The organism is Arthrobacter sedimenti, from assembly GCF_042652025.1.
GTDB lineage: Bacteria > Actinomycetota > Actinomycetes > Actinomycetales > Micrococcaceae > Arthrobacter > Arthrobacter sedimenti.
The window spans coordinates 1-55,697 of record NZ_JBHSDQ010000008.1 but is presented as its reverse complement, the minus strand read 5'-3'; the positions used below and the strand labels follow the sequence as shown (position 1 = coordinate 55,697).

Sequence of the window (55,697 nt, the reverse complement as noted above, 5' to 3'; positions counted from 1 at the left end):
CATGGTCCGCGGGCGCACCACCGCCCCGCCAGACCTGGTGCTGGGCCACGAAATCACCGGCGAAGTGGTGGAGGTGGGCCGGGACGTCGAGTTCATCAAGGTCGGCGATCTCTGTTCGGTGCCATTCAACATCGCCTGCGGCCGCTGCCGGAACTGCAAGGAACGCAAGACCGGCATCTGCCTGAACGTGAACCCGGACCGCCCCGGCAGCGCCTACGGCTACGTGGACATGGGCGGATGGGTGGGCGGCCAGGCCAACTATGTCCTGGTGCCGTACGCGGACTGGAACCTGCTGAAGTTCCCGGACAAGGACAGGGCCATGGAGAAGATCATGGACCTGGCCATGCTCTCGGACATCTTCCCCACGGGATTCCACGGCGCCACCACGGCGGGCGTGGGCGTTGGTTCCACCGTGTACATCGCCGGGGCTGGTCCTGTGGGCCTAGCAGCGGCCACCAGCGCACACCTGTTGGGTGCCGCCGTCGTGATTGTGGGCGACATGAACGAGGGCCGGCTGGCGCAGGCGCGCAGCTTCGGCTGCGAGACCGTGGACCTCACCCAGGGCGAGCCGAAGGACCAGATCGAGCAGATCCTGGGCGTGCCTGAAGTCGACTGCGCCGTTGACGCAGTGGGCTTCGAAGCCCGTGGGCACGGCAAGGGCGCGCAGGAGGCGCCCGCAACCGTGCTTAACACCCTGATGGACATCACTGCGGCGGGCGGGGCGCTGGGCATCCCCGGCCTGTACGTCACCGGCGATCCGGGCGGCATCGACGAGGCAGCCAAGAAGGGTTCCCTCAGCCTGAGCCTTGGCACCGGCTGGGCGAAGTCGCTGAGCTTCACCACCGGCCAGTGCCCGGTGATGAAGTACAACCGGCAGCTGATGATGGCCATCCTCAACGACAAGGTCAACATCGCCAAGAACGTCAACGCCAAGGCGATCCCGCTGGAGGATGCACCGAAGGGCTACGCGGAGTTCGACGCCGGCGCAGCCACCAAGTACGTCCTCAATCCGAACGGCTACTTGAGCTGACGCGGCGGTAATGCCTTCAGGGAACCGCCGCTTGCGGAAATAGGTGCTGCCCGTGCCGGGTTAGGCTTTGCACGGGCAGCACCACCCGCAAGCAAAGGAGTTCCCCTTGAGCGACATCACGGTCCGACACAACCCCGAGCGCGAACGCTTCGAGCTCCTCGACGCCGGCAACGTCATTGGAAAGGCAGCGTACAAGGAGTACGACGGCGGGGAGTCGCCGCAGCGGATTTTCTACCACACGGTGGTCAACGAGGAATACGGCGGGCAGGGCCTGGCCGGCCGGCTCGCCACAGCTGCCCTGGACAGCACCGTGGAAGCGGGCAGCGGCATCGTTCCCGTGTGCCCGTTCATCAAGAAGTTCCTGGCCAAGCACCCGGATTACCTGGGCAGCGTGGTGGCAGTTACCCCGGCGCACCTGGAGTTCCTGGAGACGGCACTGGCTGCCCGGACCCGGGGCTAGGCGCTTTTTCGACGCACAAAGTGGTTTTCGACGCGCTCATTCCCTGGCGCACCCACAATTTGGTGCGCGCAGAGTAATTCGCGCGTCGATATCTATTCCACGCCGAGAATGACTCCTTGCGCCCCGCCTCAGCAGGGTGGCGCGGAACACCTCGCGACCTTCAGGAAGCTCCCAACCTCCGGTGATTTAATCGGCAACGTCAGCGCGGCTCATGGCCGCGCTGACGTTGTTTGTGTTTGCCGAGGCGGGACAGGAGCCCTTGTATGTCCGAGCACCACGTGGTGCCCACACCAGGCCGCGACGCTCCGCCGCCTACGCCGCGCAAGCCCAGCTCCGGTAAGCCCAGTTCCAGTAAAGCCCGGGGCAACCGACGGCTGCTGATCCTGGCGCTCATCGTGGTCGTGGTGATCGTCGGCACCATCACCCTGGCGGTGGTCCGGTCGGAACCGCGGTCGGGAGCAGTGGTCCCCACCCCGCCCGCCGTGCCCGCGGCGCCGGTGGCGGCAGCCCCGCCGTCGTTGCAGGACAACGTGGACAACATCCTGAGCGAAGCGGACGAATACCGGATCGGGCTGGCGCTCGCCGACGTCTCCGGGGGTGCAGAGCGGACGTTCGGGGACCAAGACACGTTTACGGCAGCCAGCACGGCGAAAATCCTGACGGCCGCCGCCTACTACCACCTGGTGGAGGAAGGGCAGGCCAGCCTGGACGCACCCATGGGCGACTACGACGCCGCCTTCCAGCTCAAGGCCATGGTCAATGACAGCAACAACGATTCCTGGCTGCTGCTGATGGACGCTGTGGGCTACCCACAGCTGATCGCCTACGCGGGCTCCATCGGTGTCACTTACGACCCCGAGCAAAACCTCCTGACCGCCGCGGACATGGCGCTGATCCTGAAGAAGCTGTACGCGGGGGAGCTCCTAAACAAGGAGAACACGGACCAGCTGCTCAGCTACATGCAGGACACCAACGACGAAAACCTCATTCCCGCTGGCTCCCGGCCGGGAGTGAACGTGCACCACAAGTATGGGGAGGTGTCCGGCGAACTGCATGACGCCGCCCTGCTCACCTACGGCGGGTCCACGTTCGCACTGGTGATCTACACGGAGAACCCGGACGGCGTGGCCGACGACGGCCAGGCGGAGGTGATCCGCGACCTGACCCGGGCCGTGGAGGACGCGTTGTTCCCGGTGGGATTGGCCGGCAAGTAGCGAACGCCACACCGCGCCGGGAGGCCGCCGAATCGTCCCGGGCGGCCGCCGTGGGCCAGACTGTTACCGTGAGCAACAAATCCCGGACTGCCCTGGCCGTCGCCGGCCTCAGCCTGGGTACGGCACTCAACCCGCTTAATTCGTCCATGATCGCTGTCGCCCTGGTGGTGCTTCGCGCGGACTTCGGGCTCGACGTTGCTGCCGTTACCTGGGTTGTTACCTCCTTCTACCTGGCCTCCGCCGCCGGCCAGCCGGTCATGGGCAGGCTGGCCGACAGGTTCGGGCCGCGGCGGATGTTCATGCTTGGCATGGCGCTGGTGGCCATCACGTGTGCCCTGGCTCCGCTGGCCCCGAACTTCGCGCTGCTCTGCGTGGCGCGGGCCGTCATGGCACTGGGCACCGCCACGGCCTATCCCAGCGCCGTGGTGATGGTGGGGGAGTTGGCCCACCAGGCGAAGGTTGATACGGCCCGTCCGCTTGGCCGGCTGCAGATGGCCAACACGTCTGCAGCCGCGGTGGGTCCCGTCGTCGGCGGCCTGCTGGTGGGCTTCGCGGGCTGGCAGTGGCTCTTCCTCATCAACGTTCCGCTGGCACTGGCCGCGCTGCTGATCGTCCGGAAGGCCGCACCACCGGATAAGGTCCGGGAGCACGGCAGTGTGGCAGAGTTGGTGCGGGACTCCGACGTCCCCGGCATCGCCGGGTTCATCGGTGCCCTGCTGCTGGTCATGATGGCCGCACTGAACGTGGCGCCGGACTACCGCTGGTTGATGCTGGCCGCCGGAACCGTCCTCGCGGCATTGTTTGCCTGGCGGGAGCTGCGCTTCGCCAAGCCGTTCCTGGACCTGCGGCTGCTGGGCCGGAACCGGCCGCTGATGCTGGTGTACCTGGCCTTCGCCGTGTTCAGCAGCGTCTACTACTTCGTCTTCTTCGGCCTGCCGCAGCTGCTGCAGGAAGCCGGCGGCTACGATCCCGGCGTCGTGGGCCTGCTGATGCTGCCCCTGGCCGGTATGTCCGTAATCGCAACCCCTTGGGCTGTCTCCGCGATGGGAAGGTTCGGCGTCCGGCGGGTGCTGCTGGCCGGCGTCGTCCTTTTGACAGTGGTGGCGGCACTCATGTGGCTGCTGACCGGGACGCTGGCCATCCCGTTAGTGGTGGTCCTGACCGCGCTGATGGGCGTGCCGTACGGCACCGTGAGTATCGCCTCGAATCAGGGCATGTTCGTGTCCACCCGGCCGCAGGACCGCGGTGTGGCGGCCGGCATCTACCAGACCTGCCGCTACGTGGGCGCGATTACCGCCACGGTGATGATCGGGGTGTTCGCGGCCGGCGGGGTGCACCAGGAGAGCTGGATGCGGATGGTGCTGGCCATGGTGGTGCTCTGCGCAGTGACGTTCGGGATTTCCGTGTTCTGGCGGCAACAGAAGGCGTAGCCCCATCCATGGGAAGGGCCCCTCGGGCACTGGAAGCGCCCGGGGGAGCGTGCCATGCTGGCCCCATGGGAAACATGATGACGCTGGGCAACGCCGAAACCGCAGTCCAGGCATACGTCAGTGAACCGACCGGGACCCCCAAGGGCGGACTGGTGGTGGTCCACGAAGTGTGGGGGCTGGTGCGCCACACCAGGGATGTGGCGGACCGTTTTGCCGCGGAAGGCTACCTGGCGGTCGCCCCGGACCTGTTGTCCGGAGCCGGCGGTGTGGCGGACCTCAGCGGGGAACTGCAGGAGGCAGCGTTCGATCCCCAACAGCGCAGCAACGCCCAGCCGCGCCTGCGCAAGCACATGGCACCCATCCGTTCCCCGGAGTACGCCAAGCACGCTGTGGCTGCGCTGCACGTGTGTTTCGACCACCTGGAGGGCGTGGCTGGACTGACCGGCCGGGTGGCCGCCACGGGCTTCTGCCTGGGCGGGACCTACACATTCTCGCTGGCCGTTTCCGAACCCCGGCTGCGCGCCGCCGTCCCCTTCTACGGGCACGCCGAGTTTAAGGACGCAGAGCTGCGTGGCATCAACTGCCCGGTCCTGGCCTTTTATGGGGACCAGGACGCAGCCCTCATGGACGAGTTGCCTGGGCTGAAGTCACGCATGCGCGCAGCGGGGGTGGAGTTCGAGGCGGTGGTGTACCCGGGCGCCGGCCACGCCTTCTTCAACGACACCAACAAGTACACCTACAACGCCGAAGCTGCCGCCGACTCCTGGGCCCGCACACTCGCTTTCCTGGAGCGGAGCCTGGAGGCCTAGGAGCGGCGGCACCCATTCACGGGCAGTAGTGCGCCTCACGGTCGTACTGGACCTTGTTGCCCGTCTGGTGGGAATCTTCCCGTTCCCAGCACTGGCGGGTGGCGTCCGTGGTTTGCTGCCGGTAATGCTGGCCGATCTCGATGAGCTGCCCGTTCCGAGTCAGTGTGTGCGTGTGCGTCTGGGTCTGGATGGTGTTTAAAACAGTTCCGTCATTCGTGGCGGTCAGGGTGTCCGTGTAGTTGCCGGAGGACGAGGTGGACTGGATGCCGCTGGGGGTTGAAACCTGGTGGCTGACCGCCGTGCCCGTGCGGCAGGTCTGGTAACTGCCATAAACCGTGCACTCGTTGAACTTGGTGACGTCTGCGCCGTTGCTGCCTGCTGCCTGTGCGGGGGCTGCGAGGGCCGCAGCGCCAAGGGCCAGGGCGGCCCCGATGAGGGTGGTGCGTTTCGTGAACATAGCAATGTGTCCTGCCGGGGTAAGGGAGCACGTGCCCTGTGCCCCGAGGTGCAGCGGAAACAGCCCCCAGCCGCTCCTGGCCCCAACGGCCAGCCGCCCCTTAACTGTGGCTGCCGCCCGCCCCTGACCGTAGGGCCATTGGTCCCATGGCGGGACCGGCGGCTGCTTCGCGACCCTTTGGCGTGGGTGCGCCGTCGCCGTCGTAATTCTTCAGCCAGTGGAGCCGGGATGGTTGGTGACCGGGGTGACCCGGATCCGGGCTATCCGCAGCCGTTCCATGCTGAGGACCGTCAGGACGTATCCCGGAATCTGGACCCTGTCGCCTGCAGTGGGCAGGCGGCCCAGACGGTCCATCATGAAACCGGCCACTGTTTCGTAGTGGCCCTCCGGCAGGGCGATCCCGGACGCTGCCGTGAACTCCTGGAGGATCAGGCCCCCGTCCACGTCGATGGTGCCGTTGGCCATGGTGACGCGGTCCTCGTGCTCGGCGCCGGTGTCGTACTCGTCGTAGATCTCGCCCACCAGTTCCTCCACCAGGTCTTCGAGCGTGACCACGCCGTCGGTGCCACCGTATTCGTCCACCACCAGCACGATGTGCTGGTTGGTCCTGCGCATCCGGGACAGCGACGGCAGCACCCGGTTGGTCCCCGGCATGGCAAGGATCTTTCGGGTGATGTCGCGCACCGGCGCCTGGTCCTGCACCTCGCCGCCTGGCATCAGGTCGCGGATGTGCACGAAGCCCAGGACGTCGTCGGGACTCCTGCCGATGACCGGAAACCGGGAATAGGGGCCGTCGCGGACCATGGTGCGGGCGTCCGCGATGGTCATGGCGCCGTCGATGAAGACGACCTCGGTGCGGGGGCGCATCACCTCCTGAAGGGTCCGGTCTCCGGCGCCGAACACGTCGGCAAGAATGTGCCGGCTGCTCTCTTCGAGCATCTCGTTCTCGGCCACCATGTCCCACAGTTCCTCCGAGGTGATGCCGGGCCGCTTGGCACGCGGGTCACCGCCGAAGAGCCGGACCGCGGCGTCAGTGGAGACGGACAGGAACCAGATGGCTGGCCGCATGAGCCTCGAAAAACTGATGAGCGGCGGGGCCAGGACGCGGGTGAAGGCGACGGGGCTTTGCAGCGCCAGCCTCTTGGGCGCCAGTTCGCCCAGCACCAGGGACAGGTAGGCCACCAGCAGGGTCATGCCGATAAAGGACACGGGCCCGGCCGCCGCACCCAGCCCCACGGCTTCCAGGAGAGGCACGACGTCGGGCGCGATCGCCGAGGCGCCGTAGGCCGCCGAGAAGAACCCGGCCAGCGTCACCCCGATCTGGACCGTGGAGAGGAACCGGTTCGGGTTGCGCGCCAGCGCTGCCGTCCGCGCCCCGGTGTCCCCGGACTTCTCGATCCGGCGGACCTGGCTTTCGCGCAGGGACACCAGGGCCATCTCCGCCGCTGCGAAGACACCCCCGAGCAGCACGAAACCGAGTACCAACCCAATATTGACCAGGGCGCCGCTGTCCATGACACGACCTTACCGAGCTACGGGCCCGGTGGCGCGTGCCTGTTGCTCTGCTCGGGAGGCGGCTGCGCTAGGAGGCGGCGGAACGGGGCCGGAGCCGAAGTGCCTGCATACCGCCGTCCACTGCCAGGTCCACTCCGGTGGTGGACCCGGAGAGTGGGCTGGCAAGGTAAACCACCGCTCCCGCAACTTCCTCCGGGGAGACAAGCCGGCCGTGCGGCTGGCGTGCCTCCAGCGCCGCCCGTTCCGCAGCAGGATCAGGTGCGCTGGCGAGGAGACGGCCAATCCAGGGAGTGTCGGCGGTCCCCGGGTTCACGCAGTTGACCCTGATGCCTTCCTGCAGGTGGTCGGCTGCCATGGCCAGGGTGAGCGAGAGCACCGCACCCTTGGTAGCGCTGTACAGGGCGCGCTGGGGGAGCCCGGCGGTGGCTGCCACGGAGCACGTATTGACGATCGCCGCGTGGCTGGACCGGCGCAGGTGCGGCAGGGCCGCCCTTGAGACACGGACCATGCCCAGCACGTTGACGTCGAACACCCGGTGCCACTCGTCGTCGTCATTGGCCTCAATGGTGCCTTGCGCACCCACCCCGGCGTTGTTGACCACCACGTCGATCCCGCCCAATTGCTCCGCAGCCTCTTCTACGGCACGGCGGACGGAGGCGTCGCTGGAGACGTCACAGTGGAAGGCCTTCACTCCCGCCGGTGCCTGGTCGGGGTTGAGGTCCAGCACGGCGACGTCCGCCCCGCGCTCCTGGAGCAGCTTCACTGTGGCGGCCCCGATTCCCGAGGCTCCGCCGGTGACGATTGCCTTGATTCCCGCAAACTCCATTGTTCGGTCCTTTCGTAATTAGCCCTGGAAGAATTCCTGGCGCTGGCGGCCCAGTCCCGCCACTTCAAGTTCGACGACGTCCCCGGCCTTCAGGTATGGGAAACGCCCGGACAGGGCCACCCCCTCAGGGGTGCCGGTGCAGACCAGGTCTCCCGGCTCAAGGACCAGGAACTGGCTGAGGTCATAGATCACCTGCTCCACGCCGAAGATCAGGTCGCGGGTGGAGGAGTCCTGGCGGATGTCGCCGTTCACCCAGCTGCGCAGCCGCAGGCCGCGGGCATCCACCTCGTCCGGCGTCACCAGGTACGGGCCCGTGGGGCAAAAACCTGCGCAGCTCTTTCCCTTGGACCACTGGCCGCCGGATACCTCCAGCTGGAACGTTCGCTCCGACAGGTCGTTGACGGTGACGAAGCCTGCGATGTAGTCGTGGGCCTGGGAGGGGGAATCCAGGTAGGAGGCGCGCCGGCCGATGACCACGCCGAGTTCCACCTCCCAGTCCGTCTTGGTGGAACCGCGCGGAATGGCCACCGGATCGAAGGGCCCGGCCACGGTGTTGGGGGCCTTGTGGAAGATGATGGGGACCGAAGGGGGTGCGGAGCCGGATTCCGCTGCGTGGGCTGCGTAGTTCATGCCCACGCAGATCACCGAGGACGGCCTGGCGATCGGAGCCCCGATCCGGACCCCGTCAACGGTGAGTTCAGCCAGTTCGCCGGCGGCCAGTGCCGCTGCAGCGCGCGCCGGCCCATTCGTTTCCCAGAAGTCGGCATCGATGTCCCGCGTCACCTGCTCCAGGGAGTAGTACTTCTTGTCGTGGAGCAGGGCGGGGATTTCCTTGCCTGTGGCACCTATGCGCGCAAATTGCATTCGTTTCTTCTTTTCTCGGTAGTACGTCGTTGTGCTTTCAGGCGATGAGTCCGCGGTCGCGCAGGTCAGTCCACAACTCGGCCGGGACGCTTTGGGCGGCCAGGTCCAGGTTTTCCTTCACCTGGGCAGGCGTCCGCATGCCCAAGACAACGCTTGTCACGGCGGGGTGCTGGTAGGGGTAGTGGAGGGCGGCCGCCGGCAGGGTGGTCCCGTGCGATTCGCAGATGTCCGCCAGCAGGTTCGCCCTGTCCAGCACTTCCTGCGGGGCAGGGGCGTAGTTGTACGTGGCATTGGCGGCTGGGCGTTCCTTGGACAGCAGCCCGGAATTGAAGACGCCGACATTCACCACGCCGACGCCGCGTTCCACGCACGCCGGGAGCAGGTCCCGGGCCGCGCCTTGCTCCAGCAGCGTGTACCTTCCGGCAAGCATGATCACGTCGATGCCAGTCTCGGTGACGAACCGGTGGAGCATTTCGGACTGGTTCATCCCGGCACCCCAGGCGCCGATCACCCCTTCGTCGCGGAGCGCGGACAGGGCCGGGGCCGCGCCTTCGACGGCCTCGGTCCAGTAGTCGTCCGGGTCATGGATGTAGACGATGTCGATCCGGTCGGTGCCCAGCCGTTGCAGGCTTTCCTCTATAGAGCGCAGCACTCCGTCCCGTGAGTAATCGCGGACCCGGTGGACATTGTCAGGCACGTCGAAGCCCTCCGTGTCCTTGCCTCGGGGCGATGGGTTGGGCCGCAGCAGCCGCCCAATCTTCGTGCTGAGCACATAGCTGTCGCGGTCCTTCCCTGCCAGCGCGGCACCCAAGCGCCGTTCGGAAAGTCCCAGCCCGTAGTGCGGGGCGGTGTCAAAATACCGCACGCCGCCCTCCCAAGCCGCGGTGACGGCGTCGACCGCTTCCTGCTCGGGCACCTCCCGGTAGAGATTGCCGATGGGTGCCCCGCCGAAGCCGAGCACTGGCAGTTGGACGTCAGTACCAGGAATGGTGCGGGTTTCTGCTTGCATGTCAGTCCTTCTCCTCATGTGGGCTTACCTGTTCTGCTGCCGCTTCCAGCCGGTAGACGCGGACTGCGGTTTCCTGCGCCACGCTGCGGCGTTCGCCCTCCGATGCGCCTGCGACCGCCTGTTCCACTGTGGTGATCCAGTCAAGGTAAGCATCGGGGCGTGTCAGGGAGACGGGGAAGTCGCTGCCCACCATGCAGCGGTCCGCCCCGAAGAGATCCAGCGTCTCCTGGATGAACGGCAGTGCCTGGGGCGACAGGGCGCGGTCCGGGTCAGCTTCCGCGCCGGCGCCGGAAATCTTGACGGCAACGTTGCCGCACCGGGCCAGTTCCTGCATCCCGTTGCGCCACGCGGTGAGCTCCCCACTGGCGATGGGCGGCTTGCCCATGTGGTCCAGCACGATCACCAGCCCAGGCACACGCCGGGCAAACTCCGCGAGGGGTGCCATCTGGCCGCTGCGGATACACGCGTCGAAAACCAGCCCGGATGCTGCCACCCGCCGTGCTCCCGCCAGGGTGTCCTGGTGCAGCATGAAGGATTCATCCCGGTCCTGGAACAGCTGCCGGACCCCACGGACCAGGGGCCGTTCCAGCAGCTGGTCCAGGTCCTGCTCGACGGCGTCGCCCTTGCTGATAGGCGCAAACGCCACGATCCCGGCGAGCTGGGGCCAGACCGTCCGGAGGCCTGACACCCAGTCCACTTCTTTGAGTGCCTGGTCATCACGGCAGTTGGCCTGCACGAAAACGGCGGCACGCGTGTTTTCCGGGGTGTGGGGGAGGTCCCTTGGCAGGAACGGACGGTTCAAGCCGGAAGTGTCGGCCAGCCATGCGTAGTCCAGCAGGTCCGGATCCCAGACGTGGACATGGGAGTCAACCACCTGCAGTGAAGGCGCCTCCATCAGGCCGTTACGTCGGGCCGCACACCGATGGTGAGCAGCAAGTTGGCGTAGTGCCTTGTATCGCCGCTGGCAATGACGACGGCGACATTGGGCGAGCGGGCGGCGTCATAGAACTCGAAGCGCTGATGGGACGTGATTGGAACCTCCGTGCCCAATGTCCGTTCGTAGCCTTTGACGGCTTCCGTCCAGTTTCCGTCCGGCGGGGTCATCACCGCTGCCGCCTCCAAAGGGACTGCCTCGACCAGGACTTCGAGGATCTGGTCAATTGTCAGCAGGCCGGGCCGGAGGTTCAGGGCAATGCGACGGGCGGATGCGGGTGCACCGGTGTTGTGCGGATAGTTGGCGTCAGCAACCAGGATCTGTGTGCCGTGACCGGACTCGGCGAGCGCCGCCAGCAGCCCCGGGTGGGTCAGGGTGTAGTTGATCATGCCTGTGTCTCGATCCGTGCGCTCGCGAAGGCAACCCGGCCGGCTTGGTTGCCCGCCCGCCAAGCCTGTTCCGCCTGGCCGGTGTCAGTTCCTGCCCAGTAGGTGCCATAGGGAAAGGCGTATTCCTGCAGCGTTTGTTCCTTGAGTTCCGCGGAATATCCAGGAGTCGCGGGCATGACGTAGGCACCGTCCTTGACGATGCAGGGATCTACGAAATGCTCGTGCAGGTGGTCGACGAACTCGGTCACCCGCCCCGTTAGGTCACCTGACACGGCGATGAAGTCGAAGATCGAAAGGTGCTGGACCAGTTCGCATAGACCCACACCTCCGGCGTGCGGGCACACCGGAATGCCGAACTTGGCGGCCATCAGCTGGACGGCGAGTACTTCATTTACGCTGGCGAGCCGGCACGCATCCAGTTGGCAGTAGTCGATTGCCGCGGCTTGGAAGAGCTGCTTGAAGAGCACCCGGTTCATGCCGTGTTCGCCGGTGGCCACTCCGATGGGCTGCACTGCCCTGCGGATCTCGGCATGGCCCAGGACATCGTCGGGGCTGGTTGGCTCCTCAATCCACATGGGGTTGAATTCGGACAGTTGCTTGACCCAGTCGATGGCCTGCGGAACATCCCACACCTGGTTCGCGTCGATCATCAGGTTGCCGTCAGGACCGATGACCTCGCGTGCAATCGCGAGGCGGCGGATGTCCTCCTCCAGGGATGCGCCTACTTTGAGCTTGATGTGACGGTAGCCCTGGTCCACAGCCTCCTGGCACAGCCGCCGGAGCTTCTCGTCGGAGTAGCCCAGCCAGCCGGCCGACGTGGTGTAGCAGGGGTACCCGTTTTCAGTCAGTTGCCGGATGCGCTGGTCCCTGGTGGGCGCAAGGCGGGTCAACAGGCCCAGCGCTTCTTCACGGGTGAGGGCGTCCGATAGGTAGCTCAGGTCCGTCGCGTCAACAATCTGTTCGGGGGTCATATCGGACAGCAACTGCCACAGGGGTTTCCCCGCCTGCCGTGCCGCGAGGTCCCAGACCGCGTTCATCACCGCCCCGAGGGCCAGGTGCTCCACGCCCTTGTCCGGTCCCAGCCAGCGCAGCTGGGAGTCCCGCTTCAAGTTACGGTAAATTCCCCCGAGGTCGCCGCAGATCTCCTCGGCGTCCTGCCCTATGAGGGGCCGGGCGCGCAGTTCGATGGCGGCCGCGCAGATGTCGTTGCCGCGGCCGATGGTGAACGTGAACCCGCAGCCGTACAGTGCGGGGTCGTCTGTCCTCAGCACGATGTAGGCGGCGGAATAGTCGGCATCATGGTTCATGGCATCCGAGCCGTCCGCCGACAGCGACGTGGGAAACCGTACGTCAAACACATCGAATCCGGTGATCTTTGGCAAGCGATTCCCTCCGGTCCAGAAAGTCCAGGTGACTTCCCCGCGGTCACCTTTACATCTGATGAATTTTGGTCTTTTCCGTGACACTATAGGACGTAGCCCGGTTTTCCAACCAATAGATCGGATGAAAGTGTATGAATGATAGATCCGCAGGAGGCGTCGGGGCAGTGGACCTCGTGTCCGGCGGCCCTATGTCGCAAACCGACGTCGTGATCACCGGTGTAAAGCACATGCTCTCTTCCGGTCGGCTGCGGCCGGGGGACCGGCTGCCCGTTGAAAAAGACCTTGCTGCGGAGTTGCAGGTGTCTCGTGGGTCCCTGCGTGAAGGGGTCCGTGCCCTGTCCACCATGGGGATCTTGGAAACCAGACAGGGTGCCGGTACTTTCGTCACCACCCTGGAGCCCTCTGCCCTACTGTCCGCCCTGGAATTCTGGGTGGGCCTACAGGATGGAGAACGGGCCAACCAGGTGCATACAGTGCGACGCGCGCTTGAGACCGAGGCCGCTGCTGCAGCCGCCGTTTCCATTACCGAGCAGCAACTGGAGCAGGCTGGGCACATCCTGGATCGGGCACACGCCGCCATTCATGCCAAACCCGTCGATCATGACGTAGCCATGCAATGCGATCTTGAGTTTCATCGGCTGATCGCGGAGTCATCCAGGAACCATGTGCTGTCCGCCCTAATTGAAACGGTCTCCACCACGACAGTCCGCGGACGGATGTGGCGGTCAATCCATGATGCTGCCGGACTGCGGACTACCCATGGCGAGCATCTGGGCATTTTGGAAGCACTGAGGCGGCACGATGCTGACCGTGCCCGGACCAGAATGGCTAACCATCTGTATGCCGTGGAGGACTACGTCACGGCCATCCCGGACCGCCAACTCCAGAATCCTGCCGTCACGACGAATGTCCACAGCACACCAAGAGTTGGAGCGCATCATGACTGAAATCGCCACGCCTGAAGAGTGGGACAACCTATCCCGGCCAGTCCCGGAGTGGTTCCAGAATTCCCCCTTCGGCATCTTCATTCACTGGGGCGCCTACTCCGTCCCCGCCTGGGCGGAGCCGATCGGCGCCCTTGGCACCATAGATGATCACGAGTGGTTCAAGCACAACCCTTACGCCGAGTGGTACTACAACACCATCCGCATTGACGGCAGCCCTGCCCAGCAGCACCACAAGGAGGAGTTCGGCGGCGAGGACTACGACGCCTTCCTGGACCAATGGAAAGCCGAGCAGTTCGATCCGGCGGATTGGGTGGACCTGTTCAAGTTCGCCGGTGCCGATTACGTGGTTCCCACCACCAAGCACCATGATGGAATCGCTCTCTGGGATGCCCCGGGCACAGGGGAGCGGAACACGGTCCGCCGTGGTCCGGGCAAGGACCTGATCGGGGAAATTGCCCGCGCCGTGGAGGACAAGGGGCTGAAGCTGGGCCTGTACTACTCCGGCGGCCTGGACTGGCACGTGCGTCCCTTCCCGCCGCACACCACCAGCGAAAGCGTCCACGATACGTCCCGCCCCAAGGACGCAGGCTACGCGGAGTACGCCTACAACCATGTGGTGGACCTGGTCGACAAATACCGCCCCCACGTCCTGTGGAACGACATTGAATGGCCCGACGCCGGCAAGCACTTTGGCGCGCATGGGCTGGGAACGCTGTTTGAGCACTTCTACTCCGCCGTTCCCGATGGCGTGGTGAACGACCGGTGGGGCGCTACCCACCAGGATTACGGCACCAGCGAATATGAAGCGGCCAGGGAGAACGAGTCCGGATCCGAGTGGGAGAACTGCCGGGGCATCGGCTTCTCCTTTGGCTACAACCAGGTTGAAGGTCCGGAGCAGTCGTTGACTGGCCGGCAGTTGGCCCGCCACCTGACGGACGTGGTCTCTCGCGGCGGCCACTTCCTCCTGAATGTCGGGCCGCGGGCCGATGGCACCATCCCCGACATCCAGCGCCAGGCCCTGACCGGCCTCGGCCATTGGATGGCTGACGCCAAGCAGTACCTGGTGGGTGCCCGCCCGCTGGAGGGCGCTCCGGTTACGGACCAAGGAGATTCGTGGGTGCGGTGGGTGGATCGGGGGACCGAGGTAGTGGCCTTCGTTGACTCGCTTGGCGATGGAGCGGAGGCAGCCTTGACGCTGGACACGGGCACGTTTGACGTGGCGCAAGCGTCGGTGGAGGGACCCGGCGGAACTGTCGAGGCCGCCGCGGATGGACTCAAAGTCACGCTCTCACCTGACCGGCCGGGACCTGCCATCGTCCGCATCCCCCGGGCGTAGTCCCGGAAGTACCCCGACGGCGGCGGCTGCCCCACCAAGGGCGGCCGCCGCCGTCGTAAGTTACGTGTACATCAGCGAACCCGGTGTGGTGAGCTTCTCACCGGTTTCCAGCCACGTCTTCAGGCCGGAGAGGATCATCGGCCAGCCGCCGTAGAGCTGTTCGTTGGCGCCTTCGCGCAGGTCGCTGTGGGTGACCGTGAGGTGGCAGGAGTCCCCCACCGGCTCAATTTCCCAGGTGATTTTGGATGTGCCCTCGGCCTTTACGTCCTCGCCCCACAGTGCGCGCATGGTCTGCACCAGCCGGCGCGGCGGCTCCACCTCAAGGTTCTCGCCTTCGCCCAGCGCCGCACCCGCCGTCGGGTTGCCCATGACAAACCGGCCGCCGGGGGACCAGTCGGACTCGAGGGTATTGCCGAACTGGTACTTGCTGCGGATGTCGCTGTCCGTGATGGCTTCCCAGAGCCGTTCGGGCGTGGTCTTGATGTAAATCTCGAAGATCTTTTCCATGGGACTTTCCAATCTGGATTTGAGGTCGCTGAGGGCAGCGGCCCATGGTTCTGCGAATTTGCTGACCCAGCGGTCGTGGACCAGCCGGATGGGAACGGGGTTCAGGAAGTGCAGCTTTTCCCGTCCGCGACGACGGGTGACCACCAGGCCGGCGTCCTCCAGGATGCGGAGGTGCTTGGCGATCCCGAACCGGGTCATGTCGAACCGTGCCTCAAGTGCGCTCAGGGTCTGGCCGTCCTCGCGGAACAGCTCGTCGAGCAGGTCCCGGCGGGTGGGGTCGGAGAGTGCCTTGAACACGTCGTCCATGGCATTAATGATAGGTGACTAAATGGTCACCTATCAAGGGTTCTTCGCAGCAGGATTTAGTTCCGGGAGGCCAGGTTCCGGTCGCGTTCCTCGAACACCTCGTCACCCGGTCCGGAGAAGGCGCGGGACCTCTCAACCGCCTCGATGGAGCCGGTGAAGAGCTGCGACTCATGGGGATCTGCGGCGTGCGTGCCGGCAGCAGCGGGCGAACCCAGCCCGCGCAGCGGTGTCCGGGGGCGGGTGCCCGTGCCGCCATCGTGCGCCTGATTGCTGTCCGCTGCCTGCTCCCAGCGCTGGTGCGGCAGGGCCTCCGGGTGGCTCTGCTGGAGGAAGGTGACCATGGTTTCGCGCACCAGGCAGCGCAGGTCGAAGAGTGCCGCGCTGTCCGCGGCGCTCACCAGGATCCGGACGCGGACAAAGCCGCCGGTGGCATCCGTGATCTGCAGGACCCCCACGCGTTCGTCCCACAGCTCGGTACCGGCCAGGGCCCGGCGCAGTTCGGTGCGCATGTCCTCCACCGGCGCACGCCAGTCGAGGTCGAACTCCACGGTGCCCATCACCTCCGACTGGCGGCGGGTCCAATTCTCGAAGGGCGTGGTGGTGAAGTAGGTCGACGGCAGGATCAGCCGGCGGTCGTCCCAAAGGTGCACCACCACGTAGGTCAGCGTGATTTCCTCGATCCGGCCCCACTCCTTCTGCACCACCACCACGTCATCCACACGGATGGCATCGGTGAAGGCCAGCTGCATCCCGGCGAACACATTCACCAGGGACGTCTGCGCGGCCAAACCGGCGACGATGGAGATCACTCCGGCGGACGCCAGCAGGCCGGCACCGAGCGCCTGGATGGCGGGGAACGTCAGCATGGCGGTGCCGACGGCGAGCACCACCACCAGCGCCACGGCAATCCGCCGCGCCAGGATCATCTGCGTGCGCAGCCGCCGCGCCAGACGGTTGTCCGCCACGTCCACGCTGTGCCGGGTCAACACCACGGCCTCCACGATCAGCAGCACCGCAATGGCCAGCCAGGCCACCGCGCCGATGAGGGCAATGAGGAGGAAGTGGTCGACGCCGGCGTGCCAGCTTTCGTTCCCGGCCGTCAGCCCCAGCGCGGTACGGACGCCCACCAGGCACAGTGCCAGCCGCAGGGGCTGGCGGGCCACCCGGGAGGTGGCCTGCAGCTCGGGCCGTTTCCGGTTGAGCTTCAGGACGATCTTGCGGAGCAGCCAGGACAGTGTGAGTCCGGCCAGCACCGCCAGGGCCGTGGCGATAAAGGGCAGGGCGGGATTGAGGACGTCTAGCACCTTTTAACGTTTATCAAGCATGTGCCGGGCCTTCGAAATCGGGCCTGCCGGGGCGTGTCCGGAACGTGGCACCAGCCCGGCGCAGGAACCCGGCTTAGGGTCCCAGGGGCAGCAGGATCAGGGTAACCAGGGCCGGGAGCGTTGCCGCGAGGGTCCCCGGCAGGCTCTCCCACTTCCTGGGGTAGTGCCCTTGGAGGTCTGCCAGCAGCATGGTGGGGGCGGTGAGGACCATGTTGGCGCAGCAGTAGACCACCAGCGTGTAGCCGACCACGAGCTGTCCCGAGTTGGCGGCGACTACGCCGGCGAGCACGCCCAGCGCAATCACCAGGTTCTTGTATCCCGTGGGAATGGCCCACATCATCACCGCCGGCACGTTCTCGGGCGGCGTGCTCAGGAATTTCTGCGCCCACCGGCTGCGGCGAAGGAGGAAGCTCTCCACCGGAAACACGAAGATATAGATGACCGCGGCGAGTACGGCGAAGATCTGCGCTACAGCATTCATGCTCGAAGATTAGGACCGGCCCTGCGGTTGCTCCATCCCCACGAAAGGGGATTGTAGGGCGGTGCCGCACGCCCGGGGTCCCCTGCGGGAAGAACGCGGGTAGCCTTGGGCGCATGCAGAAGATATCTATCGACGCGCTGGCCCGGCAGCAGCTCGAGGCTGCTCTAACCTCCACCAATGGCCGTGCTGCCGACACGGTGTACGGCGGCCATGAGAAGATCCTCCGGCAGACGGTCATGGCCATGAAGGCCGGAACGCAGCTGAGTGAGCACCAGAACCCCGGCGACGCTACCGTCTTCGTGGTCCAGGGCTGCGTGAGCCTCAAGGCCGGCGGGGAGTCGTGGCAGGGCAAGACCGGCGACTTGCTGATCGTCCCGCCCGGCCTGCACAGCCTTCACGCCGAAGAGGACTCCACCTTCCTGTTCACGGTGGCGAAGTACCGCAACTGAGCCGTGCTTACTGCGGTCAGCACACTGTCAACGGGCAGGGACGCCAACAGAGCCCTCAGCCGCGGCGACGGCGCCGGGACGTCGACCGTCCTGAGCTCCCGGACCTGCAGCAACAGATCCCAAAGAACTGGATCGTCTGTGCGGCCGGCCCCTTCCAGCAGTTCCTGGACAGCGCGCTCGTCATCCAGAATGCGTTCCTGCAGGGCCTTGTCTTCCACGATCTCTCCCTTCAACTCCACCGAAAGGGTCCGAGAGTCTCCGGACGGGCGGCAGGTGAGCGCTGCGCCGGAACGTTGGCCATCCCGGCGCAGCCGCACATCGCTGGCAGGCTACCGCTGTCCGCCGTGCTTGGCGCCGTTGCCTGCGGCCTGGTGGCCCCCGGCGTTGGAGGCGGGTGCACCCTGGTGCTGCTCTTTTACCTGCTGCTGTAACTGGCCCTCCTCAGGCGTTGCAGCTGCCTCGCTGCCGTCCTCGCCGCCTCCGGGAGCGGCAACAGTGGCGCAGTAGGCGCCGACGCCGCCTTCCCCGCCGGCTGCGCGGACCAGGGCCGCGTAGGCCGTGGACGAAGTACCCAGGCCGCCGTTGCTGAACGCGTTGCACAGGCCAAAGGCGGCAGGGCCGAATGCGTCAGGTCCTGCTGGAGTGGACGTCTGCGACGGTTCAGGATCAGCCGTTTCCGTGGGGGCGGGCTCCGGTGACTCGGTTTCTGTCGCCGTTGGTGCCGGGTCCGGAGCTTCCGTCTCGGTTTCGGTGGGGGTGGGATCTGGGGATTCGGTTTCCGTCGCGGTGGGGCTCGGGGACGGTGATTCAGTTTCGGTTGCTGTGGGGCTCGGCGACGGCGATTCGGTCCCGGCAAGGACAGACGGCGCGTCCGGTGACGATTCTGCCATCGCGGCAACGCCTGTGCCGCCAACCGCCAGCGCGCCTGCTGCGAGCACAGTCATGGCGAGCTTGTTGCCTGAAAAGGTGAAGAAAGACATGAGACCCTCCGTTGACGAATTTCTGGATTGCGTTCAACTTCCGCGGAGTTGCCCCCGCACTTAATGAATCGAAATCCGCGTCACGGAGGTTACGGGTCTCCAAAAATCTTGTGACGGATTTGTCAAAATCTCTGCCGGGCAGCCCTGAAATGACCCCAGAACCATCGATTGCTCCGCACTTGTCGTTCTGGGCGTTCAAAACGACAGTTACGGAGCAATCGATGAAGGGGTGGTTTGGGGTTATGCCGGGTCCTGGACCTTGTCGGCCACGGGGCGGGGCTCCAGCCAGATCCGCTCCCGCGGGCCGGGCGGGTAGGCATACCTTTTTCCAGCCAGGGTGATGACGAACGCGGCCACCACAGGGATCGCCGCGGCGGCCGGAACCAGCAGCGGGCCGCCAACCACCAGGGCGGCCGAACCGTAAAGCGCTCCGATGGTGATGCCCAACTGGATGGTCAGGACGGTGAGTCCGTTGGCGGCCTCGCTGTATTCGCCGCCGGCACGAAGGATCGCGGACTGGTTGTAGATGCCAATGGCGCCCAGGCCGGCTCCCCAAACGGTCATCAGAACCAAGGCCAGGACGAGGTTCCCTACCGCAAGTGGAAGGAGGAACATCGAAGCGGCGATGGCCGCCGTCGTAATCAAAAGCGAACGGCGGGGACGGGAATCCACGGTGAGCCCGGCGATCCAGATGCCCAGCAGGCCGGAACCGCCCAGAACTGTGAGGGAGAGGCTGGTGGCATAGTCCGGCAGGCTCGCCTCACGGATGAACGGCGCGATGTACGTGAACAGGGCAAAGTGTGCCAGCACCAGCAGGGGCCAGGCAATCGCCACTGACTTCACGCCGGGCTGGCCGATCGCCTTGCGCAGGGACGGGCGGGCGGCGTCGCTGATGCGCTGGACCCGGGGGAGCAGCCAGAACGCGAGAACGGTCAGCACCACACCGAATCCGGCGAGCACCATGAATGCGGCACGCCAGCCCAGGAAGCCGCCCAGGGCCGTTCCCACCGGGGCCCCGATGGCCAGGCCCAGGCTGTTGCCGCTGAACACGATGGCCAGGGCCTTGCCTACCTTGTCCGCGGGCACCACCCGTGACACGAACGGCGCCATGGTGGTCCAAAGCAGTCCGTGCGCCAGGCCGCCCACCAGCCTGGCGATCATCGCGGAGGTGAAGTCCGGGGCCAGTCCCACCAGTGCATTGCTGAGGGCGAATGTCAGGACCAGGCCCACCAGCAGGGCGTGCCGCGGGATCTTCCCCAGCAGCCGGGCGGCCGGAACCACCGTTACCACAATGACGGCGGCGTAGGCGGCTGCCAGGTATCCGGCCACCGGCTCGGACACGCCCAGGCCGGTGCTGATCTGCGGCAGCAGCCCGGACGGGAGGAGCTCGGTGGTGATGGCAGTAAACGCGATGGTGGCCAGGACCACCATCGCGGCGTAGGGAAAACGGGTAGGGGACGGCGCGGAAATCGCGGAAGACATGGGGGTGCGGTCCATTCAAGGGGAGGGCTTGGAATGCGGCTCGGCTCGCCGGACAATTCCTCCATTAAATTTACCGGACCAGAGGGCCTGTCACAGACGTGACACGGTCACCCGCACTCCCGCCCGCAGTGCCCCAGCATGAGCTTCGCGACCGGCTGGAACAGGACTACCGGCCGCCGAAGTCCGTGTCCGTGTAGGACCCAGGCCGGCGGCCGGCGCTTTGGCAGGCACAGCTGCCCTGAACCTCGATGCGCACCGCTGCCGGCACACCCGGATCGACACGCAGGTTCAGGGTTTCAGCACCTACCGCGGTGACATGCAGGACAGCTTCTTGGGAGGAAATGGCAGACATTCGATGTCCTTTTCTTAGACGTGGGTTTGGTTGATTCGGGAATCGAGCAGGCCTGCTGCGAGTGCCGGCGCCAGTCCGGGGGCCAGCGGAAGGCGCGGAACCACCAAGCAGTGCCACAGGTGGTAGATGTCGGCCTTGCCGGACCAGACAGTCGAGCTGACATTGCCGTTCTCGTCGAGTTCCTGCTTCCAGGATCCGTGCTCGTAGTCGATGAACCAGTCGCGGGCATGGTCCCAGATCCGCTCATACCAGTCCGCGTACTTCGTCTCGCCGGTGGCAAGGTAAAGGGCTGCCGCGCCTCCAATGGCCTCCGCGGGAACCCAGCGGATGCGGGTGGTGACAACCGGCTTTCCCTCCCAGTCCACGGTGTACACAAATCCCCGGTGGCCGTCCGGTTCCCACGCGTCGCGGATGGCGGCGTCGAACAGGCCCCGGGCGTCTTCGAGGAGCCAGGCCGGGACGTCCAGGCCGCGGGCCTCTAATCCAGCGCGAAGGTGGAGGAGCAGCCGCGCCCACTCCACCCAGTGGCCCGGCGTTCCGCCGTAGGCACGGAACTGGCTGGCCCGGTCATCGGTGTTGTACTCCGGCATCGGGTTCCACTCCGGGTCGAAGTGCTCGAACACCCGGTAGTTGTTGTTGCGCGCGAAGTCGTGGATGAGCACCTCGGCGATGTGCAGCGCCCGTTCGATCCAGCGGTTCTCCCCGGTCACGTCGGCGACGATCAGGTAGGCCTCCACCGAGTGCATGCTCGCGTTCCCGCCGCGGTAGGCCTCGGTTTCGGTGAATTCCCGGTTCCACGAGTCGAAGCACATGTTGGCCTGGTGGTCCCAGAACTTGGTGTCGGCTATCCGGAGTGCTTCGTCGAGCAGTTCCCGGGCTCCCGGGCGCCCCGCGGCAACGGCACTGGCGGCAGCCAGTAGCACGAAGGAGTGCTGGTAGCCGGACTTGGTGTCGTTCACGGGCCCGTTCGCGTCCACCTCGGCGTACCAGCCACCGAACTCGTCATCGTGGAGGACGCCGTTGAGTGCGTTGATGCCGTGGTCCACGAGGGTCGCAGCGCCCGGCCGTCCCATCAGCGCGGCGACTGCGAAGCTGTGTGTCATTCGGGCGGTGATCCAAAGATGAGTTGGCTTGTCGGCGAATACCTTGCCGTAGTTGTCCAGCCAGCCGAAACCTGTGGATACTTTCGACGCCTCGGCGAAGCGGATCAGCCGGTCGGTTTCCGCCTCAAGCCATCGTGCGTGGGCGGCACTTTCGAGCCAGGTCATGTCATGTCCTCTTTCTGGTAGGAATGCGGGATGTCGGGTCAGGCGGCGGCGTCAAGCACGCCGCGGATGATGGTGGCCGCCGCTCCCAGGTAGGCCAGGATGATCAGCAGTATCTGTGCGGCGCGGGCGGGGACGAACTTTGACGCGAGGTCGCCCAGCACCAGCCCGGCCAGGCACGCCACGGCAACAGCCACCCACATGCCCAGCGGCATCGCGGGGAAGGTCGCCGGGGCGGTGATGGCCTTGGAGATGAGCGAGAACGTTCCGATGGTGAAAAAGTACGGCTGCATGGTGGCCGCGAAGGACTTGTGCTGCCACCTGGTGGCGATGGAGTACATGCTGACGGCCGGACCGCCCACCCCGGCCGCCGTGTTCATGAACCCGCTGAGGCCGCCGGCAGTGAAGAGGTAGCGGCGGCGCTCCGGCAGGGTGGCGGACTTCAGGACCAGCAGGACCGTCAGCCCGGCGGCCAGGAGAACCCCAATGGAGATTTCCAGGACCGGCGCCGGAATGAGGCGGATCAGGAACGCCGCCGGGATGATGCCCAGCAGCGCCGAGGCCGCGAGCAGCAGGTAGCGCTTCCAATCGATGTCCCTGACCACCCGGAAGATGATGGCCCCAGCCGTCACGGCGCCGCACACGTTCACCAGCACCACGCCTTCCACCGGCCCCAGGAGCAGGACCAGGAAGGGGGCGGCCACCAGGGCGAAGCCCATCCCGGTGATCCGCTGCATCCCCGCTCCCATGACGACGGCGCCCAGCACCAGCCCGGTGGTCAGCATTTACGGCCTCCAGGCCACGTACTGGACCTCCTCGAACTCCTCCAGGCCCAGGCTCGATCCTTCCCGGCCCAGACCGGACTGTTTGGCACCGCCCATGGGGGCGAAGGCTACGGAGGGCAGGGGGTCGTTGACGCCCACGATCCCGGCTTCGAGTTGCTCCGGGATGTCCCAGCCGCGCCTGGGGCTGCCGCTCCAGACGTAGGCGGCCAGGCCCATTTCGGTGGCGTTGGCCTTGCGGATGGCTTCTTCCTCCGAGGAGAAGGTGACGACGCCGGCTGCCGGGCCAAAGACTTCCTCGGTCACCAGCGGTGCGTCGTCGGGGACGTCGGCCAGCAGTGTGGGCGCCAGGAAGGACCCTTGTGCGGGGACGGACGTCCGTTGCGTCACCCGCCGCGCGCCGCGCTCTTCAGCGTCGTCCACCAGTGCCTGCACCGCGGACACCCGGTCGGCGTCGATGACCGGGCCGAGGTCCGGAACCGGTGCGCCGTCGTCGGGAACGCCGTGGCCGATGCTCATTGCATCAAAGCGTGCGCCCAGCTTCTGCGCGAACTCCTCTGCGATGCTGTCCTGCACCAGGAAGCGGTTGGCCGCCACGCAGGACTGGCCGGTGTTGCGGAGCCTGCCCAGGACGGCACCCTCGACGGCGGCGTCCAGGTCGGCGTCCTCGAAGACGATGAACGGCGCGTTGCCGCCCAACTCCAGCAGGGGCCGGACCACGCGCTCCGAGGCGGACGCCATGATCTGCCGGCCGACTCCCGTGGAGCCGGTGAAGCTGACGGCGCGGACGGCCGGGTGGGACATCAGGGCGGCGGTGATTTCGCGGGAGGGGCCGTGGACCAGGTTGACCACGCCGGCTGGGAAGCCGGCGTCGTGCAGGACCTCGAACAGCCCGGTGGCAGCCAGCGGGGCCTTCTCGGACACCCTGCCCACCACCGTGCAGCCGGCGGCGAGCATGGCCGCGAGCTTCCGGGCCTGGATGGAGACCGGGAAGTTCCAAGGTGTGAGGCTGAGGGCCACGCCGATCGGTTTCCGGGTGCTGAGGTGCCTCCGGCCCTGCAGTTCGGGCGGGCTGACGGTGCCGGTGGTGCGGCGCGCTTCCTCGGCGAACCAGCGGAAGTACTCCACCGAGAAGTCCACCTCGCCCTGCGCCTCCGGGAGCCGCTTGCCGGCTTCCAGTGCCAGGGTGTGCGCGAGTTCGTCCCGGCGATCCGCAAGGAGTTCGGCTGCGGTGCGCAGCAGGTCTGCCCGCTGCCGCACCGTGGTGCGGGACCAGGAACCGAATGCTTCGGCGGCAGCGTCGGCGGCTTTGGTGGCGTCTCCGGCGGTTCCCCAGGCCACCTCGCCCACGGTGCTGCCGTTGCCCGGGTCAGTCACGTCCTTGGCGCTTCCGGCGGTGTGCCAGCTGCCGTTCACAAGGTGCCTGGCTGATTTGAGGTTCATGAACAGTGCCTTTCGTTGGCGGGAAGGGTGCTGCCGGCCGCAAAGCCGGCCGCCGTCGTCGTACTCATCCCTTGCTGGCTCCCGCCGTGATGCCGGCAACGAAGTAGCGCTGCAGGAAGACGTAGGCCACCACAACGGGCAGCGATGCCAGGATCACGCCGGCGAACAGGAGCGGGTAGTTGGTCTGGAACTCGCCCTGGAAGCTCAGCAGTGCCAGCGGCAGGGTGCGGTTGCCGGGGGTCTGGATGAACAGCAGCGGGTACAGTAGTTCGTTCCAGTGGATGACAAACAGGAAGATCGCTGCGGCGGCGATGGAGGGTGCGGAGAGCGGCAGGGCGATGGAGGAGTAGGTCTTCCAGGGTCCGCTGCCGTCGATGGAGGATGCTTCGTAGAGCTCCTTTGGCAGGGTCCGCATGAACCCGCCCAGGATGAAGACGGCGATGGGCAGTGTGGACACTACGTTGGCCAGGATGAGGCCGGCCAGGTTGTCCAGCAGGCCCAGTCGGCCGAACAGCACGTAGAGCGGCACCATGTTGGCCTGCGCGGGGATGGCCATGCCCAGGACCAGGAACCCGAAGATGGCCCAGGACATGAACCCCTTCAACCGGGACACTGCGTAGCCTGCCAGGCTTGCCAGGAACAGGGTGAGCGGCACGGAGATGCCGGTGACGATCACGCTGTTCATGAAGGACGAGCCCAGGTTTTGGCCGCCCACCACCTCGGCGAAGTTGTCGGGGGCGAGGGAGTGCGGCAGGCTGAACGGCCCGGCGAACAGCTCCTGCGTGGATTTGAAACTGCCGAAGGCCACCACGGTAAGGGGAATGATAATGATGACCGCGTAGATGGCCAGGATGGCGCGGCGGCTGAGTGATGCGAGCATGCTGCTAGTCCCCCTTCGGGGTCAGCCGGAGCAGGCGGCGCTGGAGCCAGGTGACCAGGGCGATCATCGCCATGAAGATGATCGACTGGGCGGCGGCGTAGCCGAACTCCGAGTTGGCAAAGGTGCTGTAGATGCGGGTGGACAGGATGTCCAGGGAGCTCTTGGGCGGGTTGCCCGCGACGCCCAGGATCAGGTCGAACGCCTTGAATGACTGCACGGTGGTGTAGGCCACCACAATGGACGTTGCCGGGGCCACGAACGGCCAGGTGATGGACTTGAATTGCTGCCACTTGTTGGCGCCGTCCATTTCCGCCGCTTCGTAGAGTTCCTTGGGGATGGCCTGGAGCCCCGCGATGTAGACCACCATCATCTGGCCCGAGTGGAACCACACCTGGGTGACGGCCACCCAGTACAGGGCTTGGGCGTCGTTGCCGAGGTAGGCGCCCCCGTCCACCCCCACGGTTCGAAGGACCGAATTGGCCAGCCCGAAGTTGGGGTCGTAGATGAACTTCCAGATGAAGGCCACCGACACCGAGGACAGGATGGTGGGGAAGAAGAACAGGGCGCGAAGCAGGATGCTGCCGCGTGAATTCTTCGTCAGGAGCAGTGCCAGCACCAGAGAGAACAGGGTCTGGGCGATCACCACCAGCAGCACGAACTTCAGGTTGTTGGTCAGCGCGTTGGTGAACAGCGAATCCTTGGTGAACGCCCGGATGAAGTTGTCCAGGCCCACGTAGTTGAACGCCGCGGAGAAACCGTTCCAGTCCGTGATGGCGTACTGGAAGGCCTGCAGCGTGGGCATCACCAGGAAGAAGGCGACGACGGCGACGGCGGGCAGCGGGAAAAGGTACAGCGCCGGATTCACCCGTGTGGGGGAGCGGCGGCGGACCTTGGCAGGGTTTGCAGGCGCTGGGCTGTCCGTTGCTTTGCGTTTGGCAGCAGTTCCGGGATGGATACTCATAGCCGTTCGTCAACAATCTTCTGGGCGGCAGCGGCTGCCTGCTCCGGGCTGGTGCCGGAGATGACGGCTGTGGCGCTGGCCTCCACCGCGTTGCGGACATCCAGGTTGTTGAACTGGAACCTGGCGGCGAGCGCGGTCTTCTTCTGCAGCCAGGGGCTCAGCCGCTTCAGGTCCGGGTTGGTGTACTCCACCTTGTCCACGGACACGTGCTGGGCCGTTTGGTTGGCGTAGTAGCCGGCGTTCTCCGGCTCAGAGAGGAAATCGATCCAGGCTGCCGCGGCCGCCTGGTTCTTGCTGGCCGAATTGACGCCAAGGATGAACGTGGCGTTGTAGGCGCCCTCATACTTGCCCTTGCCGTCGGAGGTGGTATTGGGGAACACCAGGTCGATGGGGAACTTGGCGCCCAGTCCGCGGACGGCGGCGAGGTGGTACGAACCGGTGGCCAGCATGGCTGCCTTGCCCTGGGAGAACAGGTTCTGGGCGGGCTCCACCGCCGTGCCGGTGGCGTTGGGCTGCACGAACGGCTTCAGGTCCTTGTACTGGTTGAGCATCTTGATGAACCAGTCGTCGGTGCACTTGAGCTTGCCCTGCTCGATCTGGGCGCACATGTCGTCCACGGGGGCGTTGTTGGCGATCATGCAGTTGAACAGCTGGCCACCGTTTCCCACGTCGCCGCCGGGCCAGGAGATGGGGACGACACCGGCGGAGGCGAGCTTTTCGCACATGGCCAGGAACGCGTCCCAGTTCTTGGGGGCGATCTCCGCGCCGGCTTTGTCGAAGAGGTCCAGGTTGGCCATGGGCATGGGGAACACCACCTGGTACGGCAGGCCCAGTTGGCTGTCACCGTTCTGGCCCGCGGACAGCAGGCCCTTCTGGTAGTTCTTTACCGCCTGGCTGTCCTTGAGTTCGGTGTAGATCCCCGCCTCGGTGAAGTTCTTGAACTGCGCCCCGCGGAAGGTGGCAAACGCGTCACCGATGGAGCCGCCGCGCAGCTTCTGCAGCGCCTGGGCGTTGTAGTCGTTGGACGTGGAGATGTCCTGGGCAACCTCTACGCCGTCGTGCTTTGCGGCGAAGCGCTTGATGAGCTCGTCGAACACGGCCTTGTCCTCGCCGCGCCAGTGGGCGAACGACACCTTCCCGGTGACGGCGCCGGCGGAGGGGGCCGCCGGTCCGGAGGCGCCAGCCGGCTTGGTGGAGCCGCCGGGCCCGGCGCACGCTGCCGCAGCGGCGCCGAAGCCAAGGGCCCCGAGAAGGGCGACTGCCTGCCTGCGTGAAATCTGACTCACAATAATCTCCTCGTTGAGTGTTTGCTGTGCCTTGTTTGCTTACTGCGTTTGCTTTGCTTACTGCGGAAGGGTTTGCCCCGGGGCACGCTGCGGCGCGCCACCGGTGCCTAGGCGTGGGTCCTTTGGGCGGAGACGGCTTCGTCAACTACGGCGCAGAGGCGCTGCAGCCGGCGGACGGCGTCGGTGGACAGGGATTCGACGACGTCGGGGGCGCCGATGCACGACGCCCAGACGGCGCGTCCGGACAGGAAGCCACTGGCACCTTCCAGGCACGCCCACCGGACAGCATCGGGGAAGACGTCCTCGGGAACACCGGAGGAAAGGACCACCCAGGGGCCGTTGATGGCCTTGGTCAGTTCGGCGCAGGCGCCGCGGACTTCATCCTCGGAAGCCTGTCCCTTGAAGGGGACCTCGGCCTTGTAGAGGTCGGCGCCAAGGCTGCCGAGCTCCTTGGCTGCGGCCAGGATTCCGGCGTTCCAGTCGAAATCGCCGCCGGCGAGGGGCTTGCGCGAGACGGGTTCGATGATGCTGATCAACCCGGCAGCCCGGCAGCTTTCGACAAATTCCCGGACCATCGCCACTCGGCCCTCGGCGGGCTCGTCCGGGCGGTAGAGGACCAGGAGTTTCAGGGCCTTCGCACCCAGGGCCTTGTACTTGTGCGGGTCCACCAGCTTGTCGATGGTCACCTCGCCTACCAGCTCGCCGTGCGCGGACTCGAAGTGGTCGGCGGAGGCGATGAGTCCGCAGCCAGGGTCCACCACCTCGGCGTCGATGGCCTGGTCCAGGGCGAACTGCCGGTCGATCAGGATGCCTGACGCGTAGGGGCTGAGGATCCGGGCGGCTTCGAGCTTGAAGTCTCGGAGGTCCTCGTCGGTGACCGGCTGGTCGGTGTGTTCGGCAAACATGTTGCGCATGGCTTCGCGCTGGTCGACGGCGAGCATCGCGAAGGCGCCTGACGGGCGCTGGAGGGGGGAGAGGTCTGTGGGGCTCATGGGCTGCTTCTTTCAGCTTGTTCAGATGGAGGCTGGGACGGAATTGATGGTCTGGTGCGGGATGGCGGAGCGGCCGTCCAGCCCGGCGCAGGAGGCGGAGGCTGTGCGGCCGGCGAATGCCGCGGCTTCCACGAGTGGAAGCCCGGCGGCGACGGCGGCGAGCAGGGCGCCGTGGTACACGTCTCCGGCGCCGAGGGTGGAGACGATGGTTGCGGGGGTGGCCGGTACGTGGACGGGTTCGCCGCCGGGTTCCAAAACCCAGGCGCCGTGGGAGCCGGCGGTGGCGACGACGGCGGAGGCGCCGGCGTCGAGCGCTTTCTGCAGGAGCGTCGCAGGGGAGAGGTCCTCGCCGTACTCTGCTTGGAGCCTTTCAATGGTGGGGACATAGAGGGCGACGCCGCGGGGGCTGAAGCCCGGGATGGGATTGCCGGCGTCGACGCTGATGTTCAGGTTCGCGGGGTTGAAGCCGGGCGCCGAGGCGACTGCGTTCCAGCCCAGGTGGTCCGTGTGGACCCACGCCGCGGACTGCAGCAGTTCGGAGAAGCGGCTGCCTGTGGGGAAGCTGACCGGCGGGACCGGGCGGGTGACGATTGCCCGGCTCTCCGTGGCGCGGCTGACCACGATCACGCTGGCGCCGGTTTTGACACCGGCGTCCCGGACCACGGCGGACGTGTCCACGCCCTCGGCCTCCAGGCCGTGGATGATGCGGTCACCTTCCTCGTCGGTACCCAGGACTCCTGCGAAGGCTGTCCTTGCCCCTGCCCGGGCTGCTGCCACAGCTGCGGTGGCCGCCGGGCCGCCGCCCGCCGTCGCGAAGTCCGTGGCTACCGTGCGGCTGTCCGCTGCGGGGTAATCCTGCACCAGGGCAATGGAGTCAAGAGTGGCGCATCCTACGAAGAGCAGCGTTTCAGTTGACGTTTGGGGCACGTTCCACCTCGTTGTAGTTCCGGCTGGTACTGAAGAAATATACACACGCTATGTTGGAAAAACAACACTTTCTGTATAGTTGTGTTTGGGATGCAACGCCGCGGTCCCCCACTCAACGTAGAGAAACGGAGCAGCTCATGTCAGTGCCTACTGCGCAACCAGTACGGACGATCCGGTACGGCCTTATCGGCGCCGGCCATATGGCCCGCGAACATGTCAGGAACCTTGCCCTGATCCCTGGAAGCCGGATCACCGCAGTCTCGGATCCCACGCCGTCGTCCCTGGCGGAGACGGCCAGGGAGATTGGCCATGAGGTACGGACCTTCCCCACCCACAACGAACTGCTGGCCTCAGGGCTGGTGGATGCGCTGGTCATTGCCAGCCCCAACGACACGCACCTGGGGATCCTGAAGGACATCTTTGCCAGCGGAACCAACCTGCCCGTGCTCGTGGAAAAGCCGGTCTGTACCAGCGCGGAGCAGGCAGACGAACTGGAAGCGCTCGCCGCCAACTATCCCGCGCCGGTATGGGTGGCCATGGAATACCGCTACATGCCGCCGGTGCAGGAAGTCATCCAAGCGGCGCACGGCGGCAAGCTGGGCAACATCTACATGCTCTCCATCGTGGAGCACCGGTTCCCGTTCCTGCACAAAGTGGATGCATGGAACCGCTTCGCCGAACGCACGGGCGGCACCCTGGTGGAAAAGTGCTGCCACTTCTTCGACCTGATGCGGCTCATCCTGCAGGACGAGCCTGTCCGCGTTTACGCCAGCGGCGGCCACGACGTGAACCATATGGACGAGGTCTACGACGGCCGGGTCTCCGACATGTTGGACAACGCCTACGTGATCGTTGACTTCAAGGGCGGCCGCCGGGCCATGCTGGAACTGTCCATGTTCGCGGAAGGATCCAAGTTCCAGGAGCGGATCTCCATCGTGGGTGATGAGGCCAAGATCGAAACCCTTATCCCGGTGGCTGCCAACCACTGGATTCCCGGCGATGAGGCGGAAGCCACCGTGGAGTTCAGCCCGCGGTCCCCGCTGGGCCCGGAAAAGCACGAGGTTCCGGTGGACGAGGCTGTCCTGGCCGCCGGCGCGCACCACGGCTCCACCTACTACGAACACCTGGGCTACCGGAAGGCGATCCTGGGCGAAGGGCCGGTGGAGGTTACCGTGGCGGATGGCCTCCAGTCGGTGCGGATGGGCCTGGCCGCTGAACGGTCTATTACGGAAGGCCGCCCTGTTGAGCTTGGCAATGCCGCCATCGGGGTACGTTCATAAGAAGATATGTGTTGGAATTGCAACATCCCGCCAGGCTCCAGCCCGGCACATTGGGGAGGGAAGAAGGGGTTATGAGCACCGCACGGAAAGAGGGTGCGCTGACGCCTCGTCAGCGCACCATCCTGGACCAACTGGGCAGGCGCGGTTTCATTTCCACGACCGACCTGGCGGAGACGTTTGCAGTTTCGGACATGACGGTCCGGCGGGACACGCGCGTACTGTCCAAACTGGGCCTGGCCAGGGTGGTCCATGGCGGCGTCAGCGCCATTGACGGGCACGGCCAGAATGCGGACTTCGCCGCCCGGGTCCGGGAAGACGCGGCTGCCAAGCTGCGGGTGGCGCGTGCCTGCGTATCTTTGATCGGCGAGCGGGACGCCATCATCTTGGATGCCGGCACCACCACCTACCAGATCGCGCAGGAGCTGCCCACGGCCTTTACGGGCACCATCATCACGCACTCCGCGCCCGCCATCCAGCGCTGCCTGCAGCTGACCGAGGCGCGCACCATCTGCCTGGGCGGTGAGCTGCTGCTGGACAGCCAGGCCTTCAATGGCCCCATGACCGTCAGCGCGGCGGCCGGCCTGCGCGCCAAGACGGCCTTCATCGGTGTGTCCGGGATCCACGACGAGGCGTTTTACATTGAGCGGGATGTGGAGCGCGCCACTAAGATCGCCCTTATGAATTCGGCGGAACAGGTGGTGGTGGTGGCTACCCACCAAAAGATGCTGCGGTACGCGTTGGCGCGGCTGGCAGCTTTCGATGCGGTGGACGTCCTGGTGACCGATGCACCGCCGCCCCAGGAAATCGAAGACGCGCTGAATGCCGCGAACGTGAAGCTGATGGTCGCCGCATGACGGGCCGGCTGCGGGTGTGCCTGCCCGACCAAAGGCTCATCGACGCGCTCGAGCCGATGGACGGCGTCGAATTCGTCCGGTGGGACCTCACCGGACCGGCGCCGGAAGGCCGGCTGGACCTGCTGGTTCCGGGCTACATGGGCAAGCCGGCGGCGCTCGCCGCGCTGGAGGGCGTCGACGTCGGCCTGGTGCAGAGCCAGTCCATCGGGTACGACGGCGTCGCGGCGGTTTTGCCGGCGGGCGTCACCTTCGCCAACGCGGCCGGAGTGCATGAAACGTCGACGGCGGAACTCGCCGTGGGCATGATGGTGGCCTCCCAGCGCGGGATCCCGGACTTCGTCCGGAACCAGGAGACCGGGACCTGGGACAACAGCCAGCGTCCCAGCCTGGCCGACCGGCGCGTGCTGCTGGTGGGCTACGGGGGAGTGGGCAAGGCCATCGAGGCGCGGCTCCTGCCGTTCGAAACGGAAGTCACCCGCATGGCCAGCCGTGGGCGGGAAGACGAACGTGGGACCATCTACGGAATCGATTCGCTCTATGAGCAGCTGCCGCTGCACGAGATCGTGGTGGTCAGTGTCCCGTTGAGTGAGCAGACCCAGCAGTTGGTTGACGCCAAGTTCCTGGCGGCCATGCCGGATGGTGCCTTGCTGGTCAACGTGGCCCGCGGCCCGGTTGCGGATACCGACGCGCTGCTCTCCGAGGCCTCGACCGGCCGCCTCCGGGTTGCCCTGGACGTGACCGATCCGGAACCGCTGCCGGCCGACCACCCCCTGTGGACCAGCCCCGGCGTGCTCATCACCCCGCACGTGGGCGGCGCCAGCTCTGCCATGTTCCCCCGGATGGTCCGGCTGCTCAGGAAGCAGATCGGCCTCCTGCTCGAGGGCAGGGACCCCGTGAACGTCGTCCTCCCTTAACGCCGGCGGCTTCGGCCCCTATGCTGGGCCCATGTCCACTTTTGAAGTCCGCCGCACTGCGGTCATCCCTGCCTCCCCGGAGCAGATCTTCCCGCTGGTCAACAACTTCCATGAATGGACCGCCTGGTCCCCCTGGGAAACGATTGACCCGGGCATGAGCCGCCGTTACTTCGGCAACGAGGCCGGCGCCGGCGCGGGGTACGAGTGGAGCGGCAATCGCAGGGCCGGCAGCGGCACCATGGAACTCACAGAATCCGTACCCGCCAGCCTGATCCGGATCCGGCTGCAGTTCACCAGGCCGTTCAAGGCACTGAACCCCACCACGTTCAGCTTCACCCCGGTGGACACCGGTACCGAGGTGACCTGGCGGATGACAGGCGAGAACAAGGGCTTGGGCAGGGTGTTCGCACTGTTCATGGACATGGACAAGATGGTGGGCGCCGACTTTGAGCGGGGCCTCGCCGCACTGGCCTCCACGGTTGCGGCCAGGAAGAGCTGAGGTTCCCGGTGGGGGCCGTGGACGAGGCGCTGGCTGCGCTGGATGAACCCGACCGCAGTTGCCTGCAGCATGTGGTGGAGACTGCACGCTCGCTGGCTCCCGAGGCCACGCAGGGGATGAGTTACGGCATGCCTGCCCTGAAGCTCGAGGGCAAACCGCTGTTGGCAGCCGTCCCGGCGGCAAAGCACCTTTCGATCTTTCCCTTTTCCTCGGCAGTGGTCGAAGCGGTGGCCGGACGCTTGGAAGGGTACTCGCTGTCCAAGGGGACCATCCGCTTCACCGCTGACCACCCCGTGCCCGACGACGTGCTGGCGGACATCGTCCGCTTGAGGATGGCGGAAATCCGGAAGTAGGGAGCGCTGGGATCCGGCTTCAACGGGACTTATGGTCCTTTCGGCTGCGGAAGCTGCTGCCTAGCCTGATGCCATGGCTGACACTCTCGCATCCCTTGCAGACTCGTTTAAGAACATGGGCGTCACCCGCGCTTACGGGACTCCCGTGAACCTCGGCGGGGAGGAAATCGTGCCCGTGGCGCTGGTGTCCTTTGGCTTCGGCGGCGGCACGGAATCGGAAGACGGGGCCTCCGGCGGAGGCGGCGGCGGTTTCGTTGTCCCGCTCGGCGTGTACCGCACAGTGAACGGTAAACCTGCTTTCCGCCCCAACACCATCGCCGCCCTGGTCTGCCTGGTTCCCCTGGTGTCTGTAGTGGGCGCCGCCCTGCGTAAGGCAATCTGGGTGGCACGTAAGTAGCAGGCTGAAGCTGCTTCAGGGCCGATTAAATCCCCTATTTCGCCGCGGGATTTTCGGTTCCATAATGGCCTCGTAGACTTCGGGGACCCCGCGTCGATGGTTGCGTCGATGGTTGCTGCCAGCACGGCAAAACGGGATTCCAGGTGGCCGCCCCGGCACTCGGCGGGAAGGACGGCCACATGGCCCGGCGGGCACGTCCGGACCGGCTCGGGGGAGAGCGTCGCCATCGCAACCGCAAGGAGAGTTGATTGTCATGCTCAAAGATATGGAACTCATGGCCGTCCTGCCTGCCAAGGACATCGACCGGGCCAAGGAGTTCTACCGGGACAAGCTGGGCCTTGAGCCGGCCCAGACTATCGAAAACGAGAATTTGATCTACCGATGCGGCAAGGGGACCGGCTTCCTGCTGTATCGGACGGACAACGCCGGTTCGGCCAAGAACACCCAGATGGCGTGGGGTGTCCAGGACGTGGAGAAGGAAGTGGAGGAGCTCCGGGCCCGCGGGGTGGTGTTTGAGGACTACGACATGCCAGGCCTCAAGACCGAAAACGGCATCGCCACCATGGAGGGCATGGGCAAGGGTGCCTGGTTCGTGGACAGCGAGGGCAACATCCTGAATATCTCCTCGTTGCCGGCCTAAGGGCACGTCGCGCCAATGCAGGCGCATCAATCAAGGTACGACGCCGGCACGTGCCGCCCAGAGCACCCGCACCAGGGTGCGTGGCAGCGGCAGGCCGGCGCCGCCGTCGTAAGCGGGCATAGAAAGGAAGGGCAATGGGCGGGGAAGAAGCGGTGCCTGAGTCGACGGGCGTCTCGGTGGAGCTGCTGGCGGCTGTTGATCTTGCCGGCGAGATTGACGGTATGGAAGGCCGGCAGCTGCGGATGAGGATGGTAACCATCGAACCGGGCGGCGTCTTCGGCCCACTCCATGACCACAAAGGCCGTCCCGGCACCGTCTACGTCCTGCAGGGGACTGTCACGGAGCATCGGGACGGCGCCGTCGCTGAGTATGGGCCCGGTGTGGGGTGGAAGGAGGACCGGCACACCACCCACTGGCTGGAGAACCGGGGGACGGTACCGGTAGTCGAAATCTCGGTGGACATCGTGAACCAGGCGCCGCAGTGAACCCGCAACCTGGGGGCTCTTGTGGCCGCTCGTATGAAGGATGCCGTCATTTTCAGATTCGGTACGGCAACCACGTGATTTAACGGCACGGTTGTGGTTATCTTTTTCCTTACCCGTGGTTGAGCAGTCAGCTGGCTAGGCAGTCAAGAGAGCCCTCCCTGATGAAACTCATAGCTCAACAATTCGCAGCTCAAGAAGTTAGAGCTCAAGAAGCACATTCCTGGTTCTATCCGCCCGGCGGTACGGCCCCGGGCCGGGTTTTCCATGCCTTCGACGGCTGGGCCCTGGTTCCGGCCGCCGACCTCCTCATGCTGCGCCACGCCATCGAACGCTCCGGTGCTGAGCTTCCCGGTGCCGAACTACGCGAAGCTGATGCCATCCTGCGCTCTGTGGAGCAGGAGCTCGTGCGCCGGTCCGCAGTCCTGCCCCCGCCTGGGGGATGACATCGTCTGCAGCTGCACCCCAAGTTGCAGCTGCGGATTGCGGCGGTCCCATCCAATGGCCGCCGCCACCGTGGGCCGGTGCCGGTGTTGGGGGACCGGCCCACGGGTTAACTTTCGTCCCAGCCCTCAAACGGCGGGCTCGCGCCGGCCCAAGGCCAGGCGGAGCGCGCCGCGAAGGGTGAGCCGGTTCCGCCTGGTGACCGCGACCACAGCGGCGATACCTGCGAGCAGCACCACGATGCCGCCCACCGCAACGGACCAGCGGGCGCCGAACTGGCTTCCGATCCAGCCGACCAGTGGCGAACCAATGGCGGTGCCGCCCTGCAGGATGGCCAGATACAGGGCCAGCACTCGGCCGCGGAACCGCGGCTCCACCGAGAGCTGGATGCTGGTGTTGCAGCTGTTCAGGAAGGTGATGGACGCCAGGCCCACGGGAATCAGGATGGCGGCGTAGACCCAGAACGTTGGTGCGACGCTGCCCAGTATGGTGGAGATTCCCAGTCCCAGTGCCCCTCCCAGTAGGAACCGCAACCGGGGGCCGGAGCGGCGCGCCGCCAGGAGGGCACCGGCCAGCGTGCCTACGGCCATGATCGAGCCGAGGAGCCCGAATTCACTTGGCCCCATGCTGAATTCGGTGGTGGCCATCAGTGAGTTGATGACGGGGAAGTTCATGCCGAACGCGCCAAGGATGCCCACCAGGACCATGATCAGCATCAGGTCCGGCCTGCGGCGCACATACCTGATGCCTTCGGCCACCTGGTGCTTGTTGCGCTCTCCCTTTCCGGCCGGGGCCGGCTGGCTAACGCGGATCCGGAACAGTGAAATCAGGACGGCGGCGAAGCTGGCGGCGTTGAGCAGGAACACCGGGCCCGTGCCCACCCACGCGATGAGCACCCCGGCGATAGCCGGGCCGGTGAGCCTCGCGGTGTTGAAGGACGCCGAGTTCAGGGCCACCGCATTGGAGATGTTTTCCTGGCCCACCAGCTCGGAAACGAAGGCCTGCCGCGCCGGCGCGTCCACCGCGCTGGCCAGGCCGAGGCAGAACGCCGCCACATAGGCATGCCACAGCTGGGCGGTACCGGTGACCACCAGGAGTCCGATGGCAAGGCCGGTGAATCCCATGGCCAGCTGCGTCCACATGAGAATGATGCGCTTGCGGTAGCGGTCCGCCAGCACGCCGCCGTAGGGGCCGAACAGCAGCATGGGCAGGAACTGCAGGCCCGTGGTGAGGCCGACGGCAGCACCCGAGTGGTCGGTGAGGACAGTCAGCACCAGCCAGTCCTGTGCCACCCGCTGCATCCAGGTGCCGATGTTGGAGACGATCGCACCGCTGGCCCAAATGCGGTAATTGGGGTTTTCGAGGGCCCGGAACATCGCGCTCATTTACCACTCATTTCCTGCATGATCCGGGCTGCGCGGCTGAGGATGAGCCGGTCTTCCTCGCTGAGGCCTGCCACGCGTTGGGCCAGCCAAGCGGTCCGCTGGCTCCGGGCTTCCGCCAAAACTGTCCTGCCGGCGTCGGTGATGTCCACGCGGACCTGCCGGCCGTCGTCGGGATCGGCGCTCCTGGTGACGAAGCCCTGGTCGGCCAGCGCGTTGACGATCCTGGTCATGGACGGTGCCTGGACGTGCTCACTCTTGGCTAGATCCCGCAAAGTGCTTGGGCCGCTGCCGTTCAGCAGGGCGAGGACCGTGTACTGGCCGGGGGTGATGGCGTCACCGGTGGCCTCAACGCGGAGCCGGCGCGAAGTGCGCATCACGGCGGTGCGGAGATCGATGGCGAGGGTGTCGGGAGCGGTGGGGTCGGCGGCTGCGGGGTTCTTGGTTTGGGTGGCTGACATAAAAGCGGGTGCGCCTCCTGCTGGCATTCTTTAGCGATGCTAATTAGTTCTGCTAACTATTATGCTTCGCTTGCTTATCACATGGCAATGGCAGGCAGCGTGGGCTTGGCAACAGTTCGGGGTGCGATGCGAGTCGTCTGACCTCGGCCCGGTAGAGTCCTTCGGTCTGGCCGCGCCCGTCCGGCCGGCGTAGGCTCTGCTGCACCATGACCGAGCAGCAGCCTTATGAGTTGGTCCGGCGCTATCCGCATTTCGAGTTGCGCCGGTACCCGGACTATGTCGTCGCCGAAGTGACGGTGACGGCCGGCTTTGACCGCGCGGGGAACGCCGCTTTCCGCTATCTTTTCAACTACATCAGCGGCAACAACACTGCCCGGCAGAAACTGGCCATGACCGTCCCCGTGCTCCAGGAGCCGCAGCCGGGGCCGCAGAAGCTGGCCATGACCGCCCCGGTGCTCCAAAGCGGACCGCTGCCCGGTTCCAAACAGCCCGCTGAATTCACGGTGGCCTTTGTGCTCCCGGCGGACGTGACCGCCGAAACCGCCCCTGTGCCCGCGGACCCGAAGGTCAGGGTCCGGGCGGTGCCGGGTTCCCTCGCCGCGGTAGCGGGATTCTCGGGCAGCGGTTCCGACTCTGCATTTGAGAAGCGGAACAACGGTTTACAGGCCGCCCTGGCGCTGGCTGGACTGACGCCAGTGGGCCCGCCCCGGTTCGCCCGCTTTGACCCGCCGTTCAAGCCGTGGTTCCTGCGGCACAACGAAGTCGTCCAGGACGTGCTGGAACCTGGGCAAGGGGAAGCTGCGCCAGGCAACTGAGTCAGGGCAACTCACCGACGCCCGCTCACCTTTGGCGGGATTCCCGGTATCGCCCGCTCACCTTTGGCGGGATTCCCGGTATCGCCCGCTCACCTTTGGTGGGATTCCCGGTATCGCCCGCTCACCTTTGGTGGGATTCCCGATGACGCCCGCTCACCTAGGACCGCTCACCGGGCGGCACCCTCACGTTCCACGATGGGCGGCTGCACGCCCCATCAGGTGCCGGAATCCTCCGGTTCGTACCCGCAGGCTTCCGATACTTTCCATCCCGCAGTGGGAATTGATGAAGGGGCATCACGGGGAAGTTCGTTGATTCTGCATCCAGATGCGACTTCTGAGCACTGCTAGTGCCCGCATCCCGGCACCGAGGCGGATAAATAGTTATCTCCCACTTCCCCTACCCCTGTTGTTATTGCTGAAACTTTACGATACTTTCTCTGTGATGCAGGTCGCACTGGTGGGGAGCCCGCGGCCACATGCCAACCAAAGGACAATGATGACCAGCGAGCATAGCGCCAGCACCTCCCAGCACCGCTTTAAACCCCTGCACGCACGGCTTGGTGGGATCGCCTATGGCGGGGACTACAACCCCGAGCAGTGGCCCCGGGAGGTATGGAACGACGATGTACGCCTCATGAAGGAAGCCGGCGTCAACCTGGTGACGTTGGCCGTTTTCTCCTGGAGCAGGCTTGAGACAGCAGACGGGGTCTATGACTTTGGCTGGCTGGACGACATCATGGACCTGCTGCACGCGAACGGGATCGGTGTGGATCTGGCCACCCCTGACGCAGTCCCGCCGGCCTGGCTGATCGCCCAGCATCCGGACATCCTCCCCGTCCTGGCTGATGGCAGCACCTTTGGATTCGGCTCCCGCCAGCACTTCGACGTTTCCCACCCCGCCTACCGGGAAAAGTCGCTGGCTATGGCTGAGAAAATGGGGGAGCGCTACGCCGGGCATCCGGGCTTATGCATGTGGCATGTCAACAACGAATACGGACCGGTCTCCTACGGTCCGCACGCCGACCGGGCCTTTCGGACATGGCTGCAGGAAAAATACTGCAACTTGGAAGACCTGAACCGGGCCTGGAGCACGGACGTGTGGGGCCAGGTTTACTCCGACTGGTCCCAAGTGAACGCGCCCGCCCAGCCCCGCACCTGGTCAAACCCCTCCCGCCGCCTGGACTACCACCGGTTCACCTCTGACAGCATGCTGGCGCACTTCAAGGCTGAGCGGGACATCCTGCGCCGGCACACCCCGGACCTGCCCATCGTCACCAACTTCATGCGCTTCTACAAGAACAACGACTACTGGGCCTGGGCAGCGGAAGAGGACGCGGCGGCATTGGATATCTACCCGGATCCGCGGGAAGAAGACGCACACGTGGCCGCCGCCCTGAACTTCGACCTGATGCGCTCGCTGCGCCGGGGCCAGCCTTGGCTGGTGATGGAACAGGCCACGGGTGCCGTCAGCCAGTGGTCCGTCAACGTCTCCAAGCTCCCCGGCAAAATGCGGCTGGGTTCCTACCAGGCCATCGCCCAGGGCGCTGACTCCATCCTGTTCTTCCAGTGGCGCCAGGCCAAGGGCGGTACCGAACGCTTCCATTCCGGCATGGTGAACCATGCCGGACCCAACACACGGGTCTTCAGGGAGGTCTGCGAACTGGGCCGGGAGCTGAAGGGCCTGGCCGCCATCACGGGCACGCGCGCCACCGCTAAGGTGGCCCTGGTGTTCGACTGGGACTGCTGGTGGGCCCTGGAACTGGGCAATTCCCCGCGGTCGGATCTGAGTTACCCGCAGGAGGTCCTCCGCCTGTACCGGCCGTTTTTTGACGCAAACATTCCCGTGGACTTCGTGGACACCAAGGCCGATCTTAGCCAGTACAGCCTGGTGGTCCTGCCCGCCACGTATCTCCTGACGGACCGTGCAGCCCAGAACGTCGAAGACTATGTAGCCGGCGGCGGGCGCCTGGTGGTGAGCTACCTGTCAGGCATCGTGGACCAGGACAACACCATCCGTCTGGGCGGATACCCCGGCGCGCTCCGTAATGTCCTGGGTGCGTGGAGCGAGGAGATGCACCCACTCGCGGGTGAAGGCGAGGCAGTGAAGCTGACAACGGCCGACGGCGGCACGGCTTCCGCGGATTACTGGACTGAGCACCTTCACACTACGACGGCGGAGGTTGTTGCCAGTTACGCATCGGGGCGGCTCGCCGGCATGCCTGCAGTCACACGCAACACCTTCGGCCGCGGCACCGCCACTTATCTGTCCGCTCGTGTGGACGACGCCTTCCTGGAGGAACTCCTCTCCGCCGAACGGGCGGCTGCGGGGATTCGGCCGGAACTGGACGTACCGCTTGGAGTGCAGGTCCGCCGTCGTACGGGCAACGGACGCAGCTTCCTGTTTGTGCTGAACCACAACGACGCGCCCGCCAGTGTGAACGTTGGCTCCGGCGGGACGGACGGCATCACAGGCGCCAGAGTCACCGGCACCGTTGAACTGGCCGCGAACGGCGTACTGGTGCTGCAGGAAACATCCACAGACAACGAAACCCTCACTACGGGCCGGTAGGAGCAGACATGGCCATGCGATTGGAAGTACCACCCGAATCGGTCCCCAAAGATGCGGAGGCGGGGACCGGGAAGCCCCGCAACAAACCCGGCGGCTGGAAGCTGGCCATCAAACGGGACTGGCGCCTCTACACGCTGGTGCTGCTGCCGCTGGCCTACTTCGCCGTGTTCCGCTACCTGCCGATGGTCGGCAACGTCATAGCGTTCCGGCAGTTCCAGCCCGGCGGAAACATCTTCGGTGAGAAGTGGGTGGGGCTCAAGTACGTCACGCTGTTCATCAACGATCCCAGCTTCTGGCAGGCATTCCAGAACACCGTCATCCTGGGCGTTCTTACGTTACTGTTCTGCTTCCCGATGCCGATCATCTTTGCCCTGCTGTTGAACGAACTGCGCTCGCAGAAATTCAAGAAGCTGATCCAGACGGTGACGTACCTGCCGCACTTCATGTCCGTGGTGATCATCGCCGGCATGATCCTGCAGAACTTCTCCATGACGGGCACGGTGAACCAGATCGGCCACGCCCTGTTCGGCACCACAGTGAACTTCACCCAGGAGGCCGCTTGGTTCCGGCCCATGTACATCAGCTCGGAGGTGTGGCAGACCATGGGCTGGGGTGCCATCCTCTACCTCGCCGCACTGACGCGGGTGGATGAATCGCTGTACGAGGCAGCCCGGATCGACGGAGCCAACCGGTGGCAGCAAACCTGGCACGTGACACTGCCGGCCATCCGGCCCACCATCATCACGCTGCTGATCCTGAACATCGGCACATTCATGGCAGTGGGCTTCGAGAAGATCCTCCTCATCTACAACCCCCTCAACTACGCAACCTCCGACGTCATCTCCACCTACCTGTACCGGGTGGGCCTGGAATCGAGCAACTTCAGCTATGCGGCCGCGATCGGAATGTTCGAATCCGTCATCGGCCTCACGCTGATCCTCTCCGCGAACGCTTTATCCAAGCGCCTCGCCGGAACGAGCCTGTGGTGAAGGGGGCAACCGTGAAAGAGACCGCACTGAAAGAGCGCGGCGGCAAAGCACCAGCCAAAGAGACCGGCGTCCTGATCAAGGACATGAAGGTCTCCCGCGCTATGCAGGTATTCCGGGTGGCCAACCTGGCGTTCCTGCTGGTGGTGGTGTTCCTGACCCTGTACCCGTTCCTGAACATCCTGGCCCAGAGCTTTTCCAGCGAAGGCTTCATCAACGCCGGCCAGGTCAACCTGTTCCCGATGGGCTTCAACATCGAGACCTACAAGTTGATCCTCGCTGATTCGACGTTCTGGCGTAACTACGGCAACACAGTTCTCTATACGGTGGTAGCTACGGCCATCTCCATGGTGCTTACCACGTCCTTCGCCTACGCCATCGCCAAGAAGGACCTGAAGGGCCGCAGCGCATTCATCGGCATCGCCGTGTTCACCATGTTCTTCAACGGCGGCCTGATTCCGAACTATGTGCTGATCAGCTCGCTGGGCCTGCGGGACACGCTGTGGGCCGTGGTGCTGCCAAACGCCATCAGTGTCTTCAACCTGCTCATCATGAAGTCGTTCTTCGAGAACATGCCGCGGGAACTGGAGGAAGCTGCCGCCATCGACGGCCTCACCCAGTACGGCGTGCTGTTCAAGGTGGTCCTGCCGTTGAGCAAGGCCATCGTTGCAACAATGGTGCTCTTCTACGCCGTGGCCAACTGGAACTCCTGGTTCCAGGCGTTCCTCTACCTGGACAAGCCGGAACTGTTCCCGGTGACCATCTACCTGCGCAACATGATCGCCGGGGTCACCACAGCAGGCTCGGCAGGTGGCACCACGGAAAACATGGGCCAGATCGCCGCGAACATCCAGTCCGTGACCATCATCCTCACCGTCATCCCCATCCTGTGCGTCTACCCCTTTGTGCAGAAGTACTTTTTCTCGGGCGTCATGCTCGGTTCCGTCAAGGAATAACCCCTTATGAAAGGAAAGCCCATGATCCGCAGACGAGACTTCCTCGGCCTCTCCGCGCTTACAGCCTTCGGCCTGGCGCTGGCAGGCTGTGACTCCGAATCCGGCAGCAAAGCCGATACCTCCAAAGCCCGCACCGGCGCCATGGACAGCTTTAAGCTGGGGGACACGTTCAAGGCGACCACCCCTCTGACCTACAGCTTCCTGTTCAGCGACCAGCCCACGTACCCCTATAAAAAGGACTGGCTGCTGTTCACCAAGATGGCCAGTGACAACAACGTCACCCTGGACGCCACCGTCGTGCCGTTCGCCGACTACACCCAGAAGCGCAGCCTGCTCATCAGCTCCGGAAAGGCTCCGGAGATCATCGCCAAGACTTATCCCGGCGAGGAATCGGCCTTCGTATCCTCTGGGGCCGTACTGCCGGTGAGCGACTATGTGGACCTGATGCCGCACTTCCAGGACAAGGTTAAGAAGTGGAAGCTGGAGCCGGAAATCGCCGGACTCACGCAACAGGACGGCAAGTACTACGTGCTGCCGGGCCTGCATGAGGAACTGTGGCCGGACTATTCCCTGGCGTTCCGGAAGGACGTCCTGCAGAAGGAAAACCTCGCCGAACCCAAGACGTGGGACGAGTTCCGGGACGTGCTGCGTGCCCTGAAGAAGGCTCACCCCGACGTGGTGCCCTTCTCCGACCGCTTCAACGGCAACAGCGCGCTCAACATCGCCGCCACATCCTTCGGCACCGTAGCCGGCTGGGGTCTGGTGGACGGCCTGGCCTTCAACGATTCCAAAAAGCAGTTCGAGTTCGCCTCCAGCACCCCGGCGTTCAAGGACCTGCTGACGTACTTCAACTCCCTGGTCTCCGAAGGCCTGATGGACCCGGAAAGCTTCACCCAGACCGACGATTCAGCCATCCAGAAGTTCACCTCCGGCAAGTCGTTCGTGATCAGCGCCAACTCCCAGAACATCATCACCTACCGCACGTCCATGGAGCAGTCCTTGGGCAAAGGCAACTTCACCGTGGGCAAGATAACGGTCCCAGGCGGCCCCGCAGGCAACATCATCGGCGGCTCACGGCTGGAGAACGGCATCATGCTGAACTCGTCGGTGAAGGACAAGGACAGCTTCGTGGCGCTGATCCAGTACATCGACTGGCTGTTCTACAGCGACGCAGGACAGGAGTTCGCCAAGTGGGGCGTACAGGGCACCACTTACACCAAGGAGGGCGGCAAGCGGGTGCTGGCCAAGGACATCAACTTCCAGGGCCTGAACCCCGCCGGCACCAAGGACCTGCGGGTGGACTACGGCTTCTCAGGCGGCAACTTTGCCTACGGCGGCACCACCGACCTGCTGCAGTCCACTTTTGATGATGAAGAACTGGCTTTCCAGAAGGCCATGAAGAGCAAGACCCCGCGCCCCGTCTCACCGCCCGTGCCCTACAGCGATGCGGACCGTGAGCAGGCCACACTGACGCTGACCCCGCTCAAGGACCACGTCAAGCAGAACACCCTGAAGTTCATTACCGGGCAGCGGCCCATCTCCGAGTTCGATGCCTACGTGAAAGAGCTGGACAGCAAGGGCATGGGCAAGTACGTAGATTTGGCCAACAAGGCGTACAAGGCGTACGCGGACAAGAAGTAGGGCGTACGACGGCGGCAGCGGACTTTCCGCGGTGACCGAAAGGCAGTTGGTGGTTCAGAAGAAAGCGGAGTACGGTGCCGGCCCCCTTTTCAGGGCGGCCGGCACCGCCGCCGGTGTCATGATGGGCTCGGCCCTGCTGGTGCTGGCCAATGTCCTGCTGCTGGTCGCGGTGCTGGCGGCCCCGGTGCTGGGTGCCTGGGCCGTCGTCGTCGCACTTCTGCCCGCGGGGCCGGCGCTGGTGGCATGCATGTACGCCTTCAACCGGCTGCTGGGAGGCCGGGACAGCGGCGTATACCGGGACTTTGTGCGCAGCTACCGGCTGAATTTCCTTCCTGCGCTGAAGGTCTGGACGCCCTGCCTGGCGGTGTTGGTAGTCATCGGCGCCAACCTGGCCGGGCTGCCCACGGCCCTGGGACCGGATAATCCTGTTGCGCCGGCGCTCCGGCTGGTGCTGCTTGTCCTGGCCTTGGTGGCTGCCACCTCAGCCGTGCACGCCCTGCTGTTGCTGTCCCGTTTTTCGTTCCGTACCCGGGACCTATACAAGCTGGCCCTCTACAGCTTCGGCGCGCAGAAGCGGGTCTCCCTGGGCACGGCGGGCATCCTGTTCGTGACCGCAACACTGCTCCTGCTAACCACCGCCTATCTGCTGCCGTTTCTCTCCGGCGCGGTGGTGATCCTGCTATGCCTCAACGCCCGGCCGCTGCTGAAGCTGGTTCAGGATAAGTTCACCACCAACGGCCAGGGGGCGTAGGGCCATAACCTAAAGCCGGGTCACGGTGACCGGCGTCAGCATCTCCCGTTCAAAGCCCACCACCCGGCGCTCACCGTGCAGGGTGACCTCGTGGGTATGGATATCTGCCGTGCTTGAGGTGGAGACATGCAGTTTCACCAGGCCCGGTGTCACCACCCGCTTCAGGTCCAGGCCTGTGAAAGAGGTCCGGTCTGCGTGCACCGTGAACTCCACGCGCGCCGAGGCGCCGGCAGCCAGTTCAACCCGCGCGTAGCCAATCAGCTCGCGAACGGGCCGCACCACCTCGCCCACGGGGTCTTCCAGGTAGAGCTGGACCACTTCCGCGCCGTCCACTGTGCCGGTGTTCGCCACAGACACGGCCACGTCTACGGTGCCTGACGTGGACATCGTGGAGGTGCTGGCCTCGTGGTTGGAGAACTCGAACGTTGTATACGACAGCCCGTGGCCAAAGCTGAACAGAGGTGAGGGGTCCAGCGCGCTGACGCCGGACGGGCCGGCAAGGCGGCTGTGCAGGTAGGTTCCCGGCTGGCCGCCGGAGGTGCGTGGCACGGAGACGGGCAGTTTGCCGGACGGGTTCGCCACCCCGGACAGCACATCCCAGAGTGCTTCCGCGCCCTCCTCGCCCGGGAAGAATCCCTGCACGATGGCTGCGGCCCGCCCAACGAAGTCGCCCTGTGCGTAGGGCCTCCCGCTGAGGACCACCACGACGGCGCGGGTCCCGGCATCCTCTGCGGCGGCCAGCACCCGCTCCAGCATGCGGTGCTGGTCACCCGGCAGCCGAAGATCCGCTGCGTCGTTGCCTTCGCCGGATGTGCCGCGGCCGAAAAGACCGGCGTTGTCGCCCACCATGATTACGCAGGTGTCGACGGACGCGGCAATCTCACAGGCTTCCGCGATCTGTTCCTCCGTGATGGCCTCGCAGGTTCCGGTCGCGGCGCTCCGCACCGATCCGTAGCGATGGGCGGCCACAGCAGCCACCGTGGGAACGCTGATGCCCATGGGAACGTCCGGGTGCGAGGCGCCAACGTGCGCGTCGAATGAGTAGCACCCCAGCATGGCGAACGGATCCTGTGCCAAGGGCCCCACCACGCCAAGTGACGTGAGGGCCGCAGCGGGCAGCGGCAGGCTTGGCCCGCCGTCGTGCTTCCTGTTGGTCAGCAGCACCAGGGACTGGGTGGCAATTTCCCGGGCCAACTCCCTGTTCGCCGCAGGGTCCAAATCGATGGAGCCCATGGCGAGGACAGGGGGAGAGGGGTCAAAGCCTGGCGATAAAAGCCCCGCCTCCTGCTTCTGCCGCAGCACCCGGCGCAGGGCCGTGTCCACCAGGGACTCCGGCACCGCGCCGGAACGGACGCGCTCCAACAGCGGCCGGCCGTAGCAGTTCACGGTGGGCAGTTCCACGTCCACTCCTGCAGTCAGTGCCAGCGCTGCCGCCTCGCCGGAATCGGCAGCTACGCCGTGAGTGACGTCAAGGAAGGCGACACCGAAGTAGTCCGCCACTACGGTACCGGCGAAGCCCCATTCGTCGCGCAGCAGCGAGGTGAGCAGGGCACGGTTGGCGGCCGCGGGAACACCGTCGATGTCGGTGTAGGCGTGCATGACGGACCGGGCACCGCCGTGCTTCAGCGCCATCTCGAACGGGGGCAGCATCACGTCGGCCAGCTCACGCGGACCCATGGATACCGGGGCGTGGTTCCGCCCTGCGCGGGAGGCCGAGTAGCCCACGAAGTGCTTGAGTGTGGCAACGATGCCGGCTCCCTCCAGGCCGGAGACGTAGGCGCTGGCTACTGTCCCCACCAGATGCGGATCCTCGCCGATGGTCTCCTCCACCCGTCCCCAGCGCAGATCGCGCACCACGTCCAGGACAGGAGCCAGGCCCTGGTGGACCCCCAGGGCCTTCATCTGGCCCCCGATCAGGCCGGCCATGCGCCGCACCAAGGCGGGATTGAATGTGGCACCCCACGCAAGCGGAACCGGAAATGCGGTGGCCTTCCATGCGGCCAGCCCGGCGAGGCATTCCTCATGTACCTGGGCAGGAATGCCGAAGCGGGAGGCTGCCATGATCTGCTCCTGGGCAGCGGCAAGCCGGCGGGCGCCGTCCAACGGTTCCAGGGGAACGGTGCCGTACATGCGGGTGATCTGGCCAAGGCCGGAGGCGATCACGTCCTCCCAGGAGCGCGTTTCACCAGCCATCTCGTTCTGCAGGGGAGCCACGGAATCTCCGTCGCTGGAGGCATTGACCCAGACGCCCACCAGCTGTGCCAGCTTCTCCTCCAGAGTCATCTGCTCCACCAACTCATCAACGGACAGGCGCCCACCGGCGGGATCCGGCATGCCACTGGCAGGAGAGGACGCGGGAGCTTGTTTTTCGGCGGCACCGCTGGTCACGGGCGTCTCCTAGGATCGGAAGAATTTTCTATGAAACTATCAGAAAATTGAGTTTAGTTTCTAGGGTAAAAGCATTGACTGTCGATGGAAAGGATTCCTAGGGTTGAAGCTAGAGCGAGGCATTTGTGCGGGTGACCATGTTGGAAACATTGCGGGCAGTGTCGAAAGTTTCCCTATTACTGTCCCGCCTTGACCGGACGCCAAGCGAAGTTGAAGGCCATCCAGCTACTTGTGGTGCCTGCCTCACTGCTACTTATTTCACTGCAACGACGGAGAGAACATGCGGACGTACAGAGTGGCCATTGTGGGAACCGGCGGAATCGCGGCGGTTCATGCGGACAACCTTGCCCGGACCGATGGCAGGGCCCAGCTCGTGGCAGCCGGCGACGTGGACCAGGGCAGGCTGGACGCGTTCGCCGGGAAGCATGGCATCCCTGACACCTACCTCACCCTGGGGGAGCTACTGGCCGGGGCGAAACCGGACATTGTCCATCTCTGCACGCCTCCCATGTTCCACATTGACCAGGCCATCGAGTGCCTGGAAGCAGGGGTCCATGTGCTCTCCGAGAAGCCCCCGGCACTCAGCCTGGCGGACTTCGACCGGCTCGAAGCGGCGCAGGCCAAGGGCGGCGCCCAGTTCTCCTGCGTGTTCCAGCACCGTTTCGGGGACGCATCGGCCGCTGCCAAGCATCTGATCGGCGGTTCCGACTTTGGCCGGCCTCTGGTGGCGCGGTGCGACACTCTCTGGTACCGCCCGGACAGCTACTGGGACCTGCCCTGGCGCGGCACCTGGAATGCCGAGGGCGGTGGCCCCACCATGGGCCACGGGATCCACCAGTTCGACCTGCTCCTGTACCTCATGGGCCCCTGGGAGGAAGTGACCGCAGTTGCCGGGCGGCAGGCGCGGGCCACGTCCACTGAGGACCTGTCCGCCGCGTTGGTCCGGTTCCGCAACGGCGCCGTGGCCACCATGATCAATTCCCTGCTCTCGCCACGCGAAACCTCGGACATCCGGATCGACTGCGAGTTCGCCACAGTTGAACTGAGCCACCTCTATGGCTACAGCACGGACAACTGGACTGTCACCGGGGCGCCGGGCCACGAAGAAGGTGTCACGGCAGCATGGACCGCCCGGCCCCTGGAGCGGAGCAGCGGCCATGTGGCGCAGTTCCTGGCCATGTATGACGCGCTCGACGCCGGCCGGCCGCTTCCAGCCGGCATGGACTCCGCGAGGCAAACACTTGAACTTGCTGCCGCAATTTACGCCTCCGCCTTTACCGGGCAGCCGGTACGCCGCGGCCAGATCGTTCCCGGCCACCCCTTCTACGGCGGCATGGACGGCGACGGTCTGGGCACCCGGGTCCTGGACGCCACAGCGCTGGACCGTACCGCCGTCGACACCGCCGTCTGAATCCCACATCCAAAGGACCCATCATGACCACCTCCCCAGCCACCGCTCCGTCTGCGCTCTCCATCGCCCAGCTCAGCTTCGAGGATGACGGAAGTGCCCTCACCTTCACTGCGTACGGGCGTCCCATCGCCACCTATACCTACAAGCCAACCGACGACCAATACGAAAGCCCGCGGCCATTCTTCCATCCACTCACCACACTCGGCGGTGACGAGGTAACCATCTCCCGGCCCTGGGACCATGTCTGGCACAAGGGCCTTTCCTGGGCACTCCCGAACGTGGGGCGGCACAATTTCTGGGGCGGCGCCACCTACACGCGTGCCACCGAATACGCCAACCTGGACAACAACGGCGCCATGACCCACGAATCATTTACGGGAATCGACCAGTCCGGTGCCGGCATTACGGTGTCGGAGTCCCTCACCTGGACGTCGCAGGAAGGCGAGCCGGTCATCACGGAGACCCGACGGTTCAGCGTCCAGCTCCTGGAGGACGCAAACGGCAGCGACACCGCGGCGGCCTACGTCATTCTGTTCGAAACCCGGATGAACAACATCTCCGGCGGGGACATCCAGATCGGCAGCCCCACCACCGAAGGACGGGACAATGCCGGCTACGGCGGCCTCTTCTGGCGTGGTCCCCGGTCCTTCACCGGCGGTGAGTTCCGCAGCCAGGACGCCGCCGGAACGGATGAGTTCATGGGCAGCCGTTCGCCCTGGGTCGCCTTTACCGGAAAGCACGACGGCACCTGCCGGTCATCAACCATCGCGTTCCTGGAGGACCCTTCAAATCCGGGCGCACCCAACCAGTGGTTTGCAAGGTCCTCTATCTTCGCCTGCCTGGGCTCGGCGCCCTTCTTCAGCGAGGAGGTGCCGCTGCGGGAAGGCTCGCCGCTCACCTACCGCTATGCAGTGGTGATTGCCGACGGCGGAGTGGACACGGGGCGGGCCGCGGCGCTGGCCGCTGCCGCCGACGCCGCACTGCGCAGTTGGCGGTGACCGTGGCCTCCTCCTTCCCGGGCGCCACCGGCCTGTCCGAGATCAGCGTCTACGACTGGCCCGGAGCCGACGGAGCAGCCGGTGGGTCACCGCACCTGCACACGGCATCCACGGAAGCGTACGTGGTGCTCGAAGGAAGCGGCCGGCTGGAGACGCTTGACTCCCGCGGCTTCACGTCCAGCCCCCTGGAACCCGGGACGGTCCTGTGGTTCACGCCAGGAACCGTCCACCGTGCCATTAACGACTCGGGCGACCTGAAGGTACTGGTGGTGATGCAGAACGCAGGGCTTCCCGAACATGGCGACGCCGTGATGACCTTCCCGCCGGAGTACCTGGCGGATGCGGTTAGCTACCGCCGCGCGGCAGCACTGGAACACAAGGACGCCGACGCCGGACCGGTGGCTGGCGAGGAAGCCGCCCGCCGGCGTCGTGATCTGGCCTTGGAAGGTTACTTGGCGCTGAAGGAGGCCGTACTTTCCTCCGGGCCGTCAGCACTGGCCGGGTTCCACGCCGCGGCGGCCCACTTGGTGTCCGGCAGGACGACGGTGTGGGCTGGCCTGCTTGCTGAGGGAGCTGCCCGGCAGGCCGAGCTGACGCGCCAGCAGCTTGCTTCCCTGGACACGGCAGAAAGTATCTATATGGCGAACGCGCGAACTACGATGGGAAAACGGGAAAACCGCAGAATCTACGGCATGTGTGGCCGGATTCAGACCTGGGAACTTTCCGATAACCAGCACCGGGCGTAACCCGGGTGAAAGGGCGGTCTCCGTGGTGAGCAAGCAGGACACCAGGCGCGCGACGATCAGCGAGATTGCCCGCGAGGCAGGCGTTTCCGTTCCCACCGTGTCGAAGGTGTTGAACGGACACGCGCATGTGGCGGCGGAGACCCGGGCGCGCGTCGAGGAGATCATTGCCAAGCGTGACTATGCCCGGCGCCCGGCCAAGCGCAAGCAGAAGGCAGGTCTGGTGGACCTGGTGTTCCCCGGCCTGGGCTCTGAGTGGGCGCTGGAAATCATCGAAGGCGTTGAACGGGTGGCACAGGACGCCGGATACGGAACCGTGGTCAGCAGCCTGAACCTGGACGGCTCCCGCATCCGGCCCTGGTTGGCCAACCTGGCCGAGCGGAAGTCAGACGGCCTGTTGATGGCTGTTTACCAGTTGGACGCCAAGCAGATCCAGCGCGTGAAGTCCCTGGGAATACCGGTAGTGCTCATAGATCCGGTGGGTCAACCCGGACCTGACCTGACCACGGTCGGGGCAGCCAACTGGGAGGGCGGCTATTCGGCGACGGAGCACCTGCTGCAACTGGGGCACAAGCGGATCGCCATGATCGGCGGCCGTGAGGACCTGCAGTGCAGCAGCGCCCGGGAAGACGGCTATGTTTCCGCGCTGCGCCGGGCGGGCGTTGCCTTGGATCCGGCCTTGATGGTTCCCGGGGACTTCTCCATGGAAGCGGGCGAGGCTGCCGCGCGGAAGCTGCTGGAGCTGCCGGACCGGCCCACGGCGATTTTCACCGGTAACGACGGCCAGGCCCTTGGTGCCTACCGGGCTGCGCGTGCTGCGGGGCTCCGCATACCGGAGGACCTGTCCATCATCGGTTTTGACGACATTCCAGCAGCCGAGTGGGTCGAACCCGGCTTGACCACCATCCGGCAACCCGTGGTGCAGATGGCGGAGACCGCAGTGAGGGCACTCCTACGCCATCTCGACGGTGACGAGGAACTGCCACAACGTATTGAATTGGGCACGGAGCTGGTGGTGCGCGGCTCTACGGCGCCGCCGCCCAGGAGATAGCGCCATCCCGGAGGGGCGCCTACTTCTGGCAGTTCATTCAGAGGATTTGTGGGCGTCCCGGACGTGCTCCTGCGTCTGGCCCTGCATCACCCAGCGGTTGCCGTCCGGATCGCTGAAGTAGGCGAACAGGACGCCGCCGAGGTCCTGGATCTCGCTGATGTCTGCCCCGCGGCGGACCAACTCGGTGCGGACTTCTGCGATGTCGGGAACCACCAACTGCAGTCCCTCGAGGCTGCCCGGTGTCATGGTAGTCATCCCGGTACCGATGACCACCGATGCGGCGGACCCCGGGGGAGTCAGTTGGACCACGCGCATGCCGGGGAGGTGCTCCACATCATGGTCCAGGATGAAACCCAGCTTTTCTGTGTAAAAGGCTTTGGACCTGTCCACGTCGGACACCGGGACCTGAACAACTTCAAGGCGCATTTGCATGGGCGCCACCTTATCTCTGCATTTAGCCGTGAGGGAATGCCTGTCCACTACGGGTTCATGGCTGCTCTTCCGTGATTTATTAAGGGCCGCGTGCGCTTTGCGACCGCCTTTCCTCAAGGTCCCATCAAGACTGGCTGAATGTTGACCGAGTATTGGACGCGCGCACCTCTCCAGCCCCGAACGGCCCATATGCTCCTCGGTGATGAGTTATGCCGGGCTTAGCAGCAGGCCCGGCATATGCGGGGGCATCAGCAGTTGGCGCCCCCTGTAAATGGGAAAAGAATGTCCGACTACGAAACCCGTCCCGGGTTCGCCTCCTTCGCACCGGCACCGAAGCCGCCGCGGAAACCCCGCGCTTCAACTTTCATTGTTGGCGCTATTACCGTCCTGTTTGTGCTCCTCGGAGCAGTGAGCGGCGGAATCGGCGGTGCCTTGGTCATCCTGGCCATTTCACTTGCCCTCACCGGTTTGTACGTCCTCCTCACGGGACGGCGCTCCTGGGCGTGGCTTCCTGCAAACCGGAAGGCCGGCGCCGTCGCTGTCGTTGCATCGCTGGCCCTCTTCGTTGGCGGTGCCGTCGCCCTGCCGCGGGTCGCCAGCGCGGACCTCAAGCCCGCATCCTCGGAGAGCACCGCCAAGGCAACGCCGGCGAAGGCCAGCCCGACGGCGACACCCAAGCCGTCGCCGTCGTCCCCGCCCACCCCTACCGCGCAGGAAACCGGGGAACCGCTGGACCCGGAGAACCCCTACGTTCTTGCCGCCGGCGTTACTGCCACCGCCCCGAACGCCCAGCCCGCCTACGCCACCAAAGCCCTGGACGTGCTGGCAACCCTCCCCATCAAGGGCCGGGCGCCGAAGACGGGGTACGACCGGGCACGGTTCGGCCAGGCGTGGGCGGACGTTGACCGGAACGGCTGCGATACCCGCAACGACATCCTCAAGCGCGACCTAACCGGCATCACCTACACCAACAGTGTGCCGTGCAAGGTGCAGTCGGGCACCCTCGCGGATCCTTACACGGGCACAACCATCGGCTTTGTGCGGGGTTCCGGCACCAGCACTGCCGTGCAGATCGATCACGTGGTGGCGCTCAGTGATGCATGGCAAAAGGGCGCGCAGCAGTTGACCCCGGAACAGCGGACGGCGTTTGCGAATGACCCGCTCAACCTGCAGGCCACCGATGGGCCCACGAACATCAAGAAGGGCGACGGCGACGCGGCCACCTGGCTGCCGCCGAACAAGGGCTTCCGGTGCGAGTACGTGGCGCGCCAGATCTCCGTGAAAGCCACGTACGGACTGTGGGTCACCCAGGCCGAACACGACGCGATGGCCCGCATTCTGGGCGACTGCGCAGGGCAGTTGGCGCCGACGAACCAGCAGGCTCCGGCTCCTGCGCCTGCCGCGGCTGAACCGGCACCTGCAGCAGTTGCTTCTGCTCCCGTTGCCCCGGCTCCCGCGCCGGCGGTCGTTGCGCCGGCTCCGGCTCCAGCCGCTCCTGCACCTGTTGCCCCGGCACCTGCCGCACCGGCTCCGGCACCTGCCGCTGCCTACTACGCGAACTGCACCGCGGCGAGGGCAGCCGGAGCTGCACCGATATACGCAGGCCAGCCCGGCTACCGCCCCGCGCTGGACCGCGATTCCGACGGCATCGCCTGCGAGTAAGCCCTTTGCCCGGATCGATCCGGCGCAATTCCTACCACCATCACACGCATTCCTAGGGGGAAAAGTGAAAGAAAGTACAGTTCCTGCAGTCGGCAGGCTGAAGAACACGCTGGCCCTGGCCGTGTTGGCCGGCCTCCTGCTGACCGGCTGCGGCGGCAAACAGGCAGCGACGCAGCCAACGGCAACGGCAACGGCAACGGCTGTTTCGCAAACAACGGAGACAGTCGTGGTCCCGGCCGTTGTGAACCTGACCCTGGACAAAGCCCAGGACCAGTTGGAAAAGCTGGGTTTCAAGGTTGAGGCCGTGGACAGCGCCAAGGGCAAGTCGATCATCGTCAAGAGCAATTGGCAGGTGGTCTCCCAGGATCCTGCCAACGGTGCACAGGCGGAGAATGGGTCCACGGTGCATCTCAACGTCAAGAACCTCGACGATGTGGCCGCGGAGAAGGCGGCCGACGAAAAAGCGGTGGCTGATAAGGCTGCTGCAGAACAGGCCGCAGCCGCGAAGGCCGCAGCTGATAAGGCTGCCGCAGATCAGGCCGCAGCCGCGAAGGCTGCTGCTGACCAGGCTGCTGCTGACCAGGCTGCTGCGGATCAGGCAGCACGGGACGCAGCTGCAAGGGCAGCCTCCGAGCAAGCCGCCGCAGCGCAGAAGGCCGCACAGGCGCCCGCTCCGGCGCCGGCTGCCTACTACGCCAACTGCACAGCCGCTAAGAACGCTGGCGCCGCACCCCTGTACAGGGGACAGCCCGGATACAGTTCATCTCTTGACCGTGATGGCGACGGCGTTGCCTGCGAACGATAGGCGACCATCGAAGTACTAACCGAGCCGCGGATGCTCCTGCTTTGGTGGGAGTATTCGCGGCTCGGTTAGTTTGAGGGTCATTGCCGTGGGCGTTCGTCTGGGCGATCGCGCATTAGTGGTCTCTATACCCACCCGGCGGCACGCGGAGAGTCCTGCGGCCGCCTCCGCAACCGCTTCTACATTCGTCCTGAGGTGAGGTCCGCGTCGACGTTAGGATCCTTGCCGCCGGCTTCCTGCTCACTCGTTGGCGTTGGCTTCTGCTTGGACGCCTGTGTGGAGCGCCATACGACTGCCCCCGCCGCGAGGGCGGCGAGCCCGAGAATCCACAACCACACCTGGGGGGCGGGCCGTCGGGTCTGGACTGGGGCCTGTGCAGTCGCTTTCGGCCGGACTCGCTTCAGCTGTTCCTGCACCCGGGGCGTGAGGGTCTCTACTTCGGCGGCAAGCTCATCCGCCAGCCGCCGCAACAAGGCCTGGAGGCGCGGGGAGGCAGTCTCAATGCCGGTATCCAGCCCGGCCACTGCTCTCTGGAGCGCAGCCTGGACACCCGGCGTGGCCCATTCCCTGCCCCTGGACAGCTGAGTCAGGAGGTTCTCGGAGAGACGATGGATCCGTTCGGTCTCGGTCATTGGTTCTGCTGTGCGCATGAAAATGCCTCCTTGATGTGGTCGATGACGCCAGACTAGGGCGGGCGAAAGTGCCGAAACAGGGTCTTTGGCACCGGGACACGGCGGGCTGTGATGTCTTATCCACCTCCCGGGATTCAGCCGTCACGGAATCGCGGTACTGGAAGGGGGCTTATGGTGTCCGAGGGCGACGGGAGGCTGCAAGCACCGCCAGGTCACGAATCAGCCGCTGCACCTCATGTTCCCTGCGCATGGAAGCCGAATTTTGCTGAATCGCGCGGGGCCGGGCCAAAGGCTTCCTGGGCGGGGCAGGAACAGGGATTGCACCCCTTGCAGGCGCCGCGCTGGATGCATCCGCGTTGGCGTGTGGGATACCTGCGCCCATTTGTCCCCCTTGGCTTGGTCCTTCTGGGGACGGTCCCCGGGCCACTGCCGTAGGGACACTCTAGGAACGTGAAGGATGTCGCGAAAGGCACTTTGTCCAATATCGGGACTAATTGCTGCAATCTTGAGGTTCGTTCCGCGGAAGATCGTCCGGGTCCCACCCTGGGTGCGGAGCTGGCGGCGGCTGGGGGAGGTGTTCGTGGTCTCAGGCGAACACCCTCGCCGCCAGCTCCGGTTCTGACTCTAGAGCCGAACTGATGCCCAAGGCTCGAGTAATCGATACGCGTTTCCCACAGGACGGCTACTTGTACGTCGGTACCGAAGGAGGGGTAGTGCCGGCTGTGCCGGAGACCACAGAGTGAATTACGACGGCGGCAGGCGGCTTGGGTGCCCCAATGGCCGTTCGTGCCCCTCAATTCCGCGGATCTTGCCCATGGAGTGCCCGATTTGCGGTGGGGGTTGTGTGCGGGTATTGTTTTCTGAGTCGCCGCCGCTGAAGCGGAAAAATAGCGGCCAACCCCCTTTGATGACAGCCTGGAAAATGGTTCGCTTTTGTGGCGTGCCGGTGATGGGTGGGGCCCGGTTCTTTTGAAGTTTTGTCCGCTGGATTGCGGGTTTGCAAAGCTGTGGGGGATCGGGTAAGTTTGAAAAGTTGCTCCGGAGCGATCCTGAATGTTTGGTTTGGGTGGTGCCGGGTGTGTCTGTTGTTTGAGAACTCAATAGTGTGCCAAGTTTGTTGATACCGATTATGTA

At 65.3% G+C, this 55,697-nt stretch carries 57 protein-coding genes (1 of these 57 running past the window's edge); 29 read left to right on the top strand and 28 right to left on the bottom strand.

Annotated features, from left to right (window positions below):
- The 5 genes from fdhA to ACFO0G_RS16775 form a co-directional block, all read left to right on the top strand.
- On the top strand, window positions 1-1,030 hold the 3' portion of the coding sequence (gene fdhA, locus ACFO0G_RS16795) for a formaldehyde dehydrogenase, glutathione-independent (protein ID WP_286402208.1). The gene continues 182 nt to the left of window position 1, outside the view; only the last 1,030 of its 1,212 coding nucleotides appear in the window; its start codon lies off the left edge, out of view; its stop codon occupies window positions 1,028-1,030.
- Window positions 1,031-1,136: 106 nt separating this feature from the next.
- Window positions 1,137-1,490 carry a GNAT family N-acetyltransferase gene (locus ACFO0G_RS16790; protein WP_286402211.1) on the top strand — a complete coding sequence of 118 codons (354 nt, stop codon included), beginning with the start codon at window positions 1,137-1,139 and terminating at the stop codon, window positions 1,488-1,490.
- 263 nt (window positions 1,491-1,753) lie between these two features.
- Window positions 1,754-2,704 carry a serine hydrolase gene (locus ACFO0G_RS16785; RefSeq protein WP_286402214.1) on the top strand — a complete coding sequence of 317 codons (951 nt, stop codon included), beginning with the start codon at window positions 1,754-1,756 and terminating at the stop codon, window positions 2,702-2,704.
- A gap of 68 nt (window positions 2,705-2,772) precedes the next feature.
- A complete protein-coding gene (locus tag ACFO0G_RS16780; RefSeq protein ID WP_286402216.1) occupies window positions 2,773-4,134 on the top strand; it encodes an MFS transporter in 1,362 nt (453 codons plus the stop codon).
- 65 nt (window positions 4,135-4,199) lie between these two features.
- A complete protein-coding gene (locus tag ACFO0G_RS16775; RefSeq protein ID WP_286402219.1) occupies window positions 4,200-4,943 on the top strand; it encodes a dienelactone hydrolase family protein in 744 nt (247 codons plus the stop codon).
- A 16-nt stretch (window positions 4,944-4,959) separates the two neighbouring features.
- Here ACFO0G_RS16775 and ACFO0G_RS16770 read toward each other — a convergent pair whose 3' ends face one another.
- The 8 genes from ACFO0G_RS16770 to ACFO0G_RS16735 all read right to left on the bottom strand — a co-directional run bounded on the left by ACFO0G_RS16770 (window position 4,960) and on the right by ACFO0G_RS16735 (window position 12,319).
- Entirely contained in the window at window positions 4,960-5,400 is a 441-nt protein-coding gene (locus ACFO0G_RS16770) for a hypothetical protein (protein ID WP_286402222.1), read from the bottom strand.
- A gap of 210 nt (window positions 5,401-5,610) precedes the next feature.
- Window positions 5,611-6,915 carry a hemolysin family protein gene (locus ACFO0G_RS16765; RefSeq protein WP_376979045.1) on the bottom strand — a complete coding sequence of 435 codons (1,305 nt, stop codon included), beginning with the start codon at window positions 6,913-6,915 and terminating at the stop codon, window positions 5,611-5,613.
- A gap of 67 nt (window positions 6,916-6,982) precedes the next feature.
- On the bottom strand, window positions 6,983-7,741 hold the full coding sequence (locus tag ACFO0G_RS16760; RefSeq protein ID WP_286402227.1) for an SDR family NAD(P)-dependent oxidoreductase: 759 nt from the start codon (window positions 7,739-7,741) through the stop codon (window positions 6,983-6,985).
- An 18-nt stretch (window positions 7,742-7,759) separates the two neighbouring features.
- On the bottom strand, window positions 7,760-8,605 hold the full coding sequence (locus ACFO0G_RS16755; RefSeq protein WP_376979043.1) for a fumarylacetoacetate hydrolase family protein: 846 nt from the start codon (window positions 8,603-8,605) through the stop codon (window positions 7,760-7,762).
- Window positions 8,606-8,642: 37 nt separating this feature from the next.
- Window positions 8,643-9,614: an aldo/keto reductase gene (locus ACFO0G_RS16750; RefSeq protein ID WP_376979041.1), complete on the bottom strand. Its 972-nt coding sequence runs from the start codon at window positions 9,612-9,614 to the stop codon at window positions 8,643-8,645.
- Between the two features lies 1 nt (window position 9,615).
- The gene (locus ACFO0G_RS16745; RefSeq protein ID WP_376979039.1) at window positions 9,616-10,509 is read right to left on the bottom strand and encodes an amidohydrolase family protein; all 894 of its coding nucleotides are present in this window, start codon (window positions 10,507-10,509) and stop codon (window positions 9,616-9,618) included.
- On the bottom strand, window positions 10,509-10,937 hold the full coding sequence (locus ACFO0G_RS16740; RefSeq protein ID WP_286402237.1) for an RbsD/FucU domain-containing protein: 429 nt from the start codon (window positions 10,935-10,937) through the stop codon (window positions 10,509-10,511). The genes ACFO0G_RS16745 and ACFO0G_RS16740 overlap by 1 nt, the downstream gene beginning before the upstream one ends.
- Window positions 10,934-12,319 (bottom strand): L-fuconate dehydratase, encoded by a 1,386-nt coding sequence (locus ACFO0G_RS16735; protein WP_376979036.1) that lies wholly within the window; start codon window positions 12,317-12,319, stop codon window positions 10,934-10,936. The genes ACFO0G_RS16740 and ACFO0G_RS16735 overlap by 4 nt, the downstream gene beginning before the upstream one ends.
- 164 nt (window positions 12,320-12,483) lie before the next feature.
- On the opposite strand from ACFO0G_RS16735, the gene ACFO0G_RS16730 reads away from it, so the two are divergent.
- Both ACFO0G_RS16730 and ACFO0G_RS16725 read left to right on the top strand, forming a co-directional pair.
- Entirely contained in the window at window positions 12,484-13,266 is a 783-nt protein-coding gene (locus ACFO0G_RS16730) for a FadR/GntR family transcriptional regulator (protein ID WP_376979034.1), read from the top strand.
- Window positions 13,259-14,602: an alpha-L-fucosidase gene (locus ACFO0G_RS16725; RefSeq protein WP_376979032.1), complete on the top strand. Its 1,344-nt coding sequence runs from the start codon at window positions 13,259-13,261 to the stop codon at window positions 14,600-14,602. The genes ACFO0G_RS16730 and ACFO0G_RS16725 overlap by 8 nt, the downstream gene beginning before the upstream one ends.
- A 60-nt stretch (window positions 14,603-14,662) precedes the next feature.
- Here the strand turns inward: ACFO0G_RS16725 and ACFO0G_RS16720 are convergent, their stop codons facing one another.
- From ACFO0G_RS16720 to ACFO0G_RS16710, 3 genes are all read right to left on the bottom strand, one after another.
- On the bottom strand, window positions 14,663-15,415 hold the full coding sequence (locus ACFO0G_RS16720; protein ID WP_376979030.1) for an ArsR/SmtB family transcription factor: 753 nt from the start codon (window positions 15,413-15,415) through the stop codon (window positions 14,663-14,665).
- A gap of 56 nt (window positions 15,416-15,471) precedes the next feature.
- Window positions 15,472-16,695, bottom strand: coding sequence for a mechanosensitive ion channel family protein (locus ACFO0G_RS16715; RefSeq protein ID WP_376979201.1), 1,224 nt, complete (start codon window positions 16,693-16,695; stop codon window positions 15,472-15,474).
- Window positions 16,696-16,813: 118 nt separating this feature from the next.
- Window positions 16,814-17,221: a DUF1304 family protein gene (locus ACFO0G_RS16710; RefSeq protein WP_286402256.1), complete on the bottom strand. Its 408-nt coding sequence runs from the start codon at window positions 17,219-17,221 to the stop codon at window positions 16,814-16,816.
- 113 nt (window positions 17,222-17,334) lie between these two features.
- Here ACFO0G_RS16710 and ACFO0G_RS16705 point away from each other — a divergent pair, with 113 nt between their 5' ends.
- Window positions 17,335-17,670: a cupin domain-containing protein gene (locus tag ACFO0G_RS16705; RefSeq protein WP_286402259.1), complete on the top strand. Its 336-nt coding sequence runs from the start codon at window positions 17,335-17,337 to the stop codon at window positions 17,668-17,670.
- Window positions 17,671-17,999: 329 nt separating this feature from the next.
- Here the strand turns inward: ACFO0G_RS16705 and ACFO0G_RS16700 are convergent, their stop codons facing one another.
- The 11 genes from ACFO0G_RS16700 to ACFO0G_RS16650 form a co-directional block, all read right to left on the bottom strand.
- Window positions 18,000-18,650, bottom strand: a complete 651-nt coding sequence (locus ACFO0G_RS16700; RefSeq protein WP_376979027.1) for a superantigen-like protein SSL4 — start codon at window positions 18,648-18,650, stop codon at window positions 18,000-18,002.
- A 240-nt stretch (window positions 18,651-18,890) separates the two neighbouring features.
- The gene (locus ACFO0G_RS16695; RefSeq protein ID WP_286402268.1) at window positions 18,891-20,132 is read right to left on the bottom strand and encodes an MFS transporter; all 1,242 of its coding nucleotides are present in this window, start codon (window positions 20,130-20,132) and stop codon (window positions 18,891-18,893) included.
- Between the two features lie 166 nt (window positions 20,133-20,298).
- Entirely contained in the window at window positions 20,299-20,484 is a 186-nt protein-coding gene (locus ACFO0G_RS16690) for a hypothetical protein (RefSeq protein WP_286402271.1), read from the bottom strand.
- A 14-nt stretch (window positions 20,485-20,498) separates the two neighbouring features.
- On the bottom strand, window positions 20,499-21,752 hold the full coding sequence (locus tag ACFO0G_RS16685) for an AGE family epimerase/isomerase (protein WP_286402275.1): 1,254 nt from the start codon (window positions 21,750-21,752) through the stop codon (window positions 20,499-20,501).
- A 38-nt stretch (window positions 21,753-21,790) separates the two neighbouring features.
- Window positions 21,791-22,534, bottom strand: a complete 744-nt coding sequence (locus tag ACFO0G_RS16680; protein WP_286402278.1) for a sulfite exporter TauE/SafE family protein — start codon at window positions 22,532-22,534, stop codon at window positions 21,791-21,793.
- Entirely contained in the window at window positions 22,535-23,974 is a 1,440-nt protein-coding gene (locus tag ACFO0G_RS16675) for an NAD-dependent succinate-semialdehyde dehydrogenase (RefSeq protein WP_376979023.1), read from the bottom strand.
- A 64-nt stretch (window positions 23,975-24,038) separates the two neighbouring features.
- Window positions 24,039-24,854, bottom strand: a complete 816-nt coding sequence (locus tag ACFO0G_RS16670; RefSeq protein ID WP_286402283.1) for a carbohydrate ABC transporter permease — start codon at window positions 24,852-24,854, stop codon at window positions 24,039-24,041.
- Between the two features lie 4 nt (window positions 24,855-24,858).
- Entirely contained in the window at window positions 24,859-25,815 is a 957-nt protein-coding gene (locus ACFO0G_RS16665) for a carbohydrate ABC transporter permease (RefSeq protein WP_376979021.1), read from the bottom strand.
- On the bottom strand, window positions 25,812-27,101 hold the full coding sequence (locus ACFO0G_RS16660; RefSeq protein ID WP_376979019.1) for an ABC transporter substrate-binding protein: 1,290 nt from the start codon (window positions 27,099-27,101) through the stop codon (window positions 25,812-25,814). The genes ACFO0G_RS16665 and ACFO0G_RS16660 overlap by 4 nt, the downstream gene beginning before the upstream one ends.
- A 107-nt stretch (window positions 27,102-27,208) precedes the next feature.
- Window positions 27,209-28,093 (bottom strand): aldolase, encoded by an 885-nt coding sequence (locus ACFO0G_RS16655; protein WP_376979017.1) that lies wholly within the window; start codon window positions 28,091-28,093, stop codon window positions 27,209-27,211.
- A 21-nt stretch (window positions 28,094-28,114) separates the two neighbouring features.
- On the bottom strand, window positions 28,115-29,020 hold the full coding sequence (locus tag ACFO0G_RS16650) for a PfkB family carbohydrate kinase (protein ID WP_376979015.1): 906 nt from the start codon (window positions 29,018-29,020) through the stop codon (window positions 28,115-28,117).
- Window positions 29,021-29,157: 137 nt separating this feature from the next.
- On the opposite strand from ACFO0G_RS16650, the gene ACFO0G_RS16645 reads away from it, so the two are divergent.
- The 9 genes from ACFO0G_RS16645 to ACFO0G_RS16605 all read left to right on the top strand — a co-directional run bounded on the left by ACFO0G_RS16645 (window position 29,158) and on the right by ACFO0G_RS16605 (window position 34,885).
- Window positions 29,158-30,300, top strand: a complete 1,143-nt coding sequence (locus tag ACFO0G_RS16645) for a Gfo/Idh/MocA family protein (RefSeq protein WP_376979013.1) — start codon at window positions 29,158-29,160, stop codon at window positions 30,298-30,300.
- Window positions 30,301-30,371: 71 nt separating this feature from the next.
- Window positions 30,372-31,154, top strand: coding sequence for a DeoR/GlpR family DNA-binding transcription regulator (locus tag ACFO0G_RS16640; protein WP_286402299.1), 783 nt, complete (start codon window positions 30,372-30,374; stop codon window positions 31,152-31,154).
- On the top strand, window positions 31,151-32,068 hold the full coding sequence (locus ACFO0G_RS16635; RefSeq protein ID WP_286402301.1) for a 2-hydroxyacid dehydrogenase: 918 nt from the start codon (window positions 31,151-31,153) through the stop codon (window positions 32,066-32,068). The genes ACFO0G_RS16640 and ACFO0G_RS16635 overlap by 4 nt, the downstream gene beginning before the upstream one ends.
- Before the next feature lie 31 nt (window positions 32,069-32,099).
- Window positions 32,100-32,567, top strand: a complete 468-nt coding sequence (locus ACFO0G_RS16630; RefSeq protein WP_286402303.1) for an SRPBCC family protein — start codon at window positions 32,100-32,102, stop codon at window positions 32,565-32,567.
- Window positions 32,568-32,575: 8 nt separating this feature from the next.
- Window positions 32,576-32,920 (top strand): iron chaperone, encoded by a 345-nt coding sequence (locus ACFO0G_RS16625; protein ID WP_286402305.1) that lies wholly within the window; start codon window positions 32,576-32,578, stop codon window positions 32,918-32,920.
- A 73-nt stretch (window positions 32,921-32,993) separates the two neighbouring features.
- The gene (locus tag ACFO0G_RS16620) at window positions 32,994-33,317 is read left to right on the top strand and encodes a hypothetical protein (protein ID WP_286402307.1); all 324 of its coding nucleotides are present in this window, start codon (window positions 32,994-32,996) and stop codon (window positions 33,315-33,317) included.
- A 253-nt stretch (window positions 33,318-33,570) separates the two neighbouring features.
- On the top strand, window positions 33,571-33,957 hold the full coding sequence (locus ACFO0G_RS16615; protein WP_286402309.1) for a VOC family protein: 387 nt from the start codon (window positions 33,571-33,573) through the stop codon (window positions 33,955-33,957).
- 134 nt (window positions 33,958-34,091) lie between these two features.
- Window positions 34,092-34,442: a cupin domain-containing protein gene (locus ACFO0G_RS16610; RefSeq protein WP_376979009.1), complete on the top strand. Its 351-nt coding sequence runs from the start codon at window positions 34,092-34,094 to the stop codon at window positions 34,440-34,442.
- A 161-nt stretch (window positions 34,443-34,603) separates the two neighbouring features.
- The gene (locus tag ACFO0G_RS16605) at window positions 34,604-34,885 is read left to right on the top strand and encodes a hypothetical protein (RefSeq protein WP_376979007.1); all 282 of its coding nucleotides are present in this window, start codon (window positions 34,604-34,606) and stop codon (window positions 34,883-34,885) included.
- A gap of 126 nt (window positions 34,886-35,011) precedes the next feature.
- Here the strand turns inward: ACFO0G_RS16605 and ACFO0G_RS16600 are convergent, their stop codons facing one another.
- Window positions 35,012-36,268, bottom strand: coding sequence for an MFS transporter (locus tag ACFO0G_RS16600; RefSeq protein WP_376979005.1), 1,257 nt, complete (start codon window positions 36,266-36,268; stop codon window positions 35,012-35,014).
- Window positions 36,265-36,726, bottom strand: coding sequence for a MarR family winged helix-turn-helix transcriptional regulator (locus ACFO0G_RS16595; RefSeq protein WP_376979003.1), 462 nt, complete (start codon window positions 36,724-36,726; stop codon window positions 36,265-36,267). Before ACFO0G_RS16595 ends, ACFO0G_RS16600 begins: the two co-directional genes overlap by 4 nt.
- Before the next feature lie 206 nt (window positions 36,727-36,932).
- On the opposite strand from ACFO0G_RS16595, the gene ACFO0G_RS16590 reads away from it, so the two are divergent.
- The 6 genes from ACFO0G_RS16590 to ACFO0G_RS16565 all read left to right on the top strand — a co-directional run bounded on the left by ACFO0G_RS16590 (window position 36,933) and on the right by ACFO0G_RS16565 (window position 44,444).
- Complete coding sequence (locus ACFO0G_RS16590; RefSeq protein WP_376979001.1) at window positions 36,933-37,541, top strand: SOUL family heme-binding protein; 609 nt, start codon at window positions 36,933-36,935, stop codon at window positions 37,539-37,541.
- A 496-nt stretch (window positions 37,542-38,037) separates the two neighbouring features.
- On the top strand, window positions 38,038-40,110 hold the full coding sequence (locus ACFO0G_RS16585; RefSeq protein WP_376978999.1) for a beta-galactosidase: 2,073 nt from the start codon (window positions 38,038-38,040) through the stop codon (window positions 40,108-40,110).
- Window positions 40,111-40,118: 8 nt separating this feature from the next.
- Window positions 40,119-41,099, top strand: coding sequence for an ABC transporter permease (locus ACFO0G_RS16580; protein WP_376978997.1), 981 nt, complete (start codon window positions 40,119-40,121; stop codon window positions 41,097-41,099).
- An 83-nt stretch (window positions 41,100-41,182) separates the two neighbouring features.
- A complete protein-coding gene (locus tag ACFO0G_RS16575; RefSeq protein ID WP_376979199.1) occupies window positions 41,183-42,052 on the top strand; it encodes a carbohydrate ABC transporter permease in 870 nt (289 codons plus the stop codon).
- Between the two features lie 6 nt (window positions 42,053-42,058).
- Window positions 42,059-43,693 (top strand): ABC transporter substrate-binding protein, encoded by a 1,635-nt coding sequence (locus tag ACFO0G_RS16570; protein ID WP_376978995.1) that lies wholly within the window; start codon window positions 42,059-42,061, stop codon window positions 43,691-43,693.
- 49 nt (window positions 43,694-43,742) lie between these two features.
- Window positions 43,743-44,444: a DUF624 domain-containing protein gene (locus tag ACFO0G_RS16565; RefSeq protein WP_376978993.1), complete on the top strand. Its 702-nt coding sequence runs from the start codon at window positions 43,743-43,745 to the stop codon at window positions 44,442-44,444.
- 9 nt (window positions 44,445-44,453) lie between these two features.
- Here ACFO0G_RS16565 and ACFO0G_RS16560 read toward each other — a convergent pair whose 3' ends face one another.
- Window positions 44,454-46,832: a glycoside hydrolase family 3 N-terminal domain-containing protein gene (locus ACFO0G_RS16560; RefSeq protein ID WP_376978991.1), complete on the bottom strand. Its 2,379-nt coding sequence runs from the start codon at window positions 46,830-46,832 to the stop codon at window positions 44,454-44,456.
- Window positions 46,833-47,112: 280 nt separating this feature from the next.
- On the opposite strand from ACFO0G_RS16560, the gene ACFO0G_RS16555 reads away from it, so the two are divergent.
- Genes ACFO0G_RS16555 through ACFO0G_RS16540 form a run of 4 tightly spaced genes read left to right on the top strand, consistent with a single transcriptional unit; the run spans window position 47,113 to window position 51,035 of the window.
- Complete coding sequence (locus ACFO0G_RS16555) at window positions 47,113-48,243, top strand: Gfo/Idh/MocA family protein (protein ID WP_376978989.1); 1,131 nt, start codon at window positions 47,113-47,115, stop codon at window positions 48,241-48,243.
- Window positions 48,244-48,266: 23 nt separating this feature from the next.
- The gene (locus tag ACFO0G_RS16550; protein WP_376978987.1) at window positions 48,267-49,241 is read left to right on the top strand and encodes a DUF6807 domain-containing protein; all 975 of its coding nucleotides are present in this window, start codon (window positions 48,267-48,269) and stop codon (window positions 49,239-49,241) included.
- 2 nt (window positions 49,242-49,243) lie between these two features.
- Entirely contained in the window at window positions 49,244-49,987 is a 744-nt protein-coding gene (locus ACFO0G_RS16545) for a cupin domain-containing protein (protein ID WP_376978985.1), read from the top strand.
- Window positions 49,988-50,009: 22 nt separating this feature from the next.
- Window positions 50,010-51,035: a LacI family DNA-binding transcriptional regulator gene (locus ACFO0G_RS16540; protein WP_376978983.1), complete on the top strand. Its 1,026-nt coding sequence runs from the start codon at window positions 50,010-50,012 to the stop codon at window positions 51,033-51,035.
- 33 nt (window positions 51,036-51,068) lie between these two features.
- Here the strand turns inward: ACFO0G_RS16540 and ACFO0G_RS16535 are convergent, their stop codons facing one another.
- Window positions 51,069-51,467 (bottom strand): VOC family protein, encoded by a 399-nt coding sequence (locus tag ACFO0G_RS16535; protein ID WP_376978981.1) that lies wholly within the window; start codon window positions 51,465-51,467, stop codon window positions 51,069-51,071.
- A gap of 282 nt (window positions 51,468-51,749) precedes the next feature.
- On the opposite strand from ACFO0G_RS16535, the gene ACFO0G_RS16530 reads away from it, so the two are divergent.
- Complete coding sequence (locus ACFO0G_RS16530; RefSeq protein WP_376978979.1) at window positions 51,750-53,129, top strand: GmrSD restriction endonuclease domain-containing protein; 1,380 nt, start codon at window positions 51,750-51,752, stop codon at window positions 53,127-53,129.
- Between the two features lie 64 nt (window positions 53,130-53,193).
- Window positions 53,194-53,934 (top strand): excalibur calcium-binding domain-containing protein, encoded by a 741-nt coding sequence (locus ACFO0G_RS16525; protein WP_376978977.1) that lies wholly within the window; start codon window positions 53,194-53,196, stop codon window positions 53,932-53,934.
- A 176-nt stretch (window positions 53,935-54,110) separates the two neighbouring features.
- Here ACFO0G_RS16525 and ACFO0G_RS16520 read toward each other — a convergent pair whose 3' ends face one another.
- A complete protein-coding gene (locus ACFO0G_RS16520; protein ID WP_376978975.1) occupies window positions 54,111-54,581 on the bottom strand; it encodes a hypothetical protein in 471 nt (156 codons plus the stop codon).
- A 726-nt stretch (window positions 54,582-55,307) separates the two neighbouring features.
- A partial coding sequence (locus ACFO0G_RS16515; protein WP_376978973.1) for a hypothetical protein occupies window positions 55,308-55,697 on the bottom strand: 390 nt, incomplete at its 5' end.

Bases quoted from the DNA above. Each gene is read 5' to 3' on its own strand.
- ACFO0G_RS16570 (WP_376978995.1), top strand. From the start codon at position 42,059: ATGAAAGGAAAGCCCATGATCCGCAGACGAGACTTCCTCGGCCTCTCC.
- ACFO0G_RS16585 (WP_376978999.1), top strand. From the start codon at position 38,038: ATGACCAGCGAGCATAGCGCCAGCACCTCCCAGCACCGCTTTAAACCC.
- ACFO0G_RS16700 (WP_376979027.1), bottom strand. From the start codon at position 18,650: ATGTCTTTCTTCACCTTTTCAGGCAACAAGCTCGCCATGACTGTGCTC.
- ACFO0G_RS16745 (WP_376979039.1), bottom strand. From the start codon at position 10,509: ATGGAGGCGCCTTCACTGCAGGTGGTTGACTCCCATGTCCACGTCTGG.
- ACFO0G_RS16710 (WP_286402256.1), bottom strand. From the start codon at position 17,221: ATGAATGCTGTAGCGCAGATCTTCGCCGTACTCGCCGCGGTCATCTAT.
- ACFO0G_RS16615 (WP_286402309.1), top strand. From the start codon at position 33,571: ATGCTCAAAGATATGGAACTCATGGCCGTCCTGCCTGCCAAGGACATC.
- ACFO0G_RS16680 (WP_286402278.1), bottom strand. From the start codon at position 22,534: ATGCTGACCACCGGGCTGGTGCTGGGCGCCGTCGTCATGGGAGCGGGG.
- ACFO0G_RS16675 (WP_376979023.1), bottom strand. From the start codon at position 23,974: ATGAACCTCAAATCAGCCAGGCACCTTGTGAACGGCAGCTGGCACACC.
- ACFO0G_RS16595 (WP_376979003.1), bottom strand. From the start codon at position 36,726: ATGTCAGCCACCCAAACCAAGAACCCCGCAGCCGCCGACCCCACCGCT.
- ACFO0G_RS16785 (WP_286402214.1), top strand. From the start codon at position 1,754: ATGTCCGAGCACCACGTGGTGCCCACACCAGGCCGCGACGCTCCGCCG.
- ACFO0G_RS16580 (WP_376978997.1), top strand. From the start codon at position 40,119: ATGGCCATGCGATTGGAAGTACCACCCGAATCGGTCCCCAAAGATGCG.
- ACFO0G_RS16600 (WP_376979005.1), bottom strand. From the start codon at position 36,268: ATGAGCGCGATGTTCCGGGCCCTCGAAAACCCCAATTACCGCATTTGG.
- ACFO0G_RS16645 (WP_376979013.1), top strand. From the start codon at position 29,158: ATGTCAGTGCCTACTGCGCAACCAGTACGGACGATCCGGTACGGCCTT.
- ACFO0G_RS16705 (WP_286402259.1), top strand. From the start codon at position 17,335: ATGCAGAAGATATCTATCGACGCGCTGGCCCGGCAGCAGCTCGAGGCT.
- ACFO0G_RS16555 (WP_376978989.1), top strand. From the start codon at position 47,113: ATGCGGACGTACAGAGTGGCCATTGTGGGAACCGGCGGAATCGCGGCG.
- ACFO0G_RS16655 (WP_376979017.1), bottom strand. From the start codon at position 28,093: ATGAGCCCCACAGACCTCTCCCCCCTCCAGCGCCCGTCAGGCGCCTTC.
- ACFO0G_RS16670 (WP_286402283.1), bottom strand. From the start codon at position 24,854: ATGCTCGCATCACTCAGCCGCCGCGCCATCCTGGCCATCTACGCGGTC.
- ACFO0G_RS16530 (WP_376978979.1), top strand. From the start codon at position 51,750: ATGTCCGACTACGAAACCCGTCCCGGGTTCGCCTCCTTCGCACCGGCA.
- ACFO0G_RS16620 (WP_286402307.1), top strand. From the start codon at position 32,994: ATGGCTGACACTCTCGCATCCCTTGCAGACTCGTTTAAGAACATGGGC.
- ACFO0G_RS16765 (WP_376979045.1), bottom strand. From the start codon at position 6,915: ATGGACAGCGGCGCCCTGGTCAATATTGGGTTGGTACTCGGTTTCGTG.
- ACFO0G_RS16725 (WP_376979032.1), top strand. From the start codon at position 13,259: ATGACTGAAATCGCCACGCCTGAAGAGTGGGACAACCTATCCCGGCCA.
- ACFO0G_RS16760 (WP_286402227.1), bottom strand. From the start codon at position 7,741: ATGGAGTTTGCGGGAATCAAGGCAATCGTCACCGGCGGAGCCTCGGGA.
- ACFO0G_RS16520 (WP_376978975.1), bottom strand. From the start codon at position 54,581: ATGCGCACAGCAGAACCAATGACCGAGACCGAACGGATCCATCGTCTC.
- ACFO0G_RS16550 (WP_376978987.1), top strand. From the start codon at position 48,267: ATGACCACCTCCCCAGCCACCGCTCCGTCTGCGCTCTCCATCGCCCAG.
- ACFO0G_RS16685 (WP_286402275.1), bottom strand. From the start codon at position 21,752: ATGACCTGGCTCGAAAGTGCCGCCCACGCACGATGGCTTGAGGCGGAA.
- ACFO0G_RS16590 (WP_376979001.1), top strand. From the start codon at position 36,933: ATGACCGAGCAGCAGCCTTATGAGTTGGTCCGGCGCTATCCGCATTTC.
- ACFO0G_RS16635 (WP_286402301.1), top strand. From the start codon at position 31,151: ATGACGGGCCGGCTGCGGGTGTGCCTGCCCGACCAAAGGCTCATCGAC.
- ACFO0G_RS16575 (WP_376979199.1), top strand. From the start codon at position 41,183: ATGAAGGTCTCCCGCGCTATGCAGGTATTCCGGGTGGCCAACCTGGCG.
- ACFO0G_RS16720 (WP_376979030.1), bottom strand. From the start codon at position 15,415: ATGGACGACGTGTTCAAGGCACTCTCCGACCCCACCCGCCGGGACCTG.
- ACFO0G_RS16640 (WP_286402299.1), top strand. From the start codon at position 30,372: ATGAGCACCGCACGGAAAGAGGGTGCGCTGACGCCTCGTCAGCGCACC.
- ACFO0G_RS16610 (WP_376979009.1), top strand. From the start codon at position 34,092: ATGGGCGGGGAAGAAGCGGTGCCTGAGTCGACGGGCGTCTCGGTGGAG.
- ACFO0G_RS16630 (WP_286402303.1), top strand. From the start codon at position 32,100: ATGTCCACTTTTGAAGTCCGCCGCACTGCGGTCATCCCTGCCTCCCCG.
- ACFO0G_RS16755 (WP_376979043.1), bottom strand. From the start codon at position 8,605: ATGCAATTTGCGCGCATAGGTGCCACAGGCAAGGAAATCCCCGCCCTG.
- ACFO0G_RS16605 (WP_376979007.1), top strand. From the start codon at position 34,604: ATGAAACTCATAGCTCAACAATTCGCAGCTCAAGAAGTTAGAGCTCAA.
- ACFO0G_RS16665 (WP_376979021.1), bottom strand. From the start codon at position 25,815: ATGAGTATCCATCCCGGAACTGCTGCCAAACGCAAAGCAACGGACAGC.
- ACFO0G_RS16770 (WP_286402222.1), bottom strand. From the start codon at position 5,400: ATGTTCACGAAACGCACCACCCTCATCGGGGCCGCCCTGGCCCTTGGC.
- ACFO0G_RS16740 (WP_286402237.1), bottom strand. From the start codon at position 10,937: ATGATCAACTACACCCTGACCCACCCGGGGCTGCTGGCGGCGCTCGCC.
- ACFO0G_RS16775 (WP_286402219.1), top strand. From the start codon at position 4,200: ATGGGAAACATGATGACGCTGGGCAACGCCGAAACCGCAGTCCAGGCA.
- ACFO0G_RS16535 (WP_376978981.1), bottom strand. From the start codon at position 51,467: ATGCAAATGCGCCTTGAAGTTGTTCAGGTCCCGGTGTCCGACGTGGAC.
- ACFO0G_RS16690 (WP_286402271.1), bottom strand. From the start codon at position 20,484: ATGTCTGCCATTTCCTCCCAAGAAGCTGTCCTGCATGTCACCGCGGTA.
- ACFO0G_RS16750 (WP_376979041.1), bottom strand. From the start codon at position 9,614: ATGCAAGCAGAAACCCGCACCATTCCTGGTACTGACGTCCAACTGCCA.
- ACFO0G_RS16695 (WP_286402268.1), bottom strand. From the start codon at position 20,132: ATGTCTTCCGCGATTTCCGCGCCGTCCCCTACCCGTTTTCCCTACGCC.